The 57,671-nt window shown below is 53.1% G+C and carries 49 protein-coding genes (1 of these 49 running past the window's edge); 25 read left to right on the top strand and 24 right to left on the bottom strand.

Features of this window, described 5'->3' with window-relative positions; genetic code table 11:
• Window positions 1-205 precede the first annotated feature (205 nt).
• Together ACYQ8U_RS15275 and ACYQ8U_RS15280 are read left to right on the top strand one after the other, a co-directional pair.
• On the top strand, window positions 206-1,219 hold the full coding sequence (locus tag ACYQ8U_RS15275; protein ID WP_459946419.1) for a bifunctional UDP-N-acetylglucosamine diphosphorylase/glucosamine-1-phosphate N-acetyltransferase GlmU: 1,014 nt from the start codon (window positions 206-208) through the stop codon (window positions 1,217-1,219).
• A gap of 11 nt (window positions 1,220-1,230) precedes the next feature.
• A complete protein-coding gene (locus tag ACYQ8U_RS15280) occupies window positions 1,231-2,520 on the top strand; it encodes an IMP cyclohydrolase (protein WP_459946420.1) in 1,290 nt (429 codons plus the stop codon).
• Window positions 2,521-2,750: 230 nt separating this feature from the next.
• On the opposite strand, the gene ACYQ8U_RS15285 is transcribed toward ACYQ8U_RS15280, so the two are convergent.
• Window positions 2,751-3,788: a polyprenyl synthetase family protein gene (locus ACYQ8U_RS15285; RefSeq protein ID WP_459946421.1), complete on the bottom strand. Its 1,038-nt coding sequence runs from the start codon at window positions 3,786-3,788 to the stop codon at window positions 2,751-2,753.
• Window positions 3,772-5,796, bottom strand: coding sequence for a DNA repair helicase YoaA (yoaA, locus tag ACYQ8U_RS15290; RefSeq protein ID WP_459946422.1), 2,025 nt, complete (start codon window positions 5,794-5,796; stop codon window positions 3,772-3,774). The genes ACYQ8U_RS15285 and yoaA overlap by 17 nt, the downstream gene beginning before the upstream one ends.
• 412 nt (window positions 5,797-6,208) lie before the next feature.
• Between yoaA and ACYQ8U_RS15295 the strand changes: the two genes are divergently transcribed.
• A complete protein-coding gene (locus ACYQ8U_RS15295) occupies window positions 6,209-8,077 on the top strand; it encodes an ATP-binding protein (protein WP_459946423.1) in 1,869 nt (622 codons plus the stop codon).
• On the opposite strand, the gene ACYQ8U_RS15300 is transcribed toward ACYQ8U_RS15295, so the two are convergent.
• From ACYQ8U_RS15300 to ACYQ8U_RS15310, 3 genes are all read right to left on the bottom strand, one after another.
• Complete coding sequence (locus ACYQ8U_RS15300) at window positions 8,039-9,451, bottom strand: MFS transporter (RefSeq protein ID WP_459946424.1); 1,413 nt, start codon at window positions 9,449-9,451, stop codon at window positions 8,039-8,041. The two genes, ACYQ8U_RS15295 and ACYQ8U_RS15300, sit on opposite strands and share 39 nt — an antisense overlap.
• 98 nt (window positions 9,452-9,549) lie before the next feature.
• The gene (locus ACYQ8U_RS15305) at window positions 9,550-10,794 is read right to left on the bottom strand and encodes an alginate export family protein (protein WP_459946425.1); all 1,245 of its coding nucleotides are present in this window, start codon (window positions 10,792-10,794) and stop codon (window positions 9,550-9,552) included.
• Between the two features lie 216 nt (window positions 10,795-11,010).
• Window positions 11,011-12,753, bottom strand: coding sequence for a hypothetical protein (locus tag ACYQ8U_RS15310; protein WP_459946426.1), 1,743 nt, complete (start codon window positions 12,751-12,753; stop codon window positions 11,011-11,013).
• A 266-nt stretch (window positions 12,754-13,019) separates the two neighbouring features.
• Between ACYQ8U_RS15310 and ACYQ8U_RS15315 the strand changes: the two genes are divergently transcribed.
• The 15 genes from ACYQ8U_RS15315 to ACYQ8U_RS15385 all read left to right on the top strand — a co-directional run bounded on the left by ACYQ8U_RS15315 (window position 13,020) and on the right by ACYQ8U_RS15385 (window position 33,037).
• Entirely contained in the window at window positions 13,020-13,571 is a 552-nt protein-coding gene (locus ACYQ8U_RS15315; RefSeq protein WP_459946427.1) for a hypothetical protein, read from the top strand.
• Window positions 13,572-13,750: 179 nt separating this feature from the next.
• The gene (locus ACYQ8U_RS15320; protein ID WP_459946428.1) at window positions 13,751-14,992 is read left to right on the top strand and encodes a glycosyltransferase family protein; all 1,242 of its coding nucleotides are present in this window, start codon (window positions 13,751-13,753) and stop codon (window positions 14,990-14,992) included.
• Window positions 14,993-15,038: 46 nt separating this feature from the next.
• Window positions 15,039-16,310: a glycosyltransferase family 4 protein gene (locus ACYQ8U_RS15325; protein WP_459946429.1), complete on the top strand. Its 1,272-nt coding sequence runs from the start codon at window positions 15,039-15,041 to the stop codon at window positions 16,308-16,310.
• Window positions 16,311-16,335: 25 nt separating this feature from the next.
• A complete protein-coding gene (locus ACYQ8U_RS15330; RefSeq protein ID WP_459946430.1) occupies window positions 16,336-16,974 on the top strand; it encodes a histidine phosphatase family protein in 639 nt (212 codons plus the stop codon).
• Complete coding sequence (locus ACYQ8U_RS15335) at window positions 16,971-18,161, top strand: glycosyltransferase family protein (RefSeq protein WP_459946431.1); 1,191 nt, start codon at window positions 16,971-16,973, stop codon at window positions 18,159-18,161. Before ACYQ8U_RS15330 ends, ACYQ8U_RS15335 begins: the two co-directional genes overlap by 4 nt.
• Window positions 18,154-18,981 carry a polysaccharide deacetylase family protein gene (locus ACYQ8U_RS15340; RefSeq protein ID WP_459946432.1) on the top strand — a complete coding sequence of 276 codons (828 nt, stop codon included), beginning with the start codon at window positions 18,154-18,156 and terminating at the stop codon, window positions 18,979-18,981. The genes ACYQ8U_RS15335 and ACYQ8U_RS15340 overlap by 8 nt, the downstream gene beginning before the upstream one ends.
• A 72-nt stretch (window positions 18,982-19,053) precedes the next feature.
• Entirely contained in the window at window positions 19,054-20,568 is a 1,515-nt protein-coding gene (locus ACYQ8U_RS15345; RefSeq protein WP_459946433.1) for a carboxypeptidase M32, read from the top strand.
• A gap of 186 nt (window positions 20,569-20,754) precedes the next feature.
• Window positions 20,755-21,405, top strand: coding sequence for an ABC transporter permease (locus ACYQ8U_RS15350; RefSeq protein WP_459946434.1), 651 nt, complete (start codon window positions 20,755-20,757; stop codon window positions 21,403-21,405).
• 45 nt (window positions 21,406-21,450) lie between these two features.
• Entirely contained in the window at window positions 21,451-22,191 is a 741-nt protein-coding gene (locus tag ACYQ8U_RS15355) for an ABC transporter ATP-binding protein (protein ID WP_459946435.1), read from the top strand.
• A 58-nt stretch (window positions 22,192-22,249) separates the two neighbouring features.
• Entirely contained in the window at window positions 22,250-27,049 is a 4,800-nt protein-coding gene (locus ACYQ8U_RS15360) for an FtsX-like permease family protein (protein ID WP_459946436.1), read from the top strand.
• 1 nt (window position 27,050) lies between these two features.
• A complete protein-coding gene (locus ACYQ8U_RS15365; protein WP_459946437.1) occupies window positions 27,051-29,051 on the top strand; it encodes a DUF6785 family protein in 2,001 nt (666 codons plus the stop codon).
• Window positions 29,052-29,072: 21 nt separating this feature from the next.
• Window positions 29,073-31,031 (top strand): peptide transporter, encoded by a 1,959-nt coding sequence (locus ACYQ8U_RS15370; RefSeq protein ID WP_459946438.1) that lies wholly within the window; start codon window positions 29,073-29,075, stop codon window positions 31,029-31,031.
• Between the two features lie 111 nt (window positions 31,032-31,142).
• On the top strand, window positions 31,143-31,748 hold the full coding sequence (locus ACYQ8U_RS15375; RefSeq protein WP_459946439.1) for a hypothetical protein: 606 nt from the start codon (window positions 31,143-31,145) through the stop codon (window positions 31,746-31,748).
• A 1-nt stretch (window position 31,749) separates the two neighbouring features.
• Entirely contained in the window at window positions 31,750-32,658 is a 909-nt protein-coding gene (locus ACYQ8U_RS15380; RefSeq protein ID WP_459946440.1) for a hypothetical protein, read from the top strand.
• Window positions 32,642-33,037 carry a PqqD family protein gene (locus tag ACYQ8U_RS15385; RefSeq protein WP_459946441.1) on the top strand — a complete coding sequence of 132 codons (396 nt, stop codon included), beginning with the start codon at window positions 32,642-32,644 and terminating at the stop codon, window positions 33,035-33,037. The genes ACYQ8U_RS15380 and ACYQ8U_RS15385 overlap by 17 nt, the downstream gene beginning before the upstream one ends.
• A gap of 22 nt (window positions 33,038-33,059) precedes the next feature.
• Here the strand turns inward: ACYQ8U_RS15385 and ACYQ8U_RS15390 are convergent, their stop codons facing one another.
• Both ACYQ8U_RS15390 and ACYQ8U_RS15395 read right to left on the bottom strand, forming a co-directional pair.
• Window positions 33,060-33,851, bottom strand: a complete 792-nt coding sequence (locus tag ACYQ8U_RS15390) for a uracil-DNA glycosylase (RefSeq protein WP_459946442.1) — start codon at window positions 33,849-33,851, stop codon at window positions 33,060-33,062.
• 79 nt (window positions 33,852-33,930) lie between these two features.
• Complete coding sequence (locus tag ACYQ8U_RS15395) at window positions 33,931-34,443, bottom strand: hypothetical protein (RefSeq protein ID WP_459946443.1); 513 nt, start codon at window positions 34,441-34,443, stop codon at window positions 33,931-33,933.
• 269 nt (window positions 34,444-34,712) lie between these two features.
• Here ACYQ8U_RS15395 and ACYQ8U_RS15400 point away from each other — a divergent pair, with 269 nt between their 5' ends.
• On the top strand, window positions 34,713-35,084 hold the full coding sequence (locus ACYQ8U_RS15400) for a helix-turn-helix domain-containing protein (protein WP_459946444.1): 372 nt from the start codon (window positions 34,713-34,715) through the stop codon (window positions 35,082-35,084).
• Between the two features lie 120 nt (window positions 35,085-35,204).
• Window positions 35,205-35,417: an FmdB family zinc ribbon protein gene (locus tag ACYQ8U_RS15405; RefSeq protein ID WP_459946445.1), complete on the top strand. Its 213-nt coding sequence runs from the start codon at window positions 35,205-35,207 to the stop codon at window positions 35,415-35,417.
• A gap of 37 nt (window positions 35,418-35,454) precedes the next feature.
• Here ACYQ8U_RS15405 and ACYQ8U_RS15410 read toward each other — a convergent pair whose 3' ends face one another.
• On the bottom strand, window positions 35,455-35,808 hold the full coding sequence (locus ACYQ8U_RS15410) for an FtsB family cell division protein (RefSeq protein WP_459946446.1): 354 nt from the start codon (window positions 35,806-35,808) through the stop codon (window positions 35,455-35,457).
• A 20-nt stretch (window positions 35,809-35,828) separates the two neighbouring features.
• Here ACYQ8U_RS15410 and ACYQ8U_RS15415 point away from each other — a divergent pair, with 20 nt between their 5' ends.
• Entirely contained in the window at window positions 35,829-36,245 is a 417-nt protein-coding gene (locus ACYQ8U_RS15415) for a 2-thiouracil desulfurase family protein (RefSeq protein ID WP_459946447.1), read from the top strand.
• A 54-nt stretch (window positions 36,246-36,299) separates the two neighbouring features.
• On the opposite strand, the gene tatC is transcribed toward ACYQ8U_RS15415, so the two are convergent.
• Both tatC and ACYQ8U_RS15425 read right to left on the bottom strand, forming a co-directional pair.
• The gene (gene tatC / locus ACYQ8U_RS15420; RefSeq protein ID WP_459946448.1) at window positions 36,300-36,998 is read right to left on the bottom strand and encodes a twin-arginine translocase subunit TatC; all 699 of its coding nucleotides are present in this window, start codon (window positions 36,996-36,998) and stop codon (window positions 36,300-36,302) included.
• Window positions 36,999-37,131: 133 nt separating this feature from the next.
• A complete protein-coding gene (locus tag ACYQ8U_RS15425) occupies window positions 37,132-38,595 on the bottom strand; it encodes a glycosyltransferase (RefSeq protein WP_459946449.1) in 1,464 nt (487 codons plus the stop codon).
• Window positions 38,596-38,878: 283 nt separating this feature from the next.
• On the opposite strand from ACYQ8U_RS15425, the gene serS reads away from it, so the two are divergent.
• Entirely contained in the window at window positions 38,879-40,156 is a 1,278-nt protein-coding gene (gene serS, locus ACYQ8U_RS15430) for a serine--tRNA ligase (protein WP_459946450.1), read from the top strand.
• Between the two features lie 106 nt (window positions 40,157-40,262).
• Here the strand turns inward: serS and mobB are convergent, their stop codons facing one another.
• From mobB to ACYQ8U_RS15450, 4 genes are all read right to left on the bottom strand, one after another.
• Window positions 40,263-40,925, bottom strand: coding sequence for a molybdopterin-guanine dinucleotide biosynthesis protein B (gene mobB, locus ACYQ8U_RS15435; RefSeq protein ID WP_459946451.1), 663 nt, complete (start codon window positions 40,923-40,925; stop codon window positions 40,263-40,265).
• Between the two features lie 226 nt (window positions 40,926-41,151).
• Window positions 41,152-41,829 (bottom strand): response regulator transcription factor, encoded by a 678-nt coding sequence (locus tag ACYQ8U_RS15440; protein WP_459946452.1) that lies wholly within the window; start codon window positions 41,827-41,829, stop codon window positions 41,152-41,154.
• Window positions 41,826-44,303, bottom strand: a complete 2,478-nt coding sequence (locus ACYQ8U_RS15445; RefSeq protein WP_459946453.1) for a cache domain-containing protein — start codon at window positions 44,301-44,303, stop codon at window positions 41,826-41,828. The genes ACYQ8U_RS15440 and ACYQ8U_RS15445 overlap by 4 nt, the downstream gene beginning before the upstream one ends.
• Window positions 44,296-45,444 carry an ABC transporter substrate-binding protein gene (locus tag ACYQ8U_RS15450; protein ID WP_459946454.1) on the bottom strand — a complete coding sequence of 383 codons (1,149 nt, stop codon included), beginning with the start codon at window positions 45,442-45,444 and terminating at the stop codon, window positions 44,296-44,298. The genes ACYQ8U_RS15445 and ACYQ8U_RS15450 overlap by 8 nt, the downstream gene beginning before the upstream one ends.
• Window positions 45,445-45,788: 344 nt before the next feature.
• Between ACYQ8U_RS15450 and fdhD the strand changes: the two genes are divergently transcribed.
• Complete coding sequence (gene fdhD / locus ACYQ8U_RS15455; protein WP_459946455.1) at window positions 45,789-46,574, top strand: formate dehydrogenase accessory sulfurtransferase FdhD; 786 nt, start codon at window positions 45,789-45,791, stop codon at window positions 46,572-46,574.
• Between the two features lie 31 nt (window positions 46,575-46,605).
• On the opposite strand, the gene ACYQ8U_RS15460 is transcribed toward fdhD, so the two are convergent.
• The 9 genes from ACYQ8U_RS15460 to fdnG all read right to left on the bottom strand — a co-directional run bounded on the left by ACYQ8U_RS15460 (window position 46,606) and on the right by fdnG (window position 56,374).
• Complete coding sequence (locus ACYQ8U_RS15460; protein WP_459946456.1) at window positions 46,606-47,556, bottom strand: D-alanine--D-alanine ligase family protein; 951 nt, start codon at window positions 47,554-47,556, stop codon at window positions 46,606-46,608.
• A 238-nt stretch (window positions 47,557-47,794) separates the two neighbouring features.
• On the bottom strand, window positions 47,795-48,976 hold the full coding sequence (locus ACYQ8U_RS15465; RefSeq protein ID WP_459946457.1) for a hypothetical protein: 1,182 nt from the start codon (window positions 48,974-48,976) through the stop codon (window positions 47,795-47,797).
• Between the two features lie 378 nt (window positions 48,977-49,354).
• Window positions 49,355-50,125: a hypothetical protein gene (locus ACYQ8U_RS15470; RefSeq protein ID WP_459946458.1), complete on the bottom strand. Its 771-nt coding sequence runs from the start codon at window positions 50,123-50,125 to the stop codon at window positions 49,355-49,357.
• Window positions 50,126-50,133: 8 nt separating this feature from the next.
• The gene (locus tag ACYQ8U_RS15475; RefSeq protein ID WP_459946459.1) at window positions 50,134-51,201 is read right to left on the bottom strand and encodes a cytochrome-c peroxidase; all 1,068 of its coding nucleotides are present in this window, start codon (window positions 51,199-51,201) and stop codon (window positions 50,134-50,136) included.
• A 4-nt stretch (window positions 51,202-51,205) separates the two neighbouring features.
• Entirely contained in the window at window positions 51,206-51,634 is a 429-nt protein-coding gene (locus tag ACYQ8U_RS15480) for a DsbA family protein (protein WP_459946460.1), read from the bottom strand.
• 9 nt (window positions 51,635-51,643) lie between these two features.
• Complete coding sequence (locus tag ACYQ8U_RS15485) at window positions 51,644-51,802, bottom strand: hypothetical protein (RefSeq protein WP_459946461.1); 159 nt, start codon at window positions 51,800-51,802, stop codon at window positions 51,644-51,646.
• A 66-nt stretch (window positions 51,803-51,868) separates the two neighbouring features.
• On the bottom strand, window positions 51,869-52,474 hold the full coding sequence (locus tag ACYQ8U_RS15490; protein ID WP_459946462.1) for a formate dehydrogenase subunit gamma: 606 nt from the start codon (window positions 52,472-52,474) through the stop codon (window positions 51,869-51,871).
• A gap of 1 nt (window position 52,475) precedes the next feature.
• Window positions 52,476-53,246, bottom strand: a complete 771-nt coding sequence (locus tag ACYQ8U_RS15495) for a 4Fe-4S dicluster domain-containing protein (RefSeq protein WP_459946463.1) — start codon at window positions 53,244-53,246, stop codon at window positions 52,476-52,478.
• Between the two features lie 8 nt (window positions 53,247-53,254).
• A complete protein-coding gene (gene fdnG, locus ACYQ8U_RS15500; protein ID WP_459946464.1) occupies window positions 53,255-56,374 on the bottom strand; it encodes a formate dehydrogenase-N subunit alpha in 3,120 nt (1,039 codons plus the stop codon).
• A gap of 761 nt (window positions 56,375-57,135) precedes the next feature.
• Here fdnG and rpsU point away from each other — a divergent pair.
• Window positions 57,136-57,327, top strand: coding sequence for a 30S ribosomal protein S21 (gene rpsU, locus ACYQ8U_RS15505; protein WP_353740682.1), 192 nt, complete (start codon window positions 57,136-57,138; stop codon window positions 57,325-57,327).
• Here rpsU and ACYQ8U_RS15510 read toward each other — a convergent pair.
• A complete protein-coding gene (locus ACYQ8U_RS15510; RefSeq protein WP_459946465.1) occupies window positions 57,324-57,608 on the bottom strand; it encodes a hypothetical protein in 285 nt (94 codons plus the stop codon). The two genes, rpsU and ACYQ8U_RS15510, sit on opposite strands and share 4 nt — an antisense overlap.
• Between ACYQ8U_RS15510 and xerD the strand changes: the two genes are divergently transcribed.
• A protein-coding gene (gene xerD / locus ACYQ8U_RS15515) for a site-specific tyrosine recombinase XerD (RefSeq protein WP_459946499.1) crosses the window boundary here: on the top strand, window positions 57,498-57,671 show its 5' portion. 666 nt of this gene lie beyond the right edge of the window; 174 of the gene's 840 nt are visible here — the first part of the coding sequence; the start codon lies at window positions 57,498-57,500; the stop codon falls past the right edge of the window. The genes ACYQ8U_RS15510 and xerD overlap by 111 nt on opposite strands.

A 57,671-nucleotide genomic window follows, 5' to 3' on the forward strand; every position in this document is an offset into this window, starting at 1 on the left:
CGTGTTCGGGGCTTTTGTCGTTTCGGGGTATCGAGTTCAGCCACTTCTTGCGGGGTAAACTCCTGTCACCGCAAAGTTTCCTGCCTTATCTACCTTGCCAAGAGGAATCAATTTAGCTATATACTTTCGTAGAGATGCTGGAAACCTCCAGCTAGAACCAAGCCAGCCGGCAAACACAATAAAATTATAACTCCAGTAAATTCCAATGACCTCTTCGCCCCTGTCAATCATCATTCTCGCCGCCGGTAAAGGCACCCGAATGAAATCGGATAAAGCCAAAGTATTGCACGAAGTTTTTTATGCCCCGATGGTGCATCATGTCCTGAAGGCCGTTTTACCACTCCAACCGTTTCAAACCGTCGTTATTGTCGGTCACCAGCAAGAAGCGGTTGCCGAGGCGCTCGCTTCTTTTGATGTATCCTTCGTCGTTCAAGAAGAACAGCTTGGCACCGGTCACGCGGTACTTGTCGCCGAACAGGCCATCGATGAAAACGCCGAGACGGTGATGATCCTGTGTGGTGATACGCCTCTTATCCAAACGGCTACCCTGCAGGAAATGTATTCCTCGCATCTTCGCCGGAAGGCCGCTCTCACCTTGATGACCACCATTCTGGACAATCCTACCAATTATGGGCGTATCATCTGTGACAGCAGCGACACGGTCCAGGGTATCGTCGAACAAAAAGACGCCACCCCGGAACAGCTGGAAGTCAAAGAAATTAACGCCGGTATTTACTGTGTTGACAAGAAATGGCTTTTTGCAGCTTTGCAAGGTGTCGGCACCGACAACAGTCAAGGGGAGGTGTATCTGACGGATATCGTCAAACTGGCGGTTGACAGTGGTTTGAATGTTGAAAAATTTCCGGTTGCTACCCCGCTGGATGTTCTTGGCGTCAATTCTCGAGTAGAGCTTGCCGATGCCCAAAACGAATTGCAAATGCGCCGGAACAGGTCCCTAATGCTGCAAGGCGTAACGATGAATAATCCGGCAACGATCAGCGTATCCCCTGAATCTTCTGTCGACAGAGATACCATCCTTGGCCCGGGTGTCAATATTTCCAACGGCTGCCGGATTGGCCGTTCCTGCACGGTCGGCCAGGGAGCTATCTTGAAAAATTGTCGCCTTGGTGACAACGCCATCATTGGCCCATACAGCTATTTAGTCGACTGCACAGTTGCCTCTAATGCTATCCTGCCCCCCTTTAGTCAAAAAAATTGAGGAGATACACCATGAGCGATCTTAAAAAAATGTATTCGACAATTCTCGGCGATAGCTTTCCCATGGAAATGACCATTTCCTTTGGCGAGCAGCGACTCATCTATAAGAAGAAAACCTGGAAAATAACCCAGGAAAACGGCACTGTTGAAGAACGCGGCGTCCGATATGGGGAAAATCCCGATCAGCAGGCAGCTCTGTATGAACTGAGCAACGGCAACCTCACCCTTGGGGAGTGTAAATTTATCGAGCCGGGCAATGGTCTGGTCTCGGCCATTAAGGTCGAGGATATGCTGCAGGTCGGCAAACACCCCGGCAAAATCAATCTCACCGATATTGATAACGGTTTAAATATTATCAAATATTTGATGGATAAACCTGCTGCGGTCATTCTCAAGCATAACAATCCCTGTGGCGCCGCCTACGGCGACAGTCTCGCCGCCTCCTTTAACCGGGCCTTACGTTGTGACCGCATAGCAGCCTTTGGCGGCGCGGTGGTCCTCAACCGGGCCTGCGACACCGATACGGCGAAACTGCTGGTCAATAACTATCTCGAAGTCGTCTGTGCCCCTGAATTTGAAGACGGCAGCCTGGATATCCTCCAGAAATTGAAGAACCTGCGAGTCATCAAAATTGCCGATATCAACCGACTGGCGGATTTTGAAAAATTTCGTTTTCTTGATTTCAAGAGCCTCATCGATGGCGGCATCATCGTGCAGCAGTCGGCGGTCAATTCCATTCGCAGTATCGACAATCTCAGTCCGGCAACCGCCACATGGCAGGGCAAAGAATTCCAGTGCGACCGACAGCCGACCCAGGCTGAAATTGATGACATGATATTCGGCTGGGCTATCGAACATGGCGTCACCTCGAATTCCGTGCTGTACGTAAAAAACGGCTGCACCGTCGGTATTGGTACCGGCGAGCAGGACAGAGTCGGCGTCGCGGAGATCGCCGTCCACAAGGCGTACAAGAAATACGCGGATATTCTCTGCTTTGATGCCCACGGCATCGGCTATGCCGATCTCGAGCTGGCCATCCGCAAGGGTGAAAAAGATGGTTCGCTGAAGGAAGCCATAGACGCCCAGGTCACAAAAGACCGGGCCGACCTGCCCGGCTCGGTAATGATCTCAGATGCTTTTTTCCCCTTCAGAGACGGGGCCGATGTGGGCATTGCCCAAGGGGTCTCGGCAATTCTTCAGGCCGGCGGTTCGATGCGCGATTTTGAAACCATCCAGGCCTGTAACGAGGCCAGACCTCAGGTCGCCATGATGTTCACCGGCCAGAGATCCTTTAAACACTAATTTCGGCAAGGAGCCTGAATGCCCGCGGCGCAGGCGGACAGGTTCCTAGGCCAAAACAGTCCGGAAAAAGATAACATACCCCGCAGTACAGACGGAAAAAACCAGGACGAGAAGTAAAACCAGCAGGGAGCACAGGCGAACAATGCTCCGAAGAGCCAACCCTTTCTTTTTCGATGCTTTTTTTCGAAGTGCTTTTTTCTTTTTGGGAATCATTTAAAAATATATAAAAATTATTTTTCTCGGGTAAGCACATAGCGTGCAAGCCCGGCCAGTACATTTCGCTCAAAACCTACGCTTTTCTCGGCAAAAACATCCAGCACCACCACAGCCTTGTCTACCGCCGCCGCAGCCCTTTCCCGGGCTGCGGCAAAGCCGCCGTATTTCGAAATAATGGTACAGACTTCGCTCAGGCATTGGGTTCTTGCCTCACTGTCGCCTAAAATTTCCATCAGACGCTTTCGATCGTCCGATTTGGCCGTATTCATCGCCAGGATCAACGGCAGAGTCATTTTGCCCTCGGCGAGATCGTTGCCCACCGCCTTGCCGGTTTTTCCGGAATCCCCGAGATAATCGAGAAGATCATCGATTATCTGGTAGGCACGACCTAACTGCACACCGTATTCCCGCAGCGCTTTAACCTTTGGCGCATCACCGCCGGCGTATACCGCGCCCACCTCACAGGCGGCGGCAATGAGCAGCCCGGTCTTGCCCATAATTGCATGGTAATAATCCAGTTCGGACAGGTTATGCCTTGCGGCATTTCTCAGCTGCATAAACTCGCCATCGACCATGCCGGTTGTCGCCTGGCAAAAAATCTCCAGACCGGCCTGACCGGAAAATTTACCGACGGTGGCCATGGCCTGGGCATGTAAAAAGTCGCCGGCCAGAATCGCCACAATAGTGCCGAATTTTCGATAGACGGACTGTTTGCCGCGACGCGTTGCCGAGTTGTCAATAATATCATCATGAAAAAGAGTGGCGGCATGCAGATACTCAAAGGCCGCCCCGAGCCTGTAGGCGTCATCATCTTTTTTGCCGCAGAGCCGCGCGGCAAGAACCACCAGGAGCGGACGAATACGTTTGCCGCCATTGAAAAGTCCGTAGTCGAGAACCTCGAGAAGCAGATCGTCGACATCAGGTTGTAAGCGGGCAAGATCCACCCGCATAAAGGTATCGATCTTTGCAGCCTCTTCCTTTACAGCGGTAAGAATCGACTCATCAGGGATTACACGTGACATTTCCTTGGCTACCTCAATTGCTTTTGACATGCACTGACTCAGCATAAAATTGTTCAATATCACTCATGGTGCGGGTAATCGGTGACGGCGGCAGACTTTTCATAAAAACACGTCCGTAGCCTTTTTTAAACAAGCGTACATCCATAATGGCAATAACCCCTCTGTCGGTGACCGAACGCATCAATCGCCCGACCCCCTGGCGCAGGGTCAGGATGGCCCGGGGGACTTGAAAATCGAAAAATGGCCTGCCCCCTTCCTCCTTGATACGGGCAATGCGCGCCTGGACCACCGGATCGCTCGGCACCTCAAAGGGCAATTTTTCAATGATGACGCAGCTCAGCGACTCGCCGACGACATCGACGCCCTCCCAGAAACTGGCGACCGCTAATAACACTGAGTTGGTCTCTTCCCGGAAACTGCGCAGCAGTGCATTGCGCGACGCCCTTCCCTGCACCAGTACCGGATAACTGCAGGCATCTTCGAGAAAAGCAGCTAAAGAATCCATGCCTTTAAAACTGGTGCAAAGGACCAGGGCCCGACCTTCACTGCATCGCAATATGTCCAGCACCCGATCGCCGACCTGCGGCAGGAATTCGGCGTCGGTTGGTTCGGGAAAAGTTGCTTCCGGGATATAGAGAAGGGTGCGATGGAGATAGTCAAAAGGCGAGCTGAATTGCAGGAACTCGGCACTGTCATCTAGTCCCAACCGTTCTTTTATATAGGCAAATGACCCGCCGGAGGAGAGAGTGGCCGAGGTCAATATACAGGAACCGACCGTGGCATAGAGATGTTCCCGCAGCTCCCCGGCCACTTCAATCGGGGTTGCCGAGAGAATGACCGCCCGCTCTCTTTTCTCATACCAATGGACAAAGCTGTGCTGGTTGCCGTCGAAAAAAAGAGCGATATCACGCAAGGTATCATCGAGCACCACTGCCCTTTTCTTCAAAACATTCCAGCTTTCCCCGCAATGACCATATCCGCCGAGCTGATCGGTCAGCCCGGATAGAGCCGCGGAGAACCGTTCCACCTCTTCCCGCCATACCTTCTGCGTCAGGTCATCGACCAGGGATTGCAGAAAAAACCGCCCGGCTTTGACCGGAAAAATTCGGGCAAAACCATCGAGGTGCATTTTCATTGCGCTGCAGGACGGCAGCAGGCTGTCCAGCATGTCCGGCGACAGATCCGTCCGGGCCTGTCGTTCAATATCGCCGAGCAGATCAAGCAACTGATACTGGCTGAAGCTTTTGCCGAAAAAGGCCGAGGCGACATTTTCAAGATGGTGCGCCTCATCAAAGATGACCGCTTCATAGCGCGGCATTAATTCGCCGAATCCAGACTTTCGCAGGGCGAGATCGGAAAAGAACAGATGATGATTGACAATGAGCAGCTGCGCGGCTCCGGCCTTTTTCCTCAGCTGATTAATAAAACAGCTGGAAGCCTCCGGACAATCGCCGCCCAGGCAATGGTTCGACTGGCAGGATATTTTCGACCACAGGCCGGATTTCTTGCTCAACCAGTCCAGTTCGGCCCGATCTCCGGTCACGGTACTGTTCATCCAGCGGTCAATTTTCTCAACCCAGGGATCATCGACCAGCGACAGCTGCGGATTAGCACAGTATTGATACCAGCGATAATGGCACAGATAGTTTTCTCGGCCCTTGATGCACAGCGCGGCAATCTTCTGTGCTAAAACCTTTTCCACCAGGGGCAGATCCTTATGAATAATCTGATCCTGCAAATTAAGGGTCGCGGTGGAGATGACCACTCTTTTCCCGGATAATACCGCCGGGATGAGATAGGCCAGCGTCTTACCGATACCGGTTTCGGCCTCAACCACGAGGATACGTGCTTTATTTTCAGCAACCTCCTCTGCTGCGGGGGCTGCCAGTAAAGCGGCGGCAACCGCATCGGCCATGGCACTCTGGCCCGGCCTGGCGGCAAAATTTGTCAGACAAGAGGCAAGCCTGCCTCCCTGTCCGAAAATATCGGCTAAATCATTCATATCCGCCATATCCACCACAACCGCTCTTTGCTTCATTCACTACTCCAACCCCATTATATAAGTAACCGTTCGCCCGGAATGGCAAAATGTTCGTGGAACCTGGGATCTGTAAGCGTTCATCAGTGCTCCAGATGTGCACAAGCAGACTGACGGGCTATAGTTGGCCTATGCACGGCGGTCTGATCGTGTGCAGATGGGGTGCTGGTGAACGCTTACCATTACAAACAGCCCGTCCTGCAAACAGCCCACACTATACAATAGAATGACCGAGGCTGTAATACGATTTTCGTTCTTTTCTCATGCATCAATTGGAAAAATCGGCAGAAACCATTGATTACTTTTGCAGAATGACAGGCTTTTATGCTACAACACATACAGGTTACATATTTTTCAAGTAAATGACTCTTTCGACGACCCCTTTCCCCTCGATTAGCACATTTTTATCGGCATGGTTGAAATTTTCTTACCACAAGACTCAATATCGACACTCCCCGCCTCCGAGCTCCTTTATCCCGGCGAGGTGGTCGTGGTCGTTGATGATTCCCCTGAAATTGTCCTCCTCCTTGCACATTATCTCCGTAACCAGGGATTCAGTGTTATCTGCGCCGGCAGCGCCAGGGAATTCTACGGTCTTTTGGAGAGGGAAAAAATCGGTCTTGTCCTCCTCGATATTGGTCTTCCCGATCAAAGCGGCAACGAAATACTGCTCAATATCGCCCCGACCCACCCTGATCTGGGCATCATCATGGTCACCGGCACCACCGATATCGAAGTGGCTCTTCAATGTCTGCGCCAGGGGGCCGATGATTATCTGACAAAACCCATCGGCGTTGAGGGATTTATCTTCACCATCAAAAATACCCTGAAAAAGCGCCGACTGGCCATCGACAATCGCCGCTTTCAGCAGGAGCTGGAAATCACCAATGCCCGGATGCGTTTTCTGCATCATCTCAACCTGAAGATGAACACCGCCTACCTGAATACCGTCGAACTGCAGGGCATTCTCCAGGCCATCCTCGTCGGCATAACCTCTGATGACGGGCTGCGATTCAACCGCGCCTTCCTGGCGCTGTTCAGTGAAGATTGCCGCTATCTCGAAGGAAAACTGGCCATCGGCCCGGCCTCGCCGGAACATGCCGGACAGGTATGGGATTCGATAAAGGAAAAGGGCTTGCACCTCGAGGATATTCTTTCGACAATTCAGAACAATACCATCACCAAAGATGTCGAGGTAAACCGGATCATCCAGACCTTGCACATCGCCACCGAAGAGGAGGACCATGTTCTGCTGCATGCCAGCCGCATGAAAAAATCGATCCTGGTGCAAAAAGGGTGGGCGGAAGGCTGCAGGGTACCGAATGATCTCATCCGCCTGCTCAACGAATCATCGTTTGTCGTCGTGCCCCTCTTTTCGCCCAGTAAGGCCCTCGGGGTCATTATCGTCGATAATTTTGTCACCGGCGCGTCAATTTCCACGGCAGATATAAACGGTCTGGAAATTTTTGCCAGCCAGGCCAGCCTGGCCATTGAACACAGCCATCTCTATGCGGAAATGGCGAAAAAGATCACCGAGCTGGAGATGGTCACCCAGGAACTGGAAAAAAGCAAAGACCTTCTTGTTGCCGCGGAACGGGCAACGGCAATCGGTCAGATGTCCGCGCAGCTCCTGCATTCGATCAGAAATCCTTTGACCTCGATCGGCGGAACCTCCCGATTGCTCTTAAAAAAGATCCATGACCCCTATATCGAAAACTTTCTACAGATTATCACCGAGGAATCTTCGAGAATTGAAACCATCCTCGAAGACCTGTTCAGTTTCGTCGAAGATACCGAGCTGACCCTTGGCTCCCATCCGCTCTATCCGCTGGTTCGCAAGAGTCTGATGATCTTCTATACGACGATGAAAAATTCGAAGATAGAATATGTCCTCGAGCTTGATGGACTCGGACCGGTTTTAACGATCGATGAGAACAAAATCCGTCAGGCCTTTCTGCATCTGATCAGAAACAGCCTGGAAGCGATGCCCGATGGCGGCCTGCTGCGCATCGCGGCAACGGAAAATGATCAATATATCACTATATCGATCACCGATAGCGGTACGGGGATAGCGGCCGATACCCTGCCGCGGGTGAAAGATCCTTTTTTTACCACGAAAACCTACGGCAACGGCATCGGTCTGGCCCTGGTCGAGCAGACAGTCCAGGCACACGGCGGAACTTTTTCCATCCACGATGCCCCCGGCGGAGGAACCCAGGCGACCATCACTCTGCCGAAAAATTCACCGGCGGCCGAAAGAAACCAGGCAGCCGAAAAATGACAGGCCCGCGGCCATGCCAAAGGTGACGCGCAGGGCGAGAATAAAATAGGCACTCTCGGCCGGGCTATATGTCGTCAGCGTTGCGCCGCCACTGAAAAAACCGTACCACCAGGAAAAGACGGCGGCAGCCAGAGTGGCCCCGGCAACCATGCCGAAATTCCTCGCCGTAGCCAGAATTCCCGCACTCATGCCAAGTTTATCTTCGCCAACCCGGGACAGCACCGAGGCGCTGTTTGGTGACAGAAATATCGCCTGGCCGGCGCCGAGCAGGGCAAGTTTCACCCCAATCTCCACAGGCGAACTTTCGGCAGACAGCCAGGCCAGGCCGACCAGGGCCAGGCCGCTGAGACATAAGCCGCCGGTGGCCAGATATCGTGCACCGATTTTATCATACAGCCACCCGGAACAGGGCGAGACAACGATGAGCGTCGCCGGAACGGCCATCATCAGCCGCCCCACCCTTTCCACCGGGTAGAAAAAAATATACTCCAGATAAAAAGGAATCAGCGCCAGCACGGTAAATAACACGGCAAAGGAAATGGCCGCCGCCAGTACGGCGGTCCAATAGTACCTTTGGCGAAACAGCGTCAGCGGTACAATAGGATTGTCCGCTTTTTTCTCGATATGCAGGAAAAGCGACACCAGCACGGCAAAGCCGACAATAAGCAGGATATTGGCCGGACTGAAAAACCGATCAAATCGGTGAAAAATACCTATGCCGAGAACCACCAGGATGACCCAGCAGCAGCTGCCCCGCCAGTCAAATTGTTCCGCGCCGCCTCCACTGGTCACCTGATTCAAGTGGCCGAGCAGGAAAAACCTGCCGAGCAGCACAGCCGCAATACTCACCGGCATGGTAACGAGGAAAATTGCCCGCCAGGACGAGACACTGAGCAGCAGGCCGCTGACCAGGGGGCCGGTCAACAGCCCGCAGGCCGTGGCAATACCGACCAGGCCAAGACTGCGGCCGAGCTGATCGGCGGGAAAAACTGTTTTGACTATCGCCGGCCCGGATGACATCATCATCGCCGCGCCGAGGGCCTGGACAAACCGGCTGACCAGCAACAGTGCATAACTGGTGGACAGATAACAGCCGAGCGCGCCAAGGGTGAAGGTGGCCATGCCGGACAGATAGATGTTGCCCCGGCCCAGCCGGTCGGCCAGCCTGCCCCAGAACACCAGGGTGACGGTAATGGTCAGCAGATAAAAGGTGACGACGAAGGCGGCATACTCCAGGCTCAGATCAAAGGAACGCATGATCGTCGGCAGGGCGACGTTGATCATGCCGCTGTCCATGGTCGACAGGAAGACCCCGGTCATGACCAGGGCCAGAACCATGCGGCGGTCGGGATTATGCTCGTCTTGCCTGGTCAATGCTCGGCTCACAGAAAAATAAACACAAAAAAGCCCGGTGGAGAAATCTCCACCGGGCTTTTATCACTCTCCGTTACTAAACCTTGGTAGGTCTCAGCTTAGAAAGCAAGAGATACGCGAACACCGCCTTCCATGACATCTTCGTCGCCCATAGCGTCATCAGCTACCAGGTAGGCAAAGATGAAATCAACATTCAGGTTGTCTTCCAGTTTGTAGGTGAGCATGGCGTCAAATTCGAGGCCAAGCTCGTCATCGCCATTAACATTCTCTTCGGCAAGCTGTGCATACCAGACGTCGAATTTGCCGGTGAGTTTGTCCATCGGCTGGACGGTCACACCGAGGTTGACAGCCCAGATGTTGGTGACATCGCCTCCGCCACCAGGAGCACTACCAGGTGATACGGGAACGCCTACAGGAGTACCGTTATCAAATACACCGAGACCCATGATTTCAGACCAGTAGTAAGATGAACCAGGTGCAGAGAAAAATGCATCATAATCCTCTTCATCTGGATCCTCGTCACCGCTAGCGTAAAAAGCCTGACCGTGAACAACACCGGCGTCAGCACCTGCAGCTACGAGGAAGGCTTCTATATCAGCGTCTCCTGCTTCACCACCGTTATAAATTGCAGTACCCCAGGCGGAAACGGTATCAAATTTCATATCGATGTCGAAACCAACCCAGTATAAATCGGTATCTATTTCGCTGGTTCCCGTCAAGTAAGTGACATGCGGGGTGAGTTGCATGGTATCACTGAGCTTGATCTGTGGCATGACAGAGAACATATGTACATCTCCACCTGGAGCTCCGCCTTGTGCTTCTTCATCAATTTCACTGGCCCACAAAATAGGCATCTTGACTGTACCAAAATCGGGAGTCAGAACGATACCGGAAAAATCCTCATCAAAGATAAAACCACGGGAGATTATCGCGCCCTGGACACCAACCTTGGCATTCATCATGCCCGTGGTGTAATCGAGATAGGAGTTCTTGATTTCAAAATCCTTACCGTCCGCGCCGACGTCACCATAACCGCTTGATGGCCCACCCCATACGGCGTCGAATTCAAACTTGTTGACGAACTTGAAATTATCGCTGAATTTTGCGGTGTAGTACAGACGGGTACGGGTATCGGTAATGTAGTTGCTACCGGTGTCATTGTTAACCCCGAATGTCGTACCATCCTCATTCACACCAGCAGGCGTATTTCCTCTCAAATTGTCATCAAAGGTGAAACGGGTACGCCAGTAACCACCAAACTGACTTTCCACTGCAGAGGCGGTGGTTACCGCAACACCACCAACAAGGGCAAGACCTACTGCTGAGGCTATTATCTTTTTCATTTTCTCTCTCCTGAAAACTGGTTTAACCCTCTTGACAAGGATCATTTTTTCTTTGCCCGGTTAGCAAACTGACTATCAGCTGCAACGCTCTTGCTTAAGGAGCGCACCGGCAAAGTTATCTCAATCTTGATGCCATAATATACCTGCGGCCGAGCCATGTCAAGATTTTTTAACCTCGTGGTATAATTTTTTATACTTGTTTTAAGGCGAGGGCTACTATTCAGTTTTTTCATGAGAGAATTCAAGATCATAGACGGTCAGTTCCGTTTCAGCACCGCCAGGTAACAATTCTAACAGCGAGCCGCTTTTCGGCAGATGGCCGACAAACAACCGGCCTCGGGTCCTTGCACCAGCAGTATTTTCTTTTGTTTCCAGCATGGTGAAACCATAGCCGGCGACATAGCCCTTGAAATTGCCCGTCCGCCACGATTCACTAAGTGCTGCGCCGGTCCAGGCCAGGCTGACCACCGTGCCGCTGTCATAGAAGCGCAGTCGGTTGAACAGGCTCAACCCGGCCTTGCTCCCCTCGCTGACGACTATCTCCTCCTGGCCGTCCAGATCGATGTCAGTAACGATGATCCGTCCCGGTACAAAAATCAGTTCACGTTCAGCGTCCTCGTTCGAAGTGAAATTCCGCTGCTGCTTCTCATCGCCGATTCCTCCCCTTGGCGGACCAAGATAGATTTTACTGCCGGCGAAATTGTCCTTGCTGACCCACATCAATTCATTGCCCGGGCTATAGACGCGAAGTTTTTCCTTCTGATCGACGGCAACGATTTCGTACAAGCCATCGCCGTCAAGATCGACATAGGTAAAATCAAAGAGATTGACCGAAGACGGCAGGGCAAGGCGCTCCTTTTCGATAACCTTATTACCCGCATCCAGGCTGACAAGAGAGACGCCCGGACGAACCAGATCAATTCTTGCTATGCCCCTCTGCTGTCCGGCCAGCTGCCACCCTTTGCCGGGAACAAGAACTGGCCGCAGATACCAGCGGATATTTTCGGCGACTACCTGGAAACCGGCGCCGGGTTGATATTTCATGATCATCGAAGAGACATACAGGCCATCGGTGGCACTGATATATATTTCTTCTTGGCCGTTGCCGTCAAGATCGGCCAGGTTAAGGGCATGGCTGACCAGGTCTCTCGACAGGGAGGTTTCGGCTACCTGGACAAGACTGTTTTCCCTGATACCGAACAGGCGCAGACTGGAACCGGCCAATAGGAGTATTTCCTTTTCCCCATCGCCGGTGACATCGCCTACCGCCATAACGCGCATATCAACCGGGACGTTCACGTTCATCCGGGCTCCTCTGCCCGCGGTCGTCACCCCACTGCCGGCAACACCGATGATGGTCCCGGTATGGACACTTTTTTTATAGGCCGCCTCGGGATGGGCCGTGACAAAGCCCGAACTGCCGCCGGCTATGCCGTCTTTCGTTGCCTGTCCGGCCGGAAAAGGCTTGACGCCGAAGGCCGTCTGGGCGATATCCCCGGCAAGCTGCTCGACATCGGCGATCAGAGTATCCGTCGTTTTGCCATGTACCGAGAAATGCAATATTTCCTTGTCCGGAACAAGCGGATAGAGATCGACTTGAATTTCCAGGCCGCTGGTAAGGGCAAAAAGCTCCCCGGTCAGCAGATAGTCCGCTTTCTCGCCACCGATTGACAGGGGGCTCTGCGTCCCCTCTTGCTTCAGGGAGGTCAATTCCGCCTGGCTGAAGGTCTTTTCCAGCACATTGACGCTGTCGTTTGCCGCCAGACGGCCGGCCAGCATCGCCTGAACACTGTCGCGCAGGTAGGCGTATTTTCCGGCGGAGCTCTTATCAAATATCGAAAAGACCACCTGATACTGTTTATCCTCTTGAGACTGCTCTTTTTTTTCCTGGCCCGACACTAGGCTAACACAACCGAGGGTGAGACAAAACAGAGTGACCGCTAGTAATTTGACTCGCATGACTTCTCCCAATCATTGAAACATTCAGTGCTCGTAACCGTACCATGCAGTACATTGATTAGTACATAGATTTAAAGGACCTTCCCTTACGGCTTTCATGGACAACTATCTATATCGCAAAATGTCCGGACAAGCAAGACAAGTATCCAGGCAATGCCCAGTAATTTCCCTTGACTTTTTCCCTTAAAAGATAGAAAATAACTCTATGATTTTATACCTATCATACTTCACACCGATGCATGAAAATGCGTATTCCGCAGACACTTATGACAAAGCAAACAGTCCTCCCGATACTTATTATCCTGCAGCTCCTGTGCTGGGCCAGTCTGCTCTCTGCTCAAGACCTCAGCACGCACCGGGCCTACAAAGTAACCTCGTATAATCTGGGGGCCTTTCAGAGTTTTCAGAATACTGGTGATGGGCGGGCAGCAGGAAATTTCAAACCACTGCTCATAACCGGCGGCACGGTGGACATCCTCAACAGTGAGCACCAGAAATCGGTGTCTCTCAGTGGACAATCCGAGACATCCGGCCTGAGCGGCATCGCCCTTTCCGGTGAGATTGACGCGACTGACCACATTTCCATACAAGGCACCTTTGGTGTAACGCGCAACCTCTGGTCGCCTGATCTGATGGGCGGCGTCAACGGGTCAAGCTGGGAAGCCAACCTGGGGGTTGTCTACAAATTGCTCAACAATATTTCCTACGAGCTGCACTTTGGCTATATGGATACCGGTACGCTGTTTACCAACCGCAACAGTTATTCCGATGTGGAAAATATTATCATGATATCTAATCAACTGACACTGAGCTTCTAACCTCGGCAAACGGAACGCAAGACCGTTCGCTGGTCGATCGGTATTCTTCTTATCCTCGTAGAAACACATTTCTATGAGGATTTTTTTTTTGACAAGTTCCCCCGGTTGGAATAAGAGAGTCATATCACAGCACCGAACTCCATTGACGGAGCAATAACGCGGAGAAAACCGTCCCGGCCATGCACACAGAAAACGATCCGCCTGCCTACAACATCCTCATGTACTCACATGACACCTATGGGCTGGGACATATCCGCAGAACAATGGCCATAGCCAATCATCTGCGCGACGCCAACACCAATGTGCTCATCCTGACCGGTTCACCTATCGCCGGGCGTTTTCAATTCCCGCAGCACGTCGACTTTGTGCGCATCCCCGGCATGATCAAAAAGAGTAATGATGATTACCAGTCATTTTCCATTCGCATTCATCCGGAAAAGGCGCTCTCTATTAGAACGAACATCATCCTGGCTACCGCCAGGTCATTCCAGCCGAACCTTTTTATTGTGGATAAAGAACCGCTGGGGCTGAAACGGGAAGTGCTGCCGACCCTCGAATGGCTGAAAAGTGAGTCCCCATCAACCATGACGGTTCTGGGCCTACGCGATATTCTTGACGACGCGGCGGTCATCCAGAACGACTGGCGCGAAAAGAATGTCTATACCTACCTGGACCAGTTATATGATGAGATCTGGGTGTATGGCAATCGCGACATCTATGATCCGGTGGAGATGTATGCCATCCCGGAAAAGATCCACAACAGAATTCAATACACCGGGTATATCCCGCGCAAGAGAATATCCCCGAGGACCAGGACCGCCGTCAGAAAGAGATACCGGGTCACCGACGACGACAGGTTTATTCTGGTGACCACCGGCGGAGGGGGTGACGGGCTGGAAGTGATCGAACACTATCTGGCCATGTACGATCATTTCTCCACCTCGCTGCCGTTTAAATCGATCATTATTACCGGACCGTTCATGCCGAAAAACATCCGGGAGGCTTTCGCCAAAAGGGCAAAACAATATAACATAAAAACCCTTCCCTTTCATCCGAGGATGGAGGAGCTGATGTCGGCCGCCGACCTGGTCGTCTGCATGGGGGGATACAACACTATCTGCGAGATACTCACCCAGCACACCCCGGCCTTGATCATTCCCCGAGAAACGCCGCGAAGAGAGCAATTGATCCGGGCGACACGACTGAAAGAGCAGGGTTTGCTCGATTTCATTCCCTGGACGGAAGTCACCCCCGACCTGCTGCGGGAGAAAATTTTTGCCCTGCTGCGCAACGGACATCACTATGAAGAGAGGATTAATTCCTTTGCTCTGTCCGGACTCGATACGATGCTCGCCCGGCTGACGTATTTCAAGGAAAAGGATTTCGCCGCCGAACTTGTGCTGCAGTCCATTGCGCGGTAATCAGCCTCCATAAATTTTACGCCCTTATGCCCGGGCCTGTTACCTCATGACCCAACAACCGCCGACACCGACCCTGGCCTACATCCTCAAAGGCTATCCACGGATCTCCGAGACCTTTATCTCCAACGAAATTCTCCTGCTGGAAAGACTGGGCTTCACCATGCGTCTTTTCTCCATGCGCCGGCCGCGCGAAGACTTCAGTCACGCCTCGGTAAAAGAGATCAAGGCGCGGGTGGATTATCTGCCCACGGAACTGCTTGTCGACTTTTTCCGGTTGCTGCGGCCAAATATTTTTCTCGCCGCCAAAAAACCGAAACAGTTCAAAAAAACGCTTGGCTTTGCCGCACAGGGGATCAGCAAGGGCCAGGAACTTGCCACCCTGAAACATCTTCTGCAGGCGGGCTACCTGACCAATAATCATCTTGAAAACGATCCCTCCATTGTCCAGCTGCATGGCCACTTTGCCCACTCCCCGACCTCGGTGACCATGTTCGCCTCGCTGCTTTCCGGCATCCCCTTCAGCTTCACCGCCCATGCCAAAGACATCTACACCTCGGACAAAGAAAAACTGCGCAGGAAGATAGCCCGGGCGCAGTTTGTCGTCACCTGCACCCACCATAATAAAGAATACCTCGATGCGCTGGCCAATGACGGTCCCGCGCCGATCTCCACGCCGATATATTGTATTTATCACGGCATAGACACTGCTCTCTTCCGGCAATCCGAGGTATCGTCGGCAACACACAACCCGTTTAAAATCCTCACCGTCGCACGAATGACCGCCAAAAAAGGCCTAGCGACCATTTATCAGGCCCTGGCCGGTCTGCATCAAAAAGGCATCCGCTTTGAGCATACCCTCATCGGTGACGGAGACGACCGGGAGAAGATCCTCGCCCTGATCGCCGAGCTCGGTCTCAAAGAACATTGCCGCTGGATCGGCACCCGGACCCATGAGGAGGTGCTGCTTCATTTCAGGGCCAGCGACCTTTTTGTCCTTGGCTGCGAAATAGCCGCGAACGGCGACCGGGACGGTATCCCCAATGTCCTGGTGGAGAGTCTGGCCATGGGGGTCCCCGCCCTGTCCTCCAATGTCTCGGCGATCCCGGAGATTCTGATCGATGGCAAGACCGGTATGACGGTGCCGCCATCCGAGCCGGACCAGCTTGAAAGGGCCATGCTGCGCATACTGACCGATGAGCAGCTTCGCCGGCAATTGATCGCCGGCGGGCAGCAGCTGGTCAAGGATTCCTTTGATAACCGCCGATGGATTGAAAAACTGGCGGAAATTTTTCGCCGGCATAACGGACTTTTCCGATAACTTTCGACAACACAAGGTCCGCAGCATGGAACAGGCAGCCAAAGATATTGTCCCGACCACCACCTTCGGTCTGTTACGCCATGGCCAGACGGAATGGAACACGCTGAAGAAGATACAGGGTTCGGCAGACTCGCCGTTAACCAGCCGGGGCAGGCAGGAGACCAGTGGCTGGGTGCAGACCTTACAACGTTACCACTGGGACCGGATTATCGCCAGCGACCTCGGCCGGGTACGGGCGACGGTCGACATCCTCAACCGGGAGCTTGGCCTGCCGGTGTCCTTTGATGCACGATTGCGCGAGCAGCACTGGGGTGACTGGGAGGGGCTGACCCTGCCCTTTATCCAGGAAAATCTCAAGGAAGAGCTGGCCCGCCGGGTGGCAAGGGGCTGGCATTTTTCCGCGCCGGGAGGCGAAAGCCGGCTGGCCGTCAAGGATCGGGTGCTGGCGACTCTTCTGGAGAGCGCGGCGACATGGCCCGGGCAGAATATCCTCGTTGTCTGTCATCAGGGGGTGGTCAAATCCGTGCTCTATTTCCTCCTCGACCGAGAATTTCTTCCCGACGAGGATCCGCAGCTGCAGCATAACCGCCTGCATCTCATCGGCTGCTCGGGGCAACAGTTTTCTCTGCTGGAGCTGAACATTTCCCGAACAGCCGAGCCATGAACGTCTCGTATTATTGTCAGCATGTCCTCGGCATCGGTCACTTCCATCGCAGCGTGGCGATCTGCCGGGCCATTGCCCGCCGCCATCCGACCACCCTCATCCTTGGCGGCCCGCCGGTGGAGCTAACCGAGCCTGGTATCGAGGTACTGCGGCTGCCGGGATTACAGATGGACAGGGAGTTTAACAATATGGTGCCCTGTCAACCTGGTCTCTCCCTTGCCGAAGTCAAAACGGCGAGGCAAAAGCAGCTTTTTGACCATTTTCAAGCAAAAAGACCAGACGTCAGGCCGGACGTTTTCATCACCGAGCTCTACCCTTTTGGCCGTAAGGCCTTCAGGTTTGAACTTGACCCCCTGCTTGAGGCCATCCGCGACGGTTCGCTGGCACCGTGCTCCTGTTACTGCAGCGTGCGGGATATTCTGGTAGAAAAGAAAACCGGGCGGGAAAAGTTTGAACAGCGCGCGGTGCAGACAATCAACGACTATTTTGACGGCATTCTGGTGCATGCCGACCCGGAGATTATTACCCTTGAAACGACCTTCAGCCGCCTGGGCGACATCCGCGTCCCACTGCACTATACCGGTTTTGTCACTGTTGACAAAAACGATGCGGCAAACGGCGGCAAGGAGATCAGAGAAAAACTGGGCCTCGCACCTGGAGACAAACTGATAGTCGGCAGTATCGGCGGCGGCAGTGTCGGCAACGAACTTCTTGATGCGGCCATCCGGGCGGTTACCATCCTGCAGGATTCCATACCCGCCCACCTACAGCTTTTCTGCGGACCGTACTGTGACGAGGCGACCTACATAACTCTACAGAACAGTATGGGGGAGCATATGACCATCGATCGCTTTACCGACCGTTTCCCTGCCTGGCTGGAGGCAGCGGATCTGTCGATTTCCATGGCTGGCTACAACACCTGCATGAATCTGGTGCAGGCCGGAATTCCGGCCCTGGTCTACCCGTTCCAGCAGAACAGCGAACAGCGGCTGCGCGCGGCACGGCTCGGCAGGAAGGCGCCAATCATTATCATCGACGAGACCGATCTGACGCCGCAGCTTCTCGCCAAAAAAATCGCCGAGCAGCTCGAACAACCCAGAATGGCCGCCGATATCAAGCTGAACGGGGCAACAGAGACACTCGAACAACTGGAAAGATGGCAGAGGGAACAATTGCACCATGACTAAGCCTGCATCCTCCCTGTACCTGATCAACCATGCGGATATTGGTGCTAAAATCGGCGACCATCTTGACAGGGGCTGTCGGCGGGCAACGCAGCGTCCGCTGGTATTTTTCCGCGCCGACGACATCGGCATCCCTTCGCGCAGTTTTGCGCAGCTTATTGCCTGTTTTCAAAAACACCGGTTGCCGCTCTGTCTGGCGACCGTTCCCGCCTGGTTGACCGCCGCACGACTGAAAGAGATGCGCCGGCTCACCGGGACAGGCAGTGCCCAGTGGTGCTGGCACCAGCACGGACGGGTGCATCGCAATTTTGAAACAAGCGGTAAAAAACAGGAATTCGGCCCGGCGCGGACAAAAAATGCTCTATACACCAGTCTTCTTCAGGGAAAGGAAAGGCTGACAGAGTTGCTGGGCACGGACTTTCACCCGGTTTTTACCCCGCCGTGGAACAGGTGCGGCAGCGACACCCTGCAGGCCCTTGTTGATCTTCATTTCTCCGCTGTCTCACGAAGCACAGGGGCCCGGCCGGAGACACCTGCCGCGCTGCCGGATTATCAGGTGAATGTCGATCTGCATACCCGGAAAGAGACCATCCCCGAGCTGGCCCTGGAAAATCTTCTGCACGAACTGGAGCAAGCGATCGCCTCAGGGCTGTGCGGCATAATGCTCCATCACCAGAGGATGAACAGGGCGGCTCTGCTCGTGCTGGATATCCTGCTTGGCCTGATCGCCGGCAACAAAAAACTGCTCCCGGTTCATTTCGGCGATCTGGCCGCAGGCAAGCAAGCTCGAGCAAACGCAGCCAAAAAAAGCGCAATTGAATAAAATCGGCCAGGTGTTAACAATCTTTCCGACGCCTGCTTTGCACAACTCCCCCCGGAACCGATGAGGATAGCTATGCCCAACGCCTACCTTTTGCTCGAAGAACAGTTTCGCCAGCTCGCCCGGCTCGATCACGCCCTGACCTTTCTCCAGTGGGACCATATGGTGATGATGCCGCCGGGCGGCAGTGAACCGCGGGCACGGGCCATTGCGGAACTGACCGCCATGCACCACGAGCTGCTCATCTCCGCCAAAACCGCGGATCTGCTGCACGAGGCGACTGCCCGGGTCACCGCAGGCGACCAGCTGCGCAGTGTGCAGGAGATGGAGCGGGAATACCAGCGGGCGGTCTGCCTGCCGCTTACGCTGGTCAAAGCCCAGTCCCTGGCCGGTTCCAAATGCGAACACGGCTGGCGCAGCCAGCGCCAAAACAACGACTGGCCGGGTTTTATGGCCAACTTCACCGAGGTGGTCGAACTGGCCAGGGAGGAAGCACAGATTCGACGCGACGTCAGCCCCGGTCGTTTTCCGACCGCCTATGACGCGATGCTTGACCTCTACTGCACCGGGGACAGCAGCAGCTTTATCTGCGATGTTTTTGTCACCCTGAAAAATGTCCTGCCCGGACTGATCCAAGAGGTGGTTGACAAACAAAAGGGCGAGGTGGTCCCGGATCTTCGCGGGGAGTATCCCCTCGATCAGCAGCGCCTGCTGAACCTGGAACTGATGCAATGTCTCGGCTTTAACTTCAACGAGGGACGCCTCGACGTCAGCTCCCATCCTTTCAGTACCGGGTGTCGCGGCGATCAGCGTATCACCACCAGGTTTCGGCAGACTGATTTTCTCGATGCGCTGCTGGCCACCGCCCATGAAACCGGCCATGCCGCTTACGAGAGCGGGCTGCCGATTACATGGGATGGACTGCCCGCAGGCAGCGCGCGCAATATGTGCCTCCATGAGAGCCAGAGTCTGCTCTTTGAAAAACAGCTGTTTTTGTCCCGGCCCTTTATCTCTTTTTTCAACAGCAGGATAAAGAACCTGCTGCCCGCCGCCGCACCATTCGACGGTGCCCAGCTCTGGGCCGCGGCAACAAGGGTCCAGCCAAGCTACATCCGGGTCGAAGCAGACGAGGTTACCTATCCGCTGCACATCATTCTCCGCTATGAAATTGAAAGCAGCCTGATCAATAACACCCTGCGGGTGGCCGACATTCCCATGCTCTGGGATGAAAAGATGCAGGAATACTTCGGCCTGTCCACCGCCGGCAATGACCGTGACGGCTGCCTGCAGGACATGCACTGGACCGATGGTTCCTTCGGCTATTTTCCGTCCTACACCATCGGCGCCCTGAATGCGGCGCAGCTCTTTGCCGCCATTGGTCGCGATTATCCGGACTGGCAGGAGAGACTGGCCGAAGGGGATGTCCATTTTATCCGGAACTGGCTGGGCCAGGCCATCTGGAGTAAAGGCTCGACCATGGATTCCCAGGATATCATGCGCCTGGCCACCGGCGAACCAACCAATGCGGACTATTTTCTTGGCCATATACGGCAACGGTATCTGCACGAAATACTGTCTCCTCTTTGTTGATAATTTGTATTAAAATAAGCTGTCGACGAACATTTATTGACAGGGTATTGTTAAAAAACTAGATTTGATGCTACGGTGATATTCTTTCTCATACCGTTATAGTTCTCTGTGCAGTGCCAAACACCGAGCCGTTGCTTACAGATCCGTTGCTCAAAGCGTCGCTAATAGAACACCAGGGTTGAAGCCATGAGACGTCTTGTCGCGCTACCGTTTGCAAAATCCTTCCAGATGGCCTACCAGTCAATCCGGGTTCGTTTTTTTCGCTCGCTGGTGACGACCACCAGTCTGGTCCTTGCCGTAGCCTTTCTCACCTTCACCCAGGCCGGAAACGACATCACCGAAGGTTTACTCTCTTCGCAAGACCCTGCATTTATTCAGATCCTCAGTAAAATCGGCTATGACGTGTCCCCCGATGCGCCGAGCATCGACAGCTCGCCCAAGCAGCGCTGGATCGTTTTTCTTTCCCTGCTGGTCTGCGTTGTCGGCATAATCAATGCCCAGCTCATGTCGGTGACGGAACGCTTTCGTGAAATCGGCACGCTGAAGTGCCTCGGCGCCCTTGACCGGTTCATTGTCAGGATATTTGTCATCGAGGCGACCCTGCAGGGATTGGCGGGCGGGGTCGTTGGCGCTCTGCTGGGCGCCCTGGTCGCTTTGACCGCAGCAATTTTCCGGTTTGGCCTGACTGCAGTAACGGTTATGCCGTGGACCGACCTGGGAGCAACCATCTTTTATGCCGTCTGTACCGGAACGGGGTTGAGCCTGCTCGGGGTCTTGTATCCGGCAATTATCGCTTCGCGCATGCTGCCGGTGGAAGCGATGCGCGTCGAGCAATAACATGTCAAGCTGCATAACCTTTGCCCAAGAGGCATGTAACACCATATGACCGAAAAGAAAAAAATAGTCCGGGTTACCGGGGTCACCAAGGATTTCGATCTCGGGAAAATCGTCGTCAAGGTCCTGAAAGGCATCGATCTTGAGATCGAAGAAGGAAAATATATCTCCATCATGGGCCCTTCGGGATCCGGCAAATCGACCCTGTTCAATATGATCGGCGGCCTCGATAAACCGACCAGCGGCAAGGTGTTCATCGACGAGGTAGATATCGCCCAGCTTGACGCCTATGAACTTGCCTGGCTGCGCTGCCGCAAAATCGGCTACATCTTCCAGACCTTCAACCTGATCCCGGTCATGACCGCTCTGGAAAATATCACCATTCCCATGACCTTTGCCGGCGTCTCCAATGACGCGGCGCTACGGCGGGGCATGGAATTGCTCGACCAGGTCGGGCTGACCGGTCGGCATACCCATCGCCCCTCGGAGCTGTCCGGCGGCCAGCAGCAGCGGGTGGCCGTTGCCAGGGCCCTGGCCAACAGCCCGGCGATCATCCTCGCCGATGAGCCGACGGGAAATCTGGACCTGTCGACCGGGGAAGATATTATCCGGCTGCTCAAGGAATTGAGCCTGCAGCGCGGCGTGACGGTCATTTCCGCGACCCATGACTACAAGATGCTCAATGTCTCCGACCAGGTGGTGTGGATCAGGGACGGCCAGGTAGATAAAATTCAGGAAAGGGACGAACTGGATATACGAACAGGCGGGCTGGAGAGTGCCAAACACTGATGCGACCATACTGCCCGGTTTAATATATAAACTCAACCAAGAACCCTGTGTTTACCCAATGAAAAGAGCTTGCTCCATTCTTGGCGTCACCCTCCTTCTGCTGGTGCACCTCTTCGTCCCGGCACCGGCCCGGACGGCTGTGGACGAACATGCACTGCGTGAAACGATCGAAACCCTCAGTAGTTACGGCAGCAGGGTAACCGGATCACCGGGCTATGAAAAGGCGGCGGCGTTTATTGAAGAAAAGCTGCAGGGTCTCGGCCTTGATCCGCAATCGCACCTCTATGAACTGCCGATCCGCCGTTTTCACGGGGCGACTCTGAGTTTTGCTGACAAGACACTGGCTCTCGTTCCCCTTATCAATAATGCCGTTACCCCGCAGGCCACAGACGGCACGCTTTCCGCTCCCCTCTATTATGTCGGCAAAGGTCAGCTGCAGGAACTCGATGGCAAAGATGTACAAGGCAGCATTGTCCTCATTGACTTTGATTCCGGCAGGAACTGGCAGCTGCTGGCTTCCCTGGGGGCAAAAGCGGCCATTTTCCTGCAGGACGACGACAGCAAGGGGCGCGTTTTCTACATGGAAAAACAGGAACTTACCCCGCTGCAGTTTCCCTGCTTCTGGATGAAAAGAGACGAGGCGGTCGAGTTTTTCGGCCCCCTGGTCAATCGGCAGACCCCGCTTATAGAGAGAGTGGAACTGCAGTCACGCAGTGTCTGGGAGTCGTACCCGGCAAAAAATATCTACGCCCTTATTGAAGGGACAGACGCCCAGCAAAAAGACGAACTGCTGATCATCGAGGCCTTTTTTGATAACGAAGAATTTGTCTCCGGCAACTCTCCCGGGGCGGATGCCGCCTCGTCACTTGCCACCCTGCTGGAGCTGGCCAAATCTCTGGTAAAACAGCCGCAGCAACGCTCCGTTCTGCTGGTCGCCACCAGCGGGCAGGCGCAGACCCTGGCGGGAATGCGCGAGATGATCTGGAGCAGCAACGCCAGGTCGAAGGATCTGCGTCATCAAAAACTTCAACTGCAAAAAGAAATCAACAGCGCCACAGTTAATCTGGAGCTGCTGCAAAATCTCCAGTTTCCACTGGTCGAAGATAAAAAAAGAGATGCCCTGATTGGCGCGGCCATCAAGCACAGCCTGGATGAAACCGTCGATCAGGTATCAAGAGAGCTGATGCGCCTGCGCCTCGCCGAGCAGACAGCCGAGACTAAACGGCTGACCGCCGAAATTGCCGGTGAACGCCTTGTTTTTCGCAGACTGGGATGGGCGGAGAGTTTTCACGATCTTCCGGCAAAAGAGGCCAAACTTTTCAGGCAGGTCCTGCCGCAGGCCATTGCCGGAAATGAGCGGATCGCCCGCGACGCCAAAAGGCGCCTCGATGCCCTGCAGTCTGCCTCAGCCTTTCGTACGCTTGTCCGGGACTATGATATCGCGTCGATTATCAGTCTGCACCTGTCCAGTCACGGTAACGGCGTGGGAGGTTTTCATCAAGGATGGCTCTACAATCTCAAACAGACGATCAACAGGATCTCCGCCTACAGCTCCATCGCCGAAATTCTCGACGATCTCGGCAAGGAACCTGTGGGCCGAGCGCACTACCAGGACACCCTTCGCCCAAGCATCCTGCGCACATGGGATTCCTGGTTTCTCGACCACCCGAACCTTGGTGGAGAGGTCAGCGCGCTGGCCGGATACCTCGGCCTCAGCCTGGTGACGACGGGCGATGGCCGTATGCTCTGGGGGACCCCCGCCGACACAGTGGAACAGATCGACTGGGCCTATCTGCACGACCAGGCCCAGCTGGTGGAACGGCTGGTTCTCGGCCTGGGTCGGGCCGAAAAACTCTCCACCGGCAATTCTCCCCGGGACGGTTTCGTCTCGGTAACTGTTCGCACCAATCTTTTATTGCAAGGAGAACTGTTTGCCGATTATCCAGCCCGGGACACGACCATTCTCGCCTACCAGGGCAGCAATAAATTTTACGCCATGGTCGATCAATCCGGCTATTTCCAGATCAAGGGGTTGGCCGACAAAAAGCATGTTCTCGATAAACTCATTATCGAAGGATATCGATTTGACGAGGAGAGCGGCAAGGTTATCTGGGCCATCGATAAGAAGGAAACAGGCAAGGACAATTACCGCCTGAAGCTGCTGCGCAAATCGATGCAGGCGGATCTGGTCATGTTCAACTGTCGCGAAACGACGTTATTCAACCTGCTTGAACCGCGCAGTCTAACCTATATGACCAGACTCCATCTCTATGACGGCAGGCGTGACGCACCCCCGGAGCATTACTGGTACAGCCGGATCGACACCAGGGACTCGATTATTTCCTCGATATATACCGAGCCTGGCACGCGCCTGAAACTGACTCTTTCGGACACGGTACTCACCAACAAGATGATCCTCACCAACGGGTCTGAAGAGAATCGACTTGGTCTCGGTTACCAGGTCGATGACTACCCGTCGATCCCCAACACCATCTATCACGCGGCAAAGGATGCCTGGACTCTCCTCGTCCCACGCATTGATAACCTGGAGACCCACGGCATCTATGATGCACGAATCAACAGCCTGAAAAACAAAGGGTTGGCGGCCCTGGCGACAAGTACGGAAAATTTTGACAATTTCACCTATTCGGTGGCCCGTGAAGCGGCCGCGGAAGCCCTTGCTCTTGCCGCCAGGGTCTATGTGCAGATCGAAAAAACCCAGAAAGATATCCTTTTCGGCGTCCTTTTCTACATCGCTCTCTTCGTCCCCTTTGCCTTCGTCATGGAGCGATTTCTCTTCAATTTTGCCACGATTTATAAACGGATTATCGGTTTTTCTCTGATCCTTGTCCTGCTTATCACCGTCATCTACAACGTGCATCCGGCCTTCAACCTTGCCTACAGCCCGATGGTGGTCATTTTGGCCTTTTTCATCATCGGCCTCTCTTTTATGGTGACCCTGATCATTTTTTTCCGCTTCGAGGATGAGATGATCCTCCTCCAGCGACGGGCGAGCCACAAACGGCCGGAAGAGATCAGTCGCTGGAAGGCCTTTGTCGCCGCCTTTTTTCTCGGCGTCTCCAACCTGAGAAGACGGCGGATACGGACGATCCTCACCTGCACGACCCTGATTATTCTCACCTTCACCATAATGAGCTTCACAACCATTAAATCGAGCCGGAAAGAGGTCAGACTCCCGTTCCAGACCGAGGCCCCCTACCAGGGCCTGCTGCTGAAACGACTCAACCGGCAGAGCCTGCCGCCTCAGGCAACCGATATCCTTGTCAGCAGCATGTCGTCCGTCAGCCGCCCGGCACCCCGGGTCTGGCTTGAAGGCAAGGACCCGGCCCGTCCGGTCAGCGTCCCGCTACGGCGGGGTGATGCGGAAATTTACATCCAGGGTCTCATCGGCCTGAGTCCGAACGAGGCCTACGTCACCGGACTTGACCAGCTCCTGACCAGCGGTCGATGGTTCACCGCCGAGGACCAGACGGCAATTATTTTAGAAGAGCAGATGGCCGTCCGGCTGGGCGTAGCCACTGGTGGCAACATTTCGTTATGGGGTGCGCCGTTCACGGTTATCGGTACATTTACGGCGGAAACCTTCGAAAAGGCCATCGACCTCGATGGCGAACCACTCACTCCGGTTATCTTCCCCGAAGAGGCGGGCAAGGAAATGAGCGAGGAAGAGATGGAGGCCCTGGAATCCGGTGACGATCTGCGTTCCTTCCAGAGCAGATACCAGCATATTTCGGCGGGCCAGACGGTCATCATCCCGGCAAAGACACTGCTGGCAGCCGGCGGCCGGCTGAAAAACATCGCCGTCAAACCAGCCGATACCAGCACGATAAACACTCTTGCCGGCCGCTTGACCGACCGATTCAGCCTGGCAATTTTTACCGGAGAAGAGGATGGGGTCTGGCTGTATAACATCAGCGACACCATGAATTACAGCGGAGTTCCCAACATCATCATCCCCCTGCTCATCTCCGTTCTCATTGTCCTGAACACCATGATCAGTTCCGTCTACGAGCGCAAAGGAGAGATTGCCGTCTACACCTCGGTCGGCCTGGCACCTTCCCACGTCGGCTTTCTCTTTGTCGCCGAGGCAATGGCCCTGGCGGTGATTTCAGTGGTGATCGGTTACCTGGTGGCGCAGGTTTCCGCCGCTTTTCTTTCGGCCACGCCGCTGTGGGCGGGGATCACCGTCAACTATTCTTCCATGGCCGGGGTTGCCGCCATGGTCCTGGTCATGGTCGTCGTCCTCATCTCGGTACTCTATCCGGCCAGGGTTGCCGCCCGCATTGCCATTCCTGACGTCAACCGGACCTTTGCCCTCCCCGCGCCGGTTGACAATACCATCGAGGTCACCCTGCCCTTCCTGATGAAGTTCCGGGAACACGAAAGCATCGGCGGCTTTATCCACAATTATCTGGTCAGTCACCGGGATATCTCCCATGGAATTTTTTCCACCGGTCCGGTAGAGGTAGTCTTCAGCTGTTCAACGGTAGATGAGATTCATAAAATGGTCGCGGAATCGGATAGACCCACCGACCTGCGCTGCCTGCATCTTCGGACAAACGTCTGGCTTGCCCCCTTTGATTTCGGCATCATGCAGCTGGTCGACATCCAGTTCTGCCCAGCCCTAGAGGGGCAGGATTTTCTCGAGATCAAAATTACCCTGCACCGACAGTCGGGAGAGTCGGGGGTCTGGCAGCGCATCAACACCTCCTTTCTCCACGAACTGCGTAAACAGCTGCTCATCTGGCGCTCCTATGACCAGGAGGCCCATGAGCAGTTAAAAGATTCTTTCCAGAAGGTTCTCGCCGACAAGGGCCTGGTTCCGGAGGTCATCTAACATGCAGACTTCTTCTCCAGACCAGGCGGCTCGGACCATCCGTAAACGCGCGCCGCTGCTTGGCCTCCTCCTGGCCGTGGTCATCTGTTTGCTGACCCCCTATAACAATATTTACCTTCGGGCTACGCCTCTGGGCGGCGGCCATTTCCCTCTTGCGCCCTTTTTTATTTTTCTGCTTCTCGCTCTTGTCATCAGTCTTCTTAGCAGAATCTTTCGCTCTTCGCTGCTGTTGACCGGCCCGGAGCTGCTGATTGTCTGGATAGAGATGGTTATCGGTTCGGGTATCGCCTACACCGGCTTTGCCCGAACCTTTCTTATCAATCTGACCGCCCCGATTCATTTCGCCACCCCTGGCAACCGCTGGGAAGAGATTCTCCATCCTCTCATTCCCCCGGCATTGACGCCAACCGATCCGCAAGCCGTCACGCTGCTGTACAACGGCCTTCCCGGTGGTCGGAGCATGGGCTGGCTCGAGGTGGTCGGGGCCATTCCCTGGGCGGCATGGCTCACGCCCCTGTTGCTCTGGGGTACGTTTATCCTCCTTTCCTATCTGGTTATGTTGTTTCTTATCAACATTCTATCCCGACAATGGATCCATAATGAGCGAATGAACTTTCCCCTGCTGAAGGTCCCGGAAATGATCAGCAAGGCGGTCAGTGAGGGGGAAACAGGCAGTTTCTTTCTCAACCGGTTTCTCCTCACCGGACTGTCCATCCCTGTTTTCCTCCATCTGATAAATGGGTTAAACCTGTATTATCCGACGATTCCACCCATTCCAACGCTATTTCTGGCCGGACCCTATTTTTCCGAGAGCGGCCTGCTCACCGGTTTTCAGAAACTGAAGATCTATATCTATCCGGCTTTTATCGGCTTTGCCTTTCTGACCTCACGGCAGATCTCCTTTTCTTTCTGGTTTTTCTTTCTGGCCGGGAGTTTGCTGTACGGCGTGCTCAATCTGCTCGGCTACTCCATTCCGGTCAGCGAACTGGGCGTCTCCTTCGGTCCGACCCTGGCCCGCCCGGAAGAAATGCAGATGATCGGTGCCTATGGCATCTTTTTTCTCTTTCTCGTCTGGCTGGCCAGGCTCCATCTTGTCGATGTCTGCAAACAGTCTTTTTTTCTCAAACCGCCGGCGTCAGGAAGATCGGAATGGTTTGATGTACGCATCTCCTTCTGGGGGGCAATTATCGGTTTTGCCTTGATTATCTGGTGGTATATCTGGCTGGGCATGGCCCCGGTCACCGCGGTCCTGGTGGTGGGTGCTTTTTTTATGATCATGCTGGTGGCAACCCGCATCATCTGTCAGGGGGGACTGGCCTACTTCACCCTGACGGCGGCGCCCACCGACGGCATGATCGCCCTTTTCGGCGCCAAATTGTTTGCCGGTGCCAGCGGTCTGCTTGCCGGCATAAGCCAGAAGGTTCTTTTCGTCGACCTGCGTGAATCGCTGATGCCCTCTCTTTTGCACGGTCGTCACCTGCAACAGAACAAAAGCCCGGCCATGCTGCTTTTTTCCGGCCTGGCGATGACCATCGTCGCCTCTATGACCGTTTCCATCGTCGCCATGATGACGCTCTGTTACCGGTACGGCATTCGGGAACTGCAGCTGGACTGGGCCAGTCAGACGACGACCGCGGTGTATGAAAATATTTACCGGCTGATCGCCACGACTACCACCACCGGCAACTGGGTGTTCATCTTTGCTCTGGCCGGAGCGCTGGTGATGCTGGTACTGGTCACCTGTTATCATCGATTCTACTGGTGGCCCATCCATCCGATCGGCTACCTCACCGCCTACAGTTCGGCCATGCGTATTCTCTGGGTCAGTTTTTTTATCGGCTGGACCTGCAACGCCCTGTGTATGCGCTACGGCGGGATCGTTCTTTTCAAGAAACTGCAGTTTTTTTTCATCGGTCTGATCATCGGCGATTTTCTCATGGGAGGCGGCTGGGCGCTGGTTGGACTGTTTACCGATGTCAGTTATCAGGTTCTGCCGGATTGAGTACCTACGGATATGTGAAATATGTATGACGATAAAGAACTGAAAGAATACCGCGACCTGCTGCCGACGCCGACGCACTTTGAAGAGGGGTTCGACTGGAAGACGATTATCGGGGCGATTTTCATCGGCTTTTTAATGATGCCCGGCTCAATGTACCTGCAGCTGGTCATCGGCCAGGGCATCGGCCCGGCCGCCCGCTGGGTGACCATTATTCTGTTTGCCGAGATTGCCAAACGGGCCCATTCCGAACTGAAGCAGCAGGAAATTTTTCTCCTCTACTATATGGCCGGTGCCGCCCTGGCCTCGCCCTTTTCCGGGCTGCTGTGGAACCAGTATCTGGTACAGTCCGATGCGGCACGGATGCTCGGGGTCACCGAATTTATTCCGACCTGGATCGCCCCCGGGCCGGACTCTCTGTCGATGGTCGAGCGATCCTTTTTTCACCGGGACTGGTTGATTCCGATTCTCCTGCTGGTCGGCTCACAGATTATCCAGCGCATCGATCATTTCGGCCTGGGCTACGCCCTGTACCGCATCACCTCCGATGTCGAAAAACTGCCCTTTCCCATGGCCCCGGTCGCCGCGCTCGGCACCATGGCCCTGGCGGAATCGGCCGAAGAAAAAAAGGAGAGCTGGAAATGGCGCGTGTTTTCCATAGGCGGGGTTATCGGCCTGGCCTTCGGCTTTATCTATGTGGTGCTGCCGATCATCTCCGGGCTGATCTTCACCGAACAGATACGGCTCATTCCCATCCCGTGGATCGAACTGACCGGCTATACGGAAAATATTCTGCCCGCCGTGGCCACCGGCTTACAGCTTGATCTCGGTCTGCTGTTTGTCGGCATGGTCCTGCCGTTCTGGGCGGTGATCGGCGGGCTTATCGGCTTGATTATCACCATCATTCTCAACCCGCTGCTCTATTCCGCCGGTATCCTCACCCGATGGCATCCGGGCATGGCCACCGTCGACACCGTATTCGCCAACAATTTTGATTTTTATATGAGCTTCGGCATCGGCCTGGGCCTGGCCATCGGCCTGATCGGTGTCTGGTCGGTGGTCCGCTCCTTTCGGGAAAAAGACGGCAACAGGGGAACGCTCCATGACCTGTTTCATCCACCGGCAGGCCGTGGCGATTTCAATTTCTGGATTGCCATTGCCATTTATTTTTTTTCAACCCTCGCCTACGTGGCGCTGTGCGTCTGGCTGGTACCGTCTTTCCCCTGGGTGTTCTTTCTTGCCTACGGTTTTATCTATACCCCGATCATCTCCTATATCACCGCCCGCATGGAAGGTATTGCCGGACAGTTTGTCAGCCTTCCCCTGGTCCGGGAAGCAAGTTTTATTGCCGGCGCCCGTTTTTTCGGTTACCAGGGTATTGAGATCTGGTACGCCCCCATCCCTATCCACAACTACGGCGAGGCCACCGTGCAGTTCCGCCAGATCGAACTGACCGGCACCTCCCTGCGGGGGATCATCAAGGCCGAACTGCTGGTCTTCCCCATCGTCATGATCGCCAGCCTGATGTTCTCGCAATTCATCTGGCGGCTGGCGCCGATTCCTTCGGCCAGCTATCCTTTTGCCCAGGAACTGTGGCATCTGCAGGCCTTGAATACCCTGCTCATGCAGACATCCACACTGGAGGGCAACTCGATGTTCTATCAGGCCTTAAACGGCACAACCGTTTTCAGCGGGGTCGGCTTTGGTCTGCTCATGTATATGGTGCTCAGCCTTTTTGGCCTGCCGGTGCTGCTCATTTATGGGGTAGTACGCGGGCTCGGCCAATCCACGCCGCACGGCATGATTCTCGAGGTCGCCGGCGCCTTACTGGGCAGGTATTTTTTCTATAAAAAATACGGCCCTATGTGGCGGCAATATGCCCCGGTGCTGCTTGCCGGCTTTTCCTGCGGCATGGGCCTCAGCGGCATGTTTGCCATGGGTTTTGCCCTTATTATGAAGTCCCTGGGGCATATGGCTTATTAGATCCTTAGATCCTCACTTTGCGGCCGACATCTTGACAATTCTGCCGGGGAACCGATATTCTTACCAAAGAAACGAGCACAACCGATAACAGATAATGTACAGAGAAGGTCAATGAAAATGTTAAAAACCGCACGACAAAGGATACTCACTTTTAGCCTGGCATTTTGCCTTCTGCCCTTCATGGCGATGGCGGAGAACGTTCCCCACGAGATTGCCGGCATAGCACTTGGCACCAACGTTGCTGAATATCCGGATATAATCCAGACAAATTTTCTCAAAGAAGTTGTGGTCACCGACTGGCATGGTTTCCGAAAGGGTGTTATCTCCTACGGGACATGTAAATATATTGATCTGATCCTGAAGATCGATATGAAATACCAGGACAAGAGCAAAGGATTTTATCAGAAATTATTACAGGAATTTCGTAAAAAATTTGGTGAGCCTGATTCATGGAACGGCGATTCTTTTGGTGTCGTACATATATGGAAATGGCAGTTTATCGATAAAGATCAAAATCCGGTGAGTCTGGCACTGCAGTATAACGCCAAAGATGCCGATGAAACCATCGGCAATATGGTCAAACTCTCCTACCCGGCAAAAATGGACGAAGAGCGGCTCTGTTTTATGGAAATGTGTCAACACGGCAAAAAAAATATTACTGAACGACGAAGAGAAGAGCTGAAGAAATCCGACTGGTCACACCTCGTCCCCAGGTAACATGGTTCCCGCCAGGCAGACACAGCCTGAACAGGCAAGCAGGCCCATCGGGTGGAACGGGGTGCAGCTGTATATTCCTTGCAACTGGGAGGTTCGTGTCTCCGGACCACGCCATCTTGTTTTTGAAAAAGACTTTCAACCTCAGCTGCAGATCCGGTGGGAAAAACCAGGCCAGAGTAAACTCCCTGCTCTTCAACAACGAGCAAGCCACTTTGCCTCCCGGATGGGCAGCATTATTGCTGAGGATGATTTTCCACCGGCCTGGCGGCAGGTGAGGGATATTTATCGCCTGGCAACCTTCTATCAGGGGGAGAGCGGCATGCTGGAAGGAGGCATTTTCCTCGGCCCCGATGACCACACTCTCGTTCTTTTTCAACTCTTTCTCCCCGCCCCGGCAGCGGGCACAGCAGTATATGATGGAGCCATTGCTGAAATACGGGAATGCCTCACAACAATTACGTGCCGTAATGCTCCGGAAACCCTCTGGCGCATGCAGGATTTTTCACTCATTCTTCCGGTTTCCTACACGCTCCAGGACTACACTTTTGCTGCCGGTCTTACCCGGATGTCTTTCACCAAGGGCGATCTTTTTATGCAAACGTGCAAGCTCGGCCCGGCCGACAATCGTCTTGCCCAGCAGTCGCTTAAAGAGATTCTCCTCATTCTTGCCGATACCGCCGAGCTGGAAACAGTCACCGGCGAAGATAACACCTCCTGCGAAGGGTGCAGAAGTCCGACCATCGGCAGACAGGTCCTGCTTCGGCTTCGCCGGGAAAAATCCTTTATCAGGGCGAAAATATGGCACGAGGTCGCGGGCAACCGCCTCCTTGCCGTTATTCTTTCTTCCAATCGCCCCATCCCCCTGACGACGATCCAGGACATTTGCCGACACTATGAAATTATTCCGTAACAAAAAAGCACCGAAGCCTGTGGTCAAGGGACTCACCAGGACCGAAGCTCTGGCCGGTGTTCCGCAGATTTCTCCATCGGCCACGTGGGTCACCCTTGAAAACGGCGATATTCTCATTGAATATCCTTTAAACATAAAGCCGTTTTTCATTCAGCTGGCCAATCGGTTTCACAAGGGCGAGATACAGCGACCGACGAAAAAACTGCAGCTGGACGGTATGGGAAGCAGGGTCTGGCAGATGTTCGATGGGGAAAAAGATGTCAAGGCGATTATTCGACAGGTCTCCGAGCAAAGCGGCCTGTCTCTCCAGGAAGCGGAAATATCCGTCACCGCATTTCTTCGCCAGCTGGGGCGACGCGGCCTTATTCTGATGAGCTGATAAAATCCGGCAAACTCGCCCCTCACACCAGGCCCATCTTTTTCGCCAGCAACTGCAGATCAGCCCAGGTTGCCTGTTTCATTTCCGGGTTCTGCAGGAGATAGGTGGGGTGATAGGTGGCAATAACCGGAATAGTTCTGTATTTTTCCACCTCATAGTCATGAAACTGTCCCCGCAACCGTGACAGCGGCTGCGATCTTTCCAGCACCGCCCGGGCGGCAACCATGCCCATGGTACAGATCACCTCGGGCTGTAAGGCGACAATCTGGCGACGCAAAAAAGACACACAGCTTTGTACATGTATTGCCTGGGGCTGGCAGGTACCGGGAACCGCACATTTGATCACATTGGTGAGAAACACCTCCCCGGCGGAAAGCTTGATAGCCAGAAGCATTCGGCTGAGCATCTCATCCTGGGCAACGCCAAAAAGATGGCCCGGGGCGAGGCTGCCCTGGGCGTCTCCCGCCAGCCAGTCACCGACAATCAGCAGGCGAACCTTATCGGCGCCACGTCCGGCAACCGGATAAAGCCGCTGCTTATGCAGATCACAGGCATGGCAGGCGGCAACTTCTGCAGCGATATCGGCAAGATTTACAGGCGATTTTGTCGGCGCAGGACTATTTTTCCGGGCCACCGGCTGCACGCGGATGGCAGCTTTCTGCTGCGCAGGTTCTGCTTTGGCGACCGCCGGCACCATATAACGAAGAAATGACTGCACATCCCCATTGCGCGGATAGGTACCAATACCTATCGAACGATGATAGCCAAGCACCGCCCGCAGCCTTGCCGGCAGCTCATTTTTCTCACTCTTCACAATGCACCTAGCTGAATCCTCCTTGCCCCATTGACCTTAACCGAATCCATGCAGTTCCTAATGGAAAAGATATTGATAACTAATCAAACGGAAAATAAAAAATGTCCCAGCTAGCACCGCCCATTTCCTCGGCGCTCCCCCTGAATGCCCCATAGTAATTGAAAGCAATGGCAGCAGCAGCCGCTGGCCTGACACCGGAAAATCTGATCGTCAGCTCATCCGGCGTTTGGCCAAAAGAACTGAAGAGCGGCGTGATATCGACCGTTTCAATGACTCCCCCCTCACCATCGAGAAAGTTCATTTTAAGGGTGAACCTTTTTATCATTGGGAAAGAATCGGTCAGGCTCCGGTCAAAAACAAGCTGACCGGACAGGCTGAAAGCGGTATCGCTCTGCGCTATGGAATAGCTCATTAGCAAATCCTTTGTTTGCCAAAGGGCTTCCTGTACACCATTTTCCGCCAGCGAAATCCGCGCCTCCGGCCGGGCAATTGCCCCCATCTCCGGGTGGAGAAAATTCGCACAACCGGAAAGAAACAGCATGCCAAGACACAGAACGACCGAGAAAACCTTCACCAACCGACAAATATTCATAGTAGCAATGACCTCTTGAATTGAAAAGCTGAACAGAAGAATGAGTGTACACAACTCCCTGGTAACTTTATAGGACCATATTAACCATTACCAGGAAAATGGAACAATCTTTTCTCTGGATTTGCACGAAAAATCAAAGCCTTTTTTGGGGAAATTTGGTATTTATTGAACATATAATTATTATTATCAGAATTGGCTAAGCCAAATAATTATTGTTTTCAACCGCTGCTGTTTGTAAGCATACTATTTACACCAATGAGGTACGGATCTTGACTAAGGAAGAATTCAGTCTGTCCAGAAAAAAGCTCGGAAAAACGCAGAAAAAACTGGCAGAACTCCTCGGGATGTCATTGAAAACTATTCACAGCTATGAGCAGGGCTGGAGAACAATTCCGACACATATTGAGAGACACATCTACTTTCTGCTTATCAATCAACGGGGCAGGGAAAACAGCCTTACACCATGCTGGGAACAAAAAACCTGTGCGGTAAAAGAGCAATGCCCCGCCTGGGAGTTCCAGAGCGGTCATCTCTGCTGGTTTTTATCCGGCACCTTGTGTGACTGTACCCTGGATCTTTCCCGGAAAGACAAACTGGAAATATGCAAATCATGTGATATTTTCACAAATTTGCTCAAATAGGGATTATTTCTCTCCCTGTTCGCAAGATATAGGTTTGCTCGGTCAACCCCTGATGTGACCTGTGAACAGCACTTAAGCAACAGAGGGACACCGGCAGAAAAATGCATTGGAGATACAAAAATGCCGATATATGAATACAAATGCAGCGATTGCGGCAACATATTTGAGATCCTGACAACGTCGAGCGGCGATGCGGGAAAAGTGCAATGCAACAAATGTAAAAGTGACAAGGTAACGAAGATCATTTCCGCCGGCAGTTTCAGGCGTAGCTCAGGCATGTCACTGCCGTCAGCCCCGGCCTCCGGGTGTGGTGGAAAATCACGTTTTTCCTGAGCGTCCTGACCAAAGGTTCCGTGAGAACCTTCCATTTTTACTTATTTTTTTCGGGTTTTGCTGGTGAGAAATCATACACTTTCTCGTTCTTCTTGAGGAGACCGTACTCTTTCCTGGCGATCTCCTCAAGATAGGAGAGATCATTATTCAAACGGTCAATATCTGCTTGAAGCGTTTGAATGCGCTGCTCAATCCGCACCTTGTCCTGCTCTAATTTCGTTAATTCGGATCGTTTACTGAGAAGTGTTACTATTCCTGCTCCTGGAGCAAAAATTATCCACAGCACGGCAACAACCAACAGGGCGACAACGATCTTCATCACCCGGTCTTCCTGAACAGGGGAAAGCTTTTGCTTTGGTTTTGGGCTCTGCTTCTGTTGTATAAATGCCATACTCACTTATTTCCTTGACAATGCAAAATCAACATTCCACTTGTCTGGTCAGTGCCTGCCTGGTCGGCCTCTGCACCCGCTACGATGGACAAGTCAAGACTCCCCCCGACTATCCGGCGCTTATGCAGGCAATGGTCTGGATACCCGTTTGCCCCGAACAACTCGGCGGCCTGCCCACGCCTCGAGAAGCCGCCGATATCGTCGGCGGTGACGGTGCGGATGTCCTTGCCGGGACGGCTCAAGTACGTACCAAAAGCGGTCTCGACATTACGGCCGAATTTATCCGGGGAGCCCGGCAGGTGCTGCACCTTGCCCGGTTGCAAAACACCGGCATGGCATGCCTCAAAGCCCGCAGTCCATCATGTGCCGTACACGGCAGGATGGGTGTTACCGCGGCACTGCTTCAATCGGCCGGTATTGAACTGATCGAAGTATAATGCGCCAGGCAAACAACCATTGCCCCTGGGGCTCTCCACCAGCACTGCTGTTTCTTACAGTCCGATGCGCAAAACCCGCAGGATAAGTATCCCCGATTCATAGAGCAGATAAAGCGGCCCACCCATAAGTAACATATTGACGATATCCGGCGTTGGTGTCAACAGCGCTGAGGCTATGGCGATGAGCAAAAGGGCATACCGTCTGTTTTTCTCATAAAACCTTCGTTTGAATACCCCGACCTTGGCGAGAAAGACCATAAAAATAGGCAATTCAAAAATAAGGCCGAAAGCCAGGATGAAGATGGTGGTGAAATTCACAAACCGGCTGACGGATATTACCGGTTTCAGTTCCTCGGAACTGAAACCAAGCAAAAAATTTATGCCAAACGGCAGGGTTATATAATAGCAGAAAATCGTCCCGGCGTAAAACAGCAGGCAGGTAAACAGGATAAAGAAAAACAACTGTCCTCCGGAGACCCCGAACGGCTTGCCCAGAGCCCGCCAGATGACCACCGCAAACCAGGGCATAAGAATATATAAAGCGGCAAAGAGTGCCAGCTTCACATGGGCGAGAAATGGCCCGGCCACGGAAAAGAAATACAGTTTCTCGGCCAGATGCCCCTGCACGAAATGCAGCAGCTGCGGCGAGAGAAAAAAGATCCCCAGGGTGCAGCAGCAGAGTACCAGCGCCAGATTACGGATAGATTTTCGCAATTCAACGACGAAGGTAACGATTTTTGTGTGTGCCGCCATGGGAATATATCAGGTGTGCCGGTGATTGCAGTATCGGTCGCCGTATCGGAAAACGTCGTTCGTTTTACTTTCTGCAGGACAAGGTAGCAGAAGCATGGCTAAATTGCAATTTGATAGAGGCTGATTGCATAAGTTACATTTCATCAACGACGAGATTGACGGATGGGGCGATCGACGGCTGGAGCAGGGTAAGCAGTTGGTTTAATTCCGGCAGAAACTGGTGATAATGGTCTTTTTTCAGGTACCGGCTAGCACCGCTACTGGTCAACTGTACTATATCGTTTTGCCAGACATAGCCGTTTTCAGTAAAGATGTTTACCAGGCTGTCATTGAGTTTTCGAGAGTTATGCTGACTGCCCGAATGAGCGAGAAACCAGTTGCGTGGCGAATACGCGCGGCGATGAAGCAACACGTCCGCTACGACTTCAGGAAGTTGCTCATCCCGGCCGACCCTGCCTGTCTGTGCATTACATATCGTCATGTCCACTCCGGCCATGGCCGATGAAAGAACACAGGGAATGTCGGCTCGGAAATATTCGTAAACGCAGCGACAGCTGTTTTCATAAAGGGACAGATGTACCCCTGTTTTGCAGCGGGCAAGATAGGAAGGGATATCTTTACGGCGTACATTAGACAGGACGATGACTCGATCGCTCAAGCCCTGCGTCTCGACCATTCGTTGAAACGCCTGCACATTACGGAGAGAGCCTCGGCCTATAAACAGCGCTTTTTTTGTTACCAGGCGTCGGTCCTTGAGAAGCTGCAGCATGAAAAAATGACGTTTACGCGCCATGTCATCAAACGTTGCATTAAAGACAATATCAATATCTTTTGCCGTTGAAGGATCCGGTGGAGCGGCTTCCCGTAAAAAATCACCATGGGCCAGAGAAATAACATGGGTATTGGCCTGCATGGCGACAAAATGTCTATCTTCCTCACCACCAAGACCAAAAACACAAGGGTCGTGCAGTTCGGTGAAAACCCGCCACCAGGCGTGCCGAAAAACCACACCCATCGGAGGTTCTACATAGAGGACATACTGGTCGGCGATTTTTTTCAATGCCTGCTTATCCAAAAAGAGATAGGGAAGAGAAAAAATCCGCAGCACCCCTTTTTCATGGGGCAAGCGAGGAGATTTTAAAATCTGGACAAAATGTCGCAGCTTGAAGGTGGATTGTCGCTTTTCTGAAAGTTTTGCCTGGATCGCCAGCCGTTCGGTGGTTAAGAAGTCAATAATCTCCGGCTCATCGTGCAGAACGTCGAGAGCTTTGGCCAACCAGCGCCATTGGTTTGGAACCGGCAAAAATGAGAGAAACAGCAGGGCTTGTCTGGTAACTGTTGTGTCGCCGTGCTGATGATACACTCGCTCGAGGTCAGGGGCGATAAGGGCACACTGCTCATACGGCCAGTGAAGCCCTCGAGTTCTTTCAAGGTGCGGCCGTCCCCAGACCAGGATTTCATTCAATGTTGTGCGCAGCTGCCTGCGTAATTGACCAAGCGTGTTGCTTGAATGCTGCAGCAGACTGTTATTTTGCGCGGCAGCAAAAAAATTCTCTAAAATTGCAACATGGTTGTCAAAATTGTCTGAAAAATCCACTGGTATCAACCTTTTGTCAGGTATAAAAAACGAGAAATAGGGGTTGTCATTGTCTCAATGATAATCAGCAGGACAAAAAAACGTCAAGAAATATAATGGGCAGCGCGTGGCGTCTCATTTTTGTAGGAAAATTCCATGTAGTTTGCGAGAATTACCGAAACCGCAGCGAAGAGAATCAGTATGCAGAAAAATGGCCATTTGATAGAGGTTGATTTCACCAATCAGCCATGATAAACAATAGATCTCCCGCTGTTAACTATTCATATAAACCAAATAAAATACTATGCTTGAGCTGCGATTTATACGAGAAAACCTTGATCTGGTAAAAGAGAAATGCATCCGCCGGGGTATGGGAACTACCCTGATCGATAATTTTGCCGCTACCGACCAGAAAAGGCTGGCCCTCCTGACCGAGGTTGAAGGACTGAAGAATAAGCGTAATACCGTCTCCGATCAGATTGCCGTCCTCAAGCGTGGATCCGACGAGGACCGGCGGAAGGCCGACCCTTTGATCCTTGAAATGCGTGAAACCAGCGGGCGGATCAAAGAGCTTGATAATGAACTGAATAGTATTGAGCAATCCTTACAGGAAATCGTCATGGCCATCCCTAACCTCTGCCATGACAGTGTTCCCGTCGGTCAGGATGACTCGAATAATATCGAAATCAAAAAATGGGGCGAAAAACCGACCTTTTCCTTTCCCGCCAAGCCGCACTGGGAACTCGGCGAGCAGCAGGACATCATCGATTTTGAGCGGGCGGCGAAGATCTCCGGGGCACGGTTTGCCCTGTTGAAGGGCTTTGGTTCAAAACTGGAACGGGCGCTGACCAATTTCATGCTCGATCTGCATACCCAGCGACATGGCTATACCGAGGTGCTGCCGCCGTTTCTGGTCAATACGCCGTCGATGACGGCCACGGGGCAGTTACCTAAATTTAAAGAAGATCTCTTTAAAATCGAAGACCGCGATCTTTATCTCATCCCCACCGCCGAGGTGCCGGTGACCAATATTCATCGCGATGAAACCCTCGCGGAAAAAGATCTGCCGATAAAATACACCGCCTATACGCCCTGTTTTAGGTCCGAAGCCGGAAGCCATGGCCGCGACACCCGGGGGTTGATCAGACAGCACCAGTTCGACAAGGTGGAGCTGGTCAAGTTCACCACCCCGGAAACCTCGGAGCAGGAGCTGGAATTGCTGCTCGCTGACGCCGAAGCAGTTCTGCAACTCCTCGGGCTGCATTACCGGGTGGTCGTCCTGTGTACGGGAGATCTTGGTTTTTCCGCCACAAAAACCTATGACATTGAAGTCTGGCTGCCTGGCCAGGAGACCTATAGGGAAATCTCTTCATGTTCTAACTTTCTTGATTTCCAGGCCCGTCGAGGCGGCATCAGGTACCGGCCGGACGGTCAGAAGAAAAGCAAGCTGGTACACACCCTGAATGGTTCAGGACTGGCGGTCGGCAGAACGCTCCTGGCAATTCTTGAAAATTACCAGCAGGCAGACGGCAGCATTGTTCTGCCGGAGGCCCTTCTCCCCTATTTTGAGACCCGCTTCTAACTGATTGTCAACGAACCGATTAGCCAGGAAGAAGAAAAGCTAAGAATGCAGGCGGAACAAAAAAGGTAAATTCGCTACATCCGCCCCATCGACAAAAGGGAAGAAATTATTTTTTCATATCCTCGACCTGGATGCGCAGTTCGATCTCTTTAATATCTGAACGACACTTAAGCGTCTTGACAAAACCGTATACGGTTGCGGCTAATGCCTCCTGAATAAAATCTTTCAGGGGAATTTTATTGCCATTGACCAGCAGCGCCAGAACTTCTTTGCCTTCCTTACCGATAAGGAATCTTTTTTCAATAAAAAGAGCGATTTCCGACGCCTCGTCCAGGCGAAAAACATAATTGCCGGCAACCCCGTCGAGGTTGGTGGCAACGGCAATAACCCCGTGCACTTCTTCACGAAGTTTCTGGTCGCGATTCCGGAAAACCTCAATTTTCGGAATTTTTTTAGCCGTTTTAAATCCTTCACCGATGACGATATCAACATCGGGGAAATATCTATGGGCCAGGGTCCTCAGAGAGAGTCCGCTGTTTTTCGTCTGCAGGACCATCTGGTCCGGCGCCACCAGCATGACACTGTCCGCCCCGGCCTGTTTATGCAGGAACGTATCCGTGCCCGGGGTATCGAACTCTATGCCCGAATCATTGCTCGATTTAATGACGGCAACCCGATACCCCATCTTTTTCAGCTCGGTGACAACCTGTCTCACCAAGGTAGTTTTGCCGCTGTCATGCCAGCCGATGAACGTTACAATAGACGACATATTTTTTTCGTCCCTCTTAAAATTAGCTCCCTTCGAGCTGCTATCGGTCTCTTTCCATGCATGCATTGCAATAAAGACAGCACGGTCATGCAGCGTAGAACATACCGAGTTATATGGTATTTGCAAAGAAACTTTTCCAACGACAGTATAAGAAAATTCAGCAAAGAAAAGAATCAGCTCGGCCCCTTTTGTTGCATAGGACAAAGGCAACTGCGCCTGTAGGGATTTAGCCTACGTTGTTAGGTCCGGGGGACTTGGAAAATTCCTGTTCGGTCCACAGCACCGCGCGACGGATAAGCTCCGCCGCTGTTTTAATGCCGAGCTTTTGTTTGACACGGTCCCGATAGGTACCGATGGTTTTCACCCCAAGTTTCATACGTTCGGCTATTTCACGGGTGGACAGACCGGTGCCAAGCAGCCGGAACACCTCAAGTTCCCGATCGGTGAGCAGGTCGACGCGGGAGCTGGTCGGCGTCTCCGACTTCATCTGCAGTCGATCAAGCAGCCGTTCCATAATGCTCACACTGACATGGATCCTGCCGACGCGAATATTCCTCAGAGCCGAAATAACATTCTCACTGGCCTCTTTTTTCATGATATACCCGCGGGCTCCCGCCCGGATAGCCCGTTCCGCCCAGACCTGCTCGTCATGCATGGACAGGACTAAAATAGGCAACGGTATTTTCCGGGCGGAGAGTTCCTTGACCAGATCGAGCCCATTATCGCCGGCAAGAGTGATATCAACAATGGCCAGGTCGGGAGCCTGGTCCTGGATCATTTTTCTGGCGCCGGCAATATCTTCCGCCAGACCACAGACGTGGAAGTCCTCTTCTTGATTGAGCAGCTCCGCCATGCCCATTCTGAAGATGGGATGATCGTCGACTATTATCACTCTTGATTTCATTCCAACCCCTCACCGGTCACGGTGATCACCGTGCCGCCCTGTGTATCCGAAATGATTGTCAGTACCGCACCGATCGCCTTGGCCCGATATTTCATGGTATGAAACCCCATGCCGGTTGCCGCCGGGGTACCGTCAAAACCTGTTCCGTCATCGACAATTTTCAACGAAAACCCCTCCTCATCCAGCCGCATATATACCCCAATATTCTTTGGTTTGCCATGCCGCGCGGCATTAAAGACCGCTTCCCTGATAATATAGTGCAGATGCGTGGCACTATTTTTACCGAGGGTTTTATCACCGCCTTCCCATGAAAGATCAAAATTAACCTTAAAAATCTTTTCCACCTCGACAACCAGCTCCTCGATTGCTGACTGCAGCCCATACTCAACGACATGCACGGGGTAGAGCCCCTGGGAGAGCCGCCGGGTCTTTTCAATGGCATCCCTGATCAGATTGCGGATCGTGCCAAGCTGTTTTTCCCGCTCCGGCGCCTCATTCTTCAGTTGTTGCTGCAGCACCTTACTCAACAGCTCCACGCCGGTAAGGTGGGAACCGAGATCGTCATGCAGATCCCGGCCGATCTTCGATCTTTCTTCTTCGCTGATGGCAATAATCTGCCGCTCCAACCGGGCAAGTTCCTCCTCGGTACACCTGTTCAGCACATGCAGCCACATCCCCTCGAGCAGCATGGTCATCTGACGAATATCCGAGTTGTCATATTTTTCTTTATTATTGCAGACGCCGGCGACAATGACGATTTTCCCGTCATTGTAGATAGGCACATCGAGATGTCGCGTGATGGCGTTGCAGTAAGGATAGATATCCTCTTCCTTGCCAAAGGAGACATCATTGGCGATGACGGCGGTTTTTTTCATAACCGCCCGGCCGGGAAGACCACCGTATGCCAACGACCTGGCGGGAATCAGCTCTGTTTCCCGGTCCTCTGCATCCTGTTTATTGAAGACAAAAGAGGAACAGAGCGTGATATGCGTCTGGGCACTATTCACCAGTGCCAGATAGCCTTCTTCACTTCTGGTTATCTGAACAATGCGGCGGAGGATAAAATCGTATTTATCCTGCAGGGAATATTTTTCCATCATGCCCAGACGCAACAGGGTATCGAGGCGCAGTTCATCGCGATGCAGCAGCAGTTCGTTTTTTACCCGCTCATCGACCATCCGGTTGGCCAGACGGCCAAGGTCCTCAAATTCGCGAAAGACCAGATCATCATTGCTGATAGTCACGTTCGCATCGGCCGCTTCCCGAAAAAAATTGGTGAACGAGGTGATGCCCTGCTTGATTTTAAAAGAATAGAAGAAGGTACTGAGCAGCAGAAAAGCGACGCCAATGGCAAAAAAGACGATAAAGGCAAAAACATTTTTAAAGGAGATTTCTTGATACATTTCGGTTTCGGTGGCAATGGACTGCTCCATGGCGTCCATAAACATAGCCGTCCCCAACACCCAGTCCCAATCCTCGTATGCCTGCACAAAGCCCAACTTCTGATGCGATGTTCCAGTCGACGGCCGGTGCAGCGAGTAGTGGACGTATCCCTCCCTGTCTTTATTCTGCACCCTCTGGAGAAAGGCTTCACCATATTTCAGGCCATCACTATCAACTAAATCTCTTACCGAACGGCCGATAAGCCGCTCGTCCCGACTGCTGAGAATGGTCCCGTCGGCGCGGAAACAAAATGCCTCTCCTTCCTTGCCGAATTCCATATTACGGATTCTCGCCAGGATCTCATGCTGCAAGGTTTCTTCAAGCTCTTCGGTATAAATGCCCGCCCCGATATACCAGTCAAGCGGCTCGAAGTATTTGACGAAAGCGATTTTTGGAAAAATTTTCCAGCGAAACATTGGCTTGATGAGATTATAGCGGTACAATCCGGCTTGTTTATCACGAACGATGCTGACAATATCACCAATAACGTCCTGCCCGGTCACCTTTTCGAACTCCGCCGCGGATTTTCCTTCAAAAAAGGGCTCGTCGGCAAAAAGGTCGATCAAACCGTCCTGCAGCCTGCCGGCAAAATAATAGCCGCGTCCGTTATCCCAGCGCATCGGTCGCAGAAGTTCAATGACCTTGGAGCGTATTTCATCAATGCTCTTCTCATCCTTGTAGAGCCGATATTTGTGCGAGGCAATAGTATAGGCGGCCTGTACCCGCTCACGAATATCAAGCTCAACGCGTAACTCATTCTGCTGCCGCCGGTAGTTTATCAGATCGACGACATTGGCCAGCTCCTCTTTTACCCGCACTTCGTATTGCAGCTGGTAGGTATTACGAATATTGTCGATACTCTCCTGATACACCTGATACTCGGTAATGGCCCAAAAAACGCCGATAAAAACAGCAAGCGAAGTAACCACCACCAGTGAGGCGTAGAACGGGGCGGAAGACAGGGTGATTTTTCTGAAGAGTCGCATTGAAGGTCTTTCTATCCTGTTTATCTCTTTCGATACATCATTCATCGTCCTTCAGCCTTTCGACAACCGGATAGATATGGGTTAGATAAATGGTATCCAGCCCCTGGTGATCCTCAGGGCCGAATTCCAGGAGGAGTCCTCCGAGGTCGAACTGCCCAATCTCTTCCATGGTTGAAATAAATTTTTCCCTGGTCAGTTTGCCCTTCACCGTCAGGGCAATTTTACCGAACAATTTACCGGCGATAAAACCCTCCAGGGAGGTAAAGCTTATCGGCGCATCATGCTGATATTTGGCCATGGCCCTTTTGAAATCCCCGATCAAGCTGATATCGGTATCGAGGGGTGAGGGCACCACCTGGGAGACAATCACTCCCTGGCCGTAGCCGCCAAGGGCCGCCCTGAGACTTTCGGTTCCGACAAAGGATATATTGCAGAACGCCACCTCCCCGGCAATCTTGTTTTTGCTCAATTTGATAAATTCGGCACAGGCGGAATAGGCGCCGACAAGCACCACCGCCTCCGGCTTCTCCTGGTAAATATCGCGCAGGGCGCCCATAACCGCAATGGTGTTTCGTTCGTAACTTCCCTTGGACACCAGGGTCATGCCCCTCTTGGCCAGGGCAATTTCAATGCCGCGCAGCCCGGCAAAGCCATAACTGTCATTTTGATAAAAACAGGCGACCCTGCTGATCTTTTTTCTATCAATCAGGTAGGAGGCAAGTTTTTCCATCTCCTGAAAATAACTTGCCCGAACATTGATGACGTAGCTGTTAAAAGGCGTGCGGAGAAATTCAGCCCCGGTAAAGGGGGCAAAAAAGGGAATCCTCGCTTCACTGACGATAGGCGCAACCGCCATGGACGTCGGGGTGCCGACAGCGCCGATGAGGGCGAACACCTGATCATCATAGATCAGGGATTTGGTATTTCTCACCGCTTTGTCCGGCTCGTATCCGTCATCACGGCTGAGCAGGATTATCTCCCGCCCATGAATGCCGCCCTCGTCATTGATTAAAGAAAAGGCGGCGAGCAGACCGGCCCGCATCTCAAGGCCAAGGTTTTGCGCAGGACCGCTCAGGGCACAGGATTGGCCGAGGACAAGCGGTTGAGCTCGCGCAGATGCTGCCCCCTGTCCTGTGACAATGATAAAAATCAGGACATGCAGTAAAAAAGACAACAACCTCATCATACGATTTCTCCGAGACATTTTTTTTGGAGAGGTGAAGCCGCGGCACCGGCGTAAAGAATTGGGGAAAAATAATCTGAAAATTAGTCTGTAAAGGGCGTAAATGCAAGGAAGTTGCTCGTCCTTGTGCATGGAGAAAAGGGGTTGACAAGGCCGTGATCCGAGTCTACCTACTCTATATTGTCCATGGATCAAAAATATGCCTTGCTGGAACAAACCCTTGCTCGATGATCCAGGGCCAGCTCCAGGGCAAAATGATGCTTGAAATTACTCGCCACTCCTTTTAGGGTGTCGAGCGGATATGAATAACCGATTAACCGACAGTATACCTGAGACGACAGACAGACATGAACACACCGCATCCAGTCAGCACCCGGCTCACCATGAGCCATACGACAACCGTCATCACCCCCGATGGGTCGAGGGAACAACTCGAACAACTGGCCATTGAAACGCCCTATTCCATTGCCCTCAATGATGACACCATCGGCTCGTCAATGGTCCTGCCGATCGGTCTGGAGGAATTCGGCGCCGGTTTTCTCTTCGGCCAGGGCTATATAAAAGAGCCGGGAGAAATCAGAGAAATCTATGTCTGCCCTGAAGGCCGTATTGCCGTCTATGCCGATGTTGAACGTACCGAACCGAAAGAGGTCATCATCACCTCCGGTTGCGGCGGAACGGGTAAAATATCCAAAGAGATGCTTGAAGGCGCCTTTGAACCGTTGCAGGAATGCACGATAACCTTTCCGGAAATCAGCGACTTCATCCGCCAGGCCCTGCAAAGCTCTCCTTTAGGTCCGCAAACCCACTGTGTCCATGGTTGCGGTTTATGGCAGGATGGTCGGCTGCAGCTTTTTTACGAAGATGTCGGCCGGCATAACGCCGTGGACAAGGTCCTCGGCGCCATCCTGCTCGGCCGGGCAACGGCGAGAAGCGCGATTTACACCACCGGCCGCCTTACTTCCGATATGGTTTTGAAGTGTGCCCGGATCGGTATCCCGATAATCATGTCGAGGACAGCACCATCATCGCTCGGACTGGCCATTGCCCGCAGGGCGGGAGCAACCCTTGCCGCCTATGCCAGACCGGACCGGGTGAACATTTTCAATGCCCCTCACCGAATTGTCATCTAAGGTCCAGATGTGCATGGACAGCTCGGCCGGCCTATTTTTTTGGTCGCCCCTCCATGCCCAGCTCTACCAGACGCTCAAGAAACAGCGGGAACGGCAAACCGTGTACGGCAGCTGCCTGCGGCATAAGGCTGGTGGCCGTCATGCCGGGGATGGTGTTGGTTTCCAGCAGATATAACGTGCCCTCGTCGGTCAGGATCATGTCCGTCCGGGAATAGCCTCTGAGGCGCAAGGCCTTGTGGGCGGCCACCGCGTGCTGCTGCGCCAGCAGGGTTGTTTCTGCACTGATGCGGGCAGGACATATCTCCTCCGTCGCCCCGGCCTTATATTTGGCATCGTAATCAAAAAAACTAAAGCCCTCGCCGGGGACGATTTCGATTACCGGCAACGCCTCCAGTTTATCATTGCCCAACACGCCGACGGTCAGCTCACGGCCTTTGATATATTTTTCCACCATGACATGGGAATCATGACGCAAAGCACGGGCAATTCCGGCAAGCAGTTCCTCTTCGGATCCTGCCAGGGTCAGACCAAGACTCGATCCTTCATGGACCGGCTTCACCACCACCGGCAAACCGAACTGCTGGACCAGCTCCTTACCGTCGAGCTTCTCCTCTCCGGTAATAATCCGTGACTCGGCCACCGGCAGACCATGCAATGCATAGAGCTCTTTTGCCAGCTGTTTATCCATGGCAATGGCGCTGCCCAGCACCCCGGAGCCCTGGTACGGCACGCCAAGCAGTTCAAGAAAACCCTGCATGGTACCGTCTTCTCCGTATAAGCCGTGGAGGAGAATAAAGGCAAAATCAATCTCGGGTGCGTCGCCTGCCAATCTGGCCAGATCGGTCGCGGGATCATATCGTCGCACGATGAACTTTTCCGGATCGAGGGCTTTTTCGACACTCGCCGCCCCACTGAGTGAAACTTCCCGTTCCCCCGAGACCCCGCCGGCCACTAAGGCAATATGTAGTTTTTCTTTCTGCATAGTTTTCATCCCTCATATTTTCGATTCGATCTGACGAAGTATAATGCGAAACTCCCCTGCACCCGCAACAAACAATAGATTTGAGCAGACAGCCTCACAGCAGACTCAATATGGTACCCTTCCCTGATGGCAAGATCACGCAAAAACGTCACACACCTTCATTCATGGAGTGCACCGCCGGCGATAAAGTCGTCAAGCTCGTCGCGGCAGCACTCTGGCGAGAGCAGAGAGTACTTTATTACGGCTTACCGTACAGACTCCTGATTGTCTTAGGCAGGTCTCCCTTGGGCACCAGACGATTATCGCTGCCCACCTGGTAGAGACCGAACCACTCTTCCGGGTCCTCCCGCTCATGACGGCTCGAATCGGTTGGATCCTCGCCGCTCTTCCACCACTCGTCCTGCAGTTCAAAAAAAGCCACGCCGCAAAATTTCTCCTTGCCTTTGGCGGTACGGATATCCTGCCAGATGGCGGCAAAGTCCTTTGCCACCTTGTCTACCTGATGGCCACCAAAACCGGGCACCCATGATTTTGGCTCAAAAGGTGACGTGGACAGTCCCACCTGGGTAATAAATATTGGTTTGTCCGTTCCTGCAGCGAGTTCTTCCAGATACCCTTGATAACTGGTGCCGGTGACGGACCCCGGGGGAGAGGTGCGTACGCCATTGGCGTAGGTGTAGACGTTCAGGCAGACCAGATCGCCCAGATCGGGATTAATAATGTGCTCCTTCGGTACTTCGAGGTCGGGCCTCTCGACTGGACCGATGTGCGTCCAGCTGGTGTGGCAATAGAGATGCCTTTGACCATAACGGCTCAATTCATATTCCATGGCCCCGTCGATCAGTCGGGCAAGGGCGATTTCGGTCGGCGTCCGGTTGCTTACCTGCAGATGTTTCCCCTTGTAGCTGCGTACTTCGGGGTGGCGACTATTCGTTCTGACCACCGCATCGGCCTGCAGCTCATCCCCGACGGAAAAGAAGACCAGCCGATCGGGCCGACCGACCGTGTAGGTATGATCGATGACGCCCTTGATGTCCTCAAGGGTCTTGGCGAGAAACGGTTCCGCCAGGAAATCCTCTTCGTAGGCCCACATCCAGATATCCTGTCCGTAGACCATATCGGTCTGATCAAGAGCCGCAAAGAATTTTTTGGGCATTTTCATGGGGAAAACATGTACATAGGAAACTGCCATATCCTGCATCAAACCGAGGTGTTCCCTATACCGGTCATCATCTCCGGGGGGCGCACCATACAGGGGGGTTTCATTGGGCAGATAGGGGGAATAACCTATTCCCCTGAAAAAAACCGCCTTCTGTTTCTGCAGATCAATGAGCTCGGTCCCTCGCGTGACAAACCTCTTTGGCGCAGGTGTTGACGACGAGATTTCGGCGCTTTTTCCCGGGTCTTGGCCTGCAGCCATGGAAATACCGGCAAGCTGGGAAAAAACCGCCGCAAAAAACAAAATGAAAAAAAGTCGGTTGAGCATATTTTGAGTTTTATTTAAAAGAGTAGAGGAGGCCATCGGTTTTTATTTGTTGCAGGTGACCAACTGAAAATATTTTCGCTGTGTACTCAGTACATATGTAACATGAAACTGGGCAGGTCCCAAGGGCAATAATCGGCTGTCGGATTGGATTCGACCAGGAAGAAGCTGCAGACACTTTCTGTAAAAGACGAAAAGGCCGTCCGGTTTATGGAGTACCGAACGGCCTCTTGCTCTCCTTTTTGATGAGAGAGCGCAGAAAGATGAAGACGAGACCAGGGGAATTATCAAAAAAATTCCCCCACGCGAACGCTGCTACTCGATCTTTTTCAAACTGATCGGATTCGGCGCCATGCGGGCATAGCCCTTTCCCTGGGCGACGATGTCGAGCGGGAGGCTGGACAGATCCGCCAGATCCATGGTCATTTCTTGGAGAACCGGGTGCTCCATGACCTTCACATAGGTTTGACAGGCATCACAGGTGACAACTCGGAAGCCAGGTTCATCGTCGGAGACAATGCTATTGAGTTTGGCCGTGTCAATAGTTGCACAGTTTGGACAGCCGATAAAGCGGTATGGACCGGAGGTACCGCAGAAGGAGCAGTGCAGGTTGCGTTTGGGACCCTCGATGACCGATGTCAAGGCCGCCCGAGCAGAGCACAGGGGACAACGGCCATCCTCCCAGGGGCTGCCATCCAGCGGGAAGGTCTCGCGCAGGGCGAGAAAGTAGGGTCGGCACAAGAGGAACAGGATTCCAGCCTGCTCTTCTTCGCTATAGGGCAGGGAGGAGAGCACAGGAAATTCGCCAATCGGCAGGCGCATGAAATCGATATCACCATCTTCCAGTGCCTGACGCAGCGGTTCCATCTCCACTCCGGGGAGGCCGAAGATATCGACAAATAATTGCCAGACAGCACCGGCGCTTTGCCGCGGATAGGCCTTGGACTCCGCCGGCGACACGGTCGCGGTCTTTCTGGGCAACAGTTCGGCAACTTCGTGTTGAAAGCGCTGCCATTTACCATACAGCTCAAATGGGTCTTTCAGGTGTGGTCTTTTTTCGATCAAAGTTTGTATATCAATGGTCATAATGCTCCTTATGGAATTTTAGGGTAGGTAAAGTCGACCGGCGCACCGGACAAGCCTTCTTCAAGGAAAAGTCTGAGCTGCTCTTTCTCTGTGGGTGAAAGGTGCAGGGGCTGCAGCACGGTGTTGTCCTTGCCGCCTCCCTCGTTGAAGAATGCAATGACCTCGTCCAGGGTCTGGTAAATGCCGTTATGCATGTAGGGAGCGGTCAGGGCTATCTCCCTGAGCGTCGGTGTTCTGAATGCCTGCCAGTCTTTCCGTTCGTTGGTGAGGAGGTACCGGCCAGGATCCTCGGCGAGGGTCCTGTACTCCTTGAAATGGTAGACTTTGGCGACAAAACGGCGTGTTGCGGCAATCCGCGGGTCGTTTAAGTGCTGCGGATTCTCCTGAACGCCAAGGAAATAAAAACGGTCGTCGGCCAGACTGACACCGTCATGGCACTGGACACACTGCCCTTTGCCGGTAAAAATCGCATACCCCTGCAGCGCCTGAGGCGAGAGTGCATTTTTATCTCCGTTGAGAAACCGGTCCAGGGGAGCATCACGGGAAACAAGGGACCGCTCGAATGCGGCGATGGCCATGGCAATGCGTTGCCGGCTTATATCCCCGTCACCGAAGACCTCGGTAAAAGCCGCTTGGTATTCCGGTACGGCGCGGATCTCTTCCTCCATGTAGTCAAGGTTCTGGTTCATTTCGAAGGCGGACATCATTGGAAACAGCGCCTGCTCCTCAAGGCTTGCCGCCCGTCCATCGTGAAACAGCAATTTCTGCAAGGCGACGTTTATCAGCGTCGGAGAGTTGCGCCAGTTCCGGGTTGTCGGATAGTGGAGGGAAATTTCCAGGCCGTCACTGTAGCCGAGATTCGGATCATGGCAGGTCGCACAACTCATGGTGCCGTCACCGGATAACCTGCGGTCGAAAAAAAGCGTCTTGCCGAGTTCTATCTTTGCCGGCGTCTGCGGGTTGTTTTCCGGGACGGGAATTTTTCCGACCGGCAAAAGAGGCCCGGTCGTTCCGAACAGCGGCATAAAGAGCAACAGGCAAAGCAGCATGAGAAGCAGGCAAAGTATTTTTTTCATCCGGCTACATTCCTTTCTGCTTCAATTGCTCGTCGATGATCTTGCTGAAATACTCGAAGGGACGCTCACCGACAATTTGACGGCCGTTGATATAGAAAGTCGGGGTGTTGTAAAGATCTATCGACTCGGCGTATTGCACGTCGCCGTCAATGTCCTTACTATGCCCACCGTTGTCGATGGATGCGGTAAATTTCTTTACGTCAAGGCCCAGCTCCTGGGCATAAGAGATGAGACTGGCCCGGTCGAGCTTGGGCGAACGGGTCAGTAATATTTCATGCATCTCCCAGTATTTCCCCTGATCCCTTGCGGCCAGCGACGCCTCGGCGGCGATCTTTGAAAAATCGCGGTATTTGTAGGGATAATTCTTAATGACAAGCCTGATCTTGCCGGAGTAGGTCTGCATGAGTTGTTTGACGGTCGGACCGGCCGCCACACAGTGTGGTCACTGGAAATCGATAAACTCAATGATTGTCACCGGCGCATCGTCCGGCCCCAGGGTGGGAGAGTCGCCAATGGGGATGTCGATCTTTTTTTCTTCCGCATGAGCCATGCCGAAGCATAACAGAATACAAACACCGAGCAGTATTTTTTTCATCATCATACCATTTAAAAAGGGGATACCGTAGTATCCCCTTTCTCCTTATATTACATGGTCAAAAAGCATGGATTACATCTTTCCGGCCGCTTTCATCCACTTGGGATACCGCCTCTTTGCTTCACTGAGCGGCAGGGTGCCGCTGACCATCAGCTTGAACGTCCCTGGATTGGCCAGTGTTCCGAGATAAATGTGCACCGGCACGGCGATAACAAAGACAATAAATGCGACGTTATGCACCAGCTGTGCAAGAAGCAAAATTGACGCATTGTCTTTCATAAACCAGAGGGCAAAACCGGACAGGGCGATGGCGATTCCGGCAGCGACGATGGCCAGATAATAGAGCTTCTGGCCCGGATTGTATTTGCCCATCGGCGGAACCGTCACCTTGTGCGACAAATATCCTCCCGCCACTTTGAACCATTGCCGGTCATCGGCGTCATACTCAAGGGCATCCTTGAAATAGTGGCGCAACGAGTAGAGCAGGGACAGACTGAAAACCACCCCGCCATAGTTATGTACTGTTTTCATACCGTTGACCCCACCGAAAACGGCACTGACCGCTTGCCAGTGGAACAGGAAGGCGAAGCCCGTGATCATCAGCAGGATGCAGCTTCCGGCGAGGATCCAGTGGTTCAGTATCTCGTCGACACTCGATTTTCTTACCATCTCGGCCATGTTACACCTCCTCTTCCTTTTCCTTGTGGGGGCCAATGGCCAGATAGTGAATCGCCGCCGCGGCAACCACACCGCCCAGACCAAACAACGAGAGCGGTTTCAGATAGGTATGCCAGAAGACGACGCTGCTCGGAATGGCTGGATTTTCTTTCATGCCGTACAACTTGGGCTCATCCTTGAATGCGTAAATGGTGCCCAGGCCGCTCAGGTCCTTTTCGCCATAAATGGTATTGAACCCGTCTTTTTTGGCGGTGCTGATAAGTTCCTCCCGGTCGCCGAACTTCAATGCGCCGGTCGGGCAGGTCTTGACACAGGCCGGGTTCATTGCCGCCGCAATACGGTCAAAACACAGATGACATTTGGTCACCTTGTTCTCCGCATCGTAACGCGGAACATCGAACGGACATGCGGTGACACAGAGCTTGCAGCCGATGCACTTGTCGCGATCATAGGCCACGGCGCCCTCCGTCGTCCGGTACAATGCCCCGGAAGGACAGATGGTCAGGCATCCGGCATCCTCGCAGTGCATACAGCGCCTGCTGACAAAGAGCCAGCGCACCGGATTATCCTGCGACGGCACCTCATTGTACTGAATAATGTTGAACGCCGCACTGGCCAGGTCCGGTGGGTTCTGGTAGGTGCCGCTGTTTGTGGTCTTGATAGCCGAAAGCTGGTTCCACGACTTGCAGGCGACTTGACATGCCCTGCAGCCGATGCAAGCCTCTGGAGTGACCAGGATCGCTTTGCGATTTTTCGTAGTATCGTTTGCCATATTTCCCCCTATGCCTTCCGGACGTTGACCATGAAGGCCTTTGTCTCGGGTATCATTGTATTCGCGTCGCCCACATTCGGCGTCAGCAGGTTAGCGCTGTCATACCCGCTGCCATCCTCGGGAAACTGCCAGCCGAAATGCCAGGGAAGACCGACCTGGTGCACCGTCGTGTTGGATATCTTGAATGGCTTGAACCGTTCGGAGATCAGCGCAACCGCCTCTACCTCGCCCCGGGCGGAGGAAACGATAACCGTTTCACCGTTGGTCAGACTTAACTCTTTGCCCAATTCAAAACTCATCTCGACGAAGTTCTGCGGCTGCATTTCCAGCAACCAGGAACAGTGTCGTGTCATACAACCGGTCTGCCAGTGTTCCGACACCCGGTAGGTCGTCCCGACAAAGGGGTAGCGCAGGTCGCAGGAAGCGAAGACATCCATCTTGTCGCCGAAAATCTTGATGGTCGGATTGATACGCTGACCCGACATCGAGTTTTTCTCGACCGGACACTCCAGGGCTTCATAATGTTCCGGGAACGGACCTTCCGCGAGACCGGGACCAAAGATAGAGGCGACGCCATCCGGTTTCATGATGAAAGGGAGTTTCCCACTGGTACCCTGGGGCGGTGCACCACCGTCGGGGACATCGCCTTCCCAGCCGGGCTTGGCCGCATTCCATTTGAGAAGCGGTCGTTTGGCATCCCACGGTTTTCCCTGCAGGTCGACCGAGGCCCGGTTGTAAATAATCCGCCTATTTACCGGCCAGGCCCAGGCCCAGTCGGAATAGAGACCGAGGCCGGTTGGGTCGTCTTTGCCGCGCCGTGCCATCATGTTGACTTGCTTGCCATCTTTCTCGATATAAGAGTTGCAATAGAGCCAATTGCCGCTGGAAGTCGATCCGTCAGCCTGGAGAAAGGCAAAGCTTTTCACCAGTTCACCTTTCTTACCGACAAGCTTGGCTGGAACCGCCTTGGTATCGTAGACATCTTCAAGATAGTAGCCGTTGATCTCCTTGGCTATGGCATGGCTATCAACATGCTTGACCATGCCCGACGCATCGCGCTCGCCATATTCCCAGCTGAGGTTGACGACAGGATCAGGATAAGCGCCGCCTTCTTTCTTGTAGAGTTCTTTTACCTTGAAAAACAGCTCGTTGATGATCTCGGCGTCCGGCATTGACTGGCCCAAGGGTTCGACGGCCTTGTAACGCCACTGTCCCCACCGCCCGGAGTTAGTAATACTGCCCTCTTTCTCCATCGAAGAGCAGCAGGGCAGCATGAACACCTCGGTGTCTATTTCCTCGGCTTTCATACCGGGACCGCGCCAGAAGGAAGCGGTCTCGTTGTCAAACAGATTGACATTGACCAGCCACTTGAGCTTGGTCATGGCCTGTCGGGTCTTATTAGAGTTGGCTCCGGAGCAGGCGGGGTTCTGGCCCCAGGCAAAAAATCCTTCAAAATCGCCTTTATACATCTTATCGAAGATGTTCAGCCACGAGGCATTCATACCAACGTCCAGCTTCGGCATCCAGGAATAGCCGAAATCATTGTCTTTGGTTGCCGCCTCGCCATAGACTGCCTTGAGGTAACTGGTAATGTATTTGTTGCGGTTTGACCACCAGTTAACACTGCCCGGTTCCGTGGCTTTAGGAGTGGTTTTGGCGTTGTAGGTCGCGAGATCGACCAGGGCCGCGTTCGGTACCGGATTGTAGCCCGGCAGAATATGGAAGAGAATACCATAGTCCGTTGACCCCTGGACGTTCGACTCACCGCGCAGGGCGTTGACACCGCCGCCGGGCATACCCATGTTGCCGAGCAGCACCTGGATGATAGTCATAGTCCTGATGTTCTGCGTACCGATGGTGTGCTGGGTCCAGCCCATGGCATAACACTCGGTGCCGACACGGTCGGCTGTGCCGGTGGACGAGTAGAGTTTGTACACCTCCAGCAGTTTGTCGATGGGCGTCCCGGTGATATCCGTTACCTTTTCCGGAGTATAGCGATCATATTGCTTTTTCAGGAGCTGGAAGACGCAGTTCGGGTCCTGCAGGGTTCGATCCTTCAACGCTACGCCGTTCTCGTCCTTCTGAAAGGCCCAGGATGACTTGTCATACTTTTTTGTCTCCAGATTGTAGCCGGAGAACAGACCGTCCAACTCCGCCGGCCCTTTATAGCCTGGATTTACCAGGAACGAGGCGTTGGTGTAGTTGACAATATATTCCTTGAAGTAGAGGTTGTTGTCCAGGATGTACTTGATCATGCCGCCGAGAAAGGCGATATCCGTACCGGAGCGCAAAGGGGCATAAAGGTCAGCTTTCGCGGCGGTTTGCGAAAAGCGTGGGTCGACACAGATCAACTTCGCACCTTTTTCACGGGCCCGCATGATCCACTTCATTGAAATGGGATGGTTTGAGGCTGGATTCCCGCCCATCGCCAGGATAACATCTGAGTTTTTCAGGTCAATCCAGTGGTTGGTCATTGCACCGCGTCCGAACGACTCTGCCAGAGCCGCAACAGTTGCGCTGTGTCAGATACGCGCCTGGTGTTCCACGTACACCAGGCCCCAGGAACGAACAAGTTTTTGCAGAATGTAACATTCCTCATTGTCAAGGGCGGCGCTGCCTACGTGGGCGATGGCGTCGGTCCGATTGACCACGAACTCTTTTTCGACTTCAATCACGCTGCCGTCCGGCTGTGTCTCTTTGACCTTGGCCTTGCTGACCGTCTTGAAGCTCTTGTCACGGGAGTCTTTGACGAGGCGGGCGATTCTGTCCAGCGCCCAGTCCCACTCCACTTCTTTCCACGCCGTCCCGCCGGGCTCGCGGTACATTGGTTTTTTCACACGCGTTTCATTGTTGACCAGCTGACTCACGGAAGCACCCTTGGAGCACAGTGTCCCTTCGCTGATCGGATGATCGGGATCGCCTTCCGTATTGATAATCTTGCCGTTCTCGGCGTAGACGACTATGCCGCAACCGACCGAACAGTACGGACAGATCGTTGTCGTCTGTTTCGCGTTTTTGATCCTCAATTCCTGGGCATATGCCTTTGCAGGATCGAGGTTCACGCCAAGCGATGCGACCAGAACGGTGCCGCCTGACAGTTTAAGAAAATCCCGCCTTGATACTCCCATGTAAAACTCCTTTCTTGTTTATCACAAGTGAGGTGAGTTAAGAAGTGTAAAGCCCGATTGACATACACCTGCATCTCAACCAGACCATGTCCCCTATGTAGTCGCGCCCTCCAACCCCTCCGTTTCCTGGTGGAAGGAAACCGGAAAAGGCGCACTGGTCATGTACGCGAAACAAACCTCTGTCCATGACGAGAAAATAAAGAGGCCGTGTCCTGTTAAACAATTGGAACGGTCCCCATGCTATTCTAGTCGCCACAGTATAGAGAAATGGCGTCAAATAGGAAATCAGCCGGATGCTTTTTTTTATGTAAGGAAATTACTTAGATGGGTGATGGGAAACGGCCCTACGAAAGTAAGGTTTTTACTGAAAAACATGTAAGTCAGATACCTACATGGAATTACTGGGGAAATATAACACATTTTTTGCAGGGTGTTCTTTATGCTGCTTAAAATAAACGCTCTTTCCTGCCTGTCAACACCGATACCGAAACAAACCAAAAACAGACCATGACCGACAAAAATCGACAGCAAGCAGACCGGCCGATCACTAGTTCAATACCTCCCACGGGAGTGAACGTTCAACGATGATCGATAGGAAATGGTCCGAAAGGGTCTCGAAAAATCCATTGACAAACGCTTCCGGTGTTTAGTATATAAACGAGATTGTTTTCTTGAAACCAGAACTATTTACTAAAAAGGCAGATAACACGCTGATCTTTTGATAATAATCATGACTAATTCCCTAAACGGAGCCACAAATGATCGAAGTTGAAGTCCGAGGAGATCTTGAGTACGCAATTCGTCAGCTGAAAAAAAAGCTGCAGATAGACGGTATTAAGAGAGAATTGAAACGTCGTGAGTACTACGAGAAGCCGAGTGTGAAAAAGCGCCGGAAGCAGGCGGAAGCCCGCAGAAAACTCCGCAAGTTCAACCGAATGAAAAAATCATTCTAACAGGCTGCCTTTTTCAAAGCCTGACTGCCGTCAGGCTTTGAATCATGTCCAGTTTCCTGACAAGGCAGCCAATGGTTGACAGCTGAGGCGCCATTAAAACGACAAAAATCCCCGCACAATTTGCAGCAGCCCAAGAACTGTATCTGCACTACCTGATCTCCGAGAGAAGGCTGGCAGAGAACAGCGTCGAGGCGTATGCCGCCGATATCAATTTTTTCCTCATTTTTCTCACCGCGCAAAAAAGAAGAACCCTGAATGGTGTCGATCTGGCAGCGATTCATGGCTTTCTCGAACAAGGCCGGGAACAAAACCAGGTGGGCAATCGGACCAATGCCCGGCGTATC

Source organism: Desulfocastanea catecholica, assembly GCF_054657295.1.

Coding starts and splice junctions, on each gene's coding strand:
- ACYQ8U_RS15275 (WP_459946419.1), top strand. CDS start 206: ATGACCTCTTCGCCCCTGTCAATCATCATTCTCGCCGCCGGTAAAGGC.
- ACYQ8U_RS15280 (WP_459946420.1), top strand. CDS start 1,231: ATGAGCGATCTTAAAAAAATGTATTCGACAATTCTCGGCGATAGCTTT.
- ACYQ8U_RS15285 (WP_459946421.1), bottom strand. CDS start 3,788: ATGTCAAAAGCAATTGAGGTAGCCAAGGAAATGTCACGTGTAATCCCT.
- yoaA (WP_459946422.1), bottom strand. CDS start 5,796: ATGAAGCAAAGAGCGGTTGTGGTGGATATGGCGGATATGAATGATTTA.
- ACYQ8U_RS15295 (WP_459946423.1), top strand. CDS start 6,209: ATGGTTGAAATTTTCTTACCACAAGACTCAATATCGACACTCCCCGCC.
- ACYQ8U_RS15305 (WP_459946425.1), bottom strand. CDS start 10,794: ATGAAAAAGATAATAGCCTCAGCAGTAGGTCTTGCCCTTGTTGGTGGT.
- ACYQ8U_RS15310 (WP_459946426.1), bottom strand. CDS start 12,753: ATGCGAGTCAAATTACTAGCGGTCACTCTGTTTTGTCTCACCCTCGGT.
- ACYQ8U_RS15315 (WP_459946427.1), top strand. CDS start 13,020: ATGACAAAGCAAACAGTCCTCCCGATACTTATTATCCTGCAGCTCCTG.
- ACYQ8U_RS15320 (WP_459946428.1), top strand. CDS start 13,751: ATGCACACAGAAAACGATCCGCCTGCCTACAACATCCTCATGTACTCA.
- ACYQ8U_RS15325 (WP_459946429.1), top strand. CDS start 15,039: ATGACCCAACAACCGCCGACACCGACCCTGGCCTACATCCTCAAAGGC.
- ACYQ8U_RS15330 (WP_459946430.1), top strand. CDS start 16,336: ATGGAACAGGCAGCCAAAGATATTGTCCCGACCACCACCTTCGGTCTG.
- ACYQ8U_RS15335 (WP_459946431.1), top strand. CDS start 16,971: ATGAACGTCTCGTATTATTGTCAGCATGTCCTCGGCATCGGTCACTTC.
- ACYQ8U_RS15340 (WP_459946432.1), top strand. CDS start 18,154: ATGACTAAGCCTGCATCCTCCCTGTACCTGATCAACCATGCGGATATT.
- ACYQ8U_RS15345 (WP_459946433.1), top strand. CDS start 19,054: ATGCCCAACGCCTACCTTTTGCTCGAAGAACAGTTTCGCCAGCTCGCC.
- ACYQ8U_RS15350 (WP_459946434.1), top strand. CDS start 20,755: ATGAGACGTCTTGTCGCGCTACCGTTTGCAAAATCCTTCCAGATGGCC.
- ACYQ8U_RS15355 (WP_459946435.1), top strand. CDS start 21,451: ATGACCGAAAAGAAAAAAATAGTCCGGGTTACCGGGGTCACCAAGGAT.
- ACYQ8U_RS15360 (WP_459946436.1), top strand. CDS start 22,250: ATGAAAAGAGCTTGCTCCATTCTTGGCGTCACCCTCCTTCTGCTGGTG.
- ACYQ8U_RS15365 (WP_459946437.1), top strand. CDS start 27,051: ATGCAGACTTCTTCTCCAGACCAGGCGGCTCGGACCATCCGTAAACGC.
- ACYQ8U_RS15370 (WP_459946438.1), top strand. CDS start 29,073: ATGTATGACGATAAAGAACTGAAAGAATACCGCGACCTGCTGCCGACG.
- ACYQ8U_RS15375 (WP_459946439.1), top strand. CDS start 31,143: ATGAAAATGTTAAAAACCGCACGACAAAGGATACTCACTTTTAGCCTG.
- ACYQ8U_RS15380 (WP_459946440.1), top strand. CDS start 31,750: ATGGTTCCCGCCAGGCAGACACAGCCTGAACAGGCAAGCAGGCCCATC.
- ACYQ8U_RS15385 (WP_459946441.1), top strand. CDS start 32,642: ATGAAATTATTCCGTAACAAAAAAGCACCGAAGCCTGTGGTCAAGGGA.
- ACYQ8U_RS15395 (WP_459946443.1), bottom strand. CDS start 34,443: ATGAATATTTGTCGGTTGGTGAAGGTTTTCTCGGTCGTTCTGTGTCTT.
- ACYQ8U_RS15405 (WP_459946445.1), top strand. CDS start 35,205: ATGCCGATATATGAATACAAATGCAGCGATTGCGGCAACATATTTGAG.
- ACYQ8U_RS15410 (WP_459946446.1), bottom strand. CDS start 35,808: ATGGCATTTATACAACAGAAGCAGAGCCCAAAACCAAAGCAAAAGCTT.
- ACYQ8U_RS15415 (WP_459946447.1), top strand. CDS start 35,829: ATGCAAAATCAACATTCCACTTGTCTGGTCAGTGCCTGCCTGGTCGGC.
- tatC (WP_459946448.1), bottom strand. CDS start 36,998: ATGGCGGCACACACAAAAATCGTTACCTTCGTCGTTGAATTGCGAAAA.
- serS (WP_459946450.1), top strand. CDS start 38,879: ATGCTTGAGCTGCGATTTATACGAGAAAACCTTGATCTGGTAAAAGAG.
- mobB (WP_459946451.1), bottom strand. CDS start 40,925: ATGTCGTCTATTGTAACGTTCATCGGCTGGCATGACAGCGGCAAAACT.
- ACYQ8U_RS15440 (WP_459946452.1), bottom strand. CDS start 41,829: ATGAAATCAAGAGTGATAATAGTCGACGATCATCCCATCTTCAGAATG.
- ACYQ8U_RS15445 (WP_459946453.1), bottom strand. CDS start 44,303: ATGAATGATGTATCGAAAGAGATAAACAGGATAGAAAGACCTTCAATG.
- ACYQ8U_RS15450 (WP_459946454.1), bottom strand. CDS start 45,444: ATGATGAGGTTGTTGTCTTTTTTACTGCATGTCCTGATTTTTATCATT.
- fdhD (WP_459946455.1), top strand. CDS start 45,789: ATGAACACACCGCATCCAGTCAGCACCCGGCTCACCATGAGCCATACG.
- ACYQ8U_RS15460 (WP_459946456.1), bottom strand. CDS start 47,556: ATGCAGAAAGAAAAACTACATATTGCCTTAGTGGCCGGCGGGGTCTCG.
- ACYQ8U_RS15465 (WP_459946457.1), bottom strand. CDS start 48,976: ATGGCTGCAGGCCAAGACCCGGGAAAAAGCGCCGAAATCTCGTCGTCA.
- ACYQ8U_RS15470 (WP_459946458.1), bottom strand. CDS start 50,125: ATGACCATTGATATACAAACTTTGATCGAAAAAAGACCACACCTGAAA.
- ACYQ8U_RS15475 (WP_459946459.1), bottom strand. CDS start 51,201: ATGAAAAAAATACTTTGCCTGCTTCTCATGCTGCTTTGCCTGTTGCTC.
- ACYQ8U_RS15485 (WP_459946461.1), bottom strand. CDS start 51,802: ATGATGATGAAAAAAATACTGCTCGGTGTTTGTATTCTGTTATGCTTC.
- ACYQ8U_RS15490 (WP_459946462.1), bottom strand. CDS start 52,474: ATGGCCGAGATGGTAAGAAAATCGAGTGTCGACGAGATACTGAACCAC.
- ACYQ8U_RS15495 (WP_459946463.1), bottom strand. CDS start 53,246: ATGGCAAACGATACTACGAAAAATCGCAAAGCGATCCTGGTCACTCCA.
- ACYQ8U_RS15510 (WP_459946465.1), bottom strand. CDS start 57,608: ATGAATCGCTGCCAGATCGACACCATTCAGGGTTCTTCTTTTTTGCGC.